This is a genomic window from Ancylobacter mangrovi (genome assembly GCF_024752335.1).
In the GTDB taxonomy this organism is placed as follows: Bacteria; Pseudomonadota; Alphaproteobacteria; order Rhizobiales; family Xanthobacteraceae; genus Ancylobacter; species Ancylobacter mangrovi.
In genome coordinates this window covers 225129-281386 of record NZ_JANTHY010000007.1, presented here as the reverse complement: position 1 = coordinate 281386, position 56258 = coordinate 225129, and the positions used below count along the sequence as shown (strand labels likewise).

Sequence of the window (56258 nt, the reverse complement as noted above, 5' to 3'; positions counted from 1 at the left end):
CCCGACATGGGACCCGGCGACCGGGCGCGTGACCGGCATCGAGGTGCTGCCGACGGCTGTGCTGGGGCGCCCACGGGTCGACGTGACGTTCCGCATTTCCGGCCTGTTCCGCGACCTGTTCCCGGCGCAGATCGCGCTGCTCGACGCCGCGCTGCAGGCGGTGGCGCGGCGCGAGGAGACGGGCGACGAGAATCCGCTGAAGGCGGCTATCAAGGCGGCGGCGAGAAGCGGCGACGACGCGGCGGCGGTGCGCATCTTCGGCACCGCGCCGGGTGCCTATGGCGCCGGCCTCGCCCGCGGCGAGGTCGACCGGGCGGCGCTCGGCGAGACCTATCTCGCCAGCGCCTCGCATGCCTATGGCGGGGCGGAGGGTACGGCGCGGCTCGCCGGCGACGCCTTCGAGGCGCGGGTGGCGGAGGCGGACCTGCTCGTGCACGGCGCCGACGATCCCGGCCGCGACCTGCTCGAGGGCGATGCCGACCTCGCCTTCATCGGCGGCTTCGCGGCGGCGGCGGAAAGGCTCGGCCGCCTGCCCGACCTCGTGGTGCTCGACACCGCCGATCCCGCGCGGCCGAAGGCGCGCCCGCTCGCCGAGGCCATCGCGCGGATCGTGCGCGGACGGGCGAGCCCGCGCTACATCGACGGGCTGCTGCGCCACGGCCCGCGCGGGGCGTCGGAGATCGCCGAGACGGTCGACCGGCTGGTCGGCTTCGCCGAGGCGACGCGGGCAGTGCCGGGCCATCTGATCGACCTTCTGCACGAGGCCTATGTGGTCGACGAGCGGGTGCGCGGCTTCCTGATCGAGGCCTCGCCCGAGGCGGCACGCTTTGTCGCCGGGCGCTTCGACCGGGCACGGGAAAAGGGCCTCTGGCATCCGCGCCGCAACGATGTCGGCGCCGGCCTCGCCGCCCTCGTCGGGGAGGCGGCCGAATGAGCGTAGCGCCCGCCAGAGCGATGGAAATGAGCGCCGAGACGACGGCGATGCGGCGCGGCGCCTGCCCGAGCCTGCCCGAGCCGATGCCGACCGGCGACGGCTTGCTGGCGCGGCTGCAGCCGGCCGTGCCGCTGACGTCGGACCAGCTCGCCGGGCTGGCGCGGCTGGCGCGCGAATGCGGCAACGGAATCGTCGAGGTGACCGCGCGCGGCAAGCTGCAACTGCGCGGGCTGACGGCCGAAAGCGCGGCGCGCCTGCCGGCCGGGGTCGATGCGCTCGGCATCGTGCCGGTCGGCGGCTTTCCGGTGGAGACCGGCGCGCTGGCCGGGCTCGACCCGGCCGAAGCGTTCGATCCGCGCCCGCTCGCGCAGGCGATTTCTGAAGGCGCAGCCAGGCTGGTGCCGCGCCTCGCGCCCAAGGTTTCGGTGGTGGTCGATGGCGGCGGGACGCTCCATCCCGGCGCGCTGAAGGCCGACATCGCGCTCACCGCCGGCGGCAGCGGCCGCGTCCTCGTCCGTCTCGCCGGCCTCACTGCCGGCGAGGTGGCGCTGGAGCGGGCGGCGGAGGTGACGGTCGGTCTTCTCGCGCGGCTCGCCGGGCACGGCGCGACCGCACGGATGGACCGGATGGTGCGGCAGGAGGGCATGGCGTGCCTGCGCGCGGAATTCGGCCTCGACGCCGTGCCGGAGCCGCACCGCGCGCCGGCCGAGCCGGTCGGGCTGCACGCGCTCAACGACGGGAGCTTCGCGTGCGGGATCGCGCCGCCCTTCGGGCAGGCGACGGCCGGGGCGCTGGAGCGGCTCGCTGACGCCGTGCGCAAGGCGGGCGCGCGCCATGTCGAGCCGGCGGCCGGACGGGCACTGCTCGCCGTCGGGCTGGCGCGCGCGGCGGCGGAGCTTCTGGCGCGCGAAGCCGCGGCGCTTGGCTTCATCGTCGATCCCTCCGATCCTTTGCGCCGGGTCGCGGCCTGTCCCGGTGCGCCGGCCTGCGCCTCCGCCCGCATCGAGACGCGCGCGCTCGCCACCGCGCTCGCGCCGCTGCTCGCGGCCGGCGGCATGGGCGGCGGAGTGGGCGGCGAACTGCATGTCTCGGGCTGCGCCAAGGGCTGCGCGCATCCCGCCCCGGCAGCACTCACCATCGTGGGGCTGGACGCGGGGGCCGGGATCGTGGTCGAAGGCACGCCGCGCGAGGCTCCTGCGCGGATCGTGCCGGTCGCCCGGCTCGGCGCGGAGCTGCGCGAGCTGCTGGCGCGGGACGTCATGGAAGATGAATTCTTGAAGAAGGACCCGGCCTGAGTGTCGAACCCGTTCGATTATGTGCGCGACGGCAATGCGATCTACGAGCGCTCCTTCGCCATCATCCGGGAGGAGGCCGATCTCGGCCGCTTCTCGCCCGAGGAGGCCGACGTCGCGGTGCGGATGATCCATGCCTGCGGGCTGGTGGAAGCCGCCTTCGCCATCGATTTCGCGCCCGGTCTGGTCCGGGCCGGCCGCGCCGCGCTTGAGGCCGGCGCGCCGATCCTGTGCGATGCCGAAATGGTGGCGCACGGCGTCACCCGGGCGCGGCTGCCGGCGGGCAACGAAGTGGTGTGCACGCTGCGCGACCCCGCCGTGCCGGAGCTGGCTTCGAGGCTCGGCACCACCCGCTCGGCCGCGGCGATGGAGCTGTGGCGCGAGAGGATGGAGGGGGCGGTGGTCGCCATCGGCAATGCGCCGACCGCGCTCTACCGGCTGCTGGAGATGCTGGACGCGGGCGCGCCGAAGCCGGCGGCGATCCTCGGCATCCCCGTAGGCTTCGTCGGCGCGGCCGAATCCAAGGACGCGCTGGCGGCGGCCGACCATGGCGTGCCGTGGCTGGTGGTGCGCGGGCGGCTCGGCGGCAGCGCCATGACGGCGGCGGCCGTGAACGCGCTGGCGAGGCCGGGCATATGAGCACGCAGGGAGCAGGACGGCTGATCGGGGTCGGCGTCGGGCCGGGCGACCCGGAACTGATGACGCTGAAGGCGGCGCGCGCGCTCGGCGAGGCGCAGGTGATCGCCTATTTCGCCAAGCGGGGCCGGGCGAGCCATTCGCGGGCCATCGCCTGCGCGCATTTCCGCGAGGGGGCGATCGAACTGCCGCTCGACTACCCGGTGACGACCGAGTCGCCGAAGGACGAGGCGCCTTATCGCGAGGCGATCGCTGCCTTCTACGAGGAGGCCGCGCGCACGGTGGCGGGCCATCTCGACGCCGGGCGCACGGTGGCGGTGCTCTCCGAGGGCGACCCGATGTTCTACGGCTCCTACATGCACCTGCATGTGCGGCTCGCCGGGCGCTACCCGACCGAGATCGTCGCCGGAGTCACCGGCATGTCCGGCTGCTGGTCGCAGCTCGGCGCGCCGATTGCGCAGGGCGACGACGTGCTCAGCGTGCTGCCGGGCACGCTCTCCGAGGCCGAGCTGGCGCGCCGGCTCGGCGAGGCGGACGCGGCGGTGATCATGAAGGTCGGGCGCAACCTGCCGAAGATCCGCCGCGCGCTGGCGGCCTCCGGCCGGCTCGGGCGGGCGGTCTATGTCGAGCGCGGCACCATGAATGGCGGGCACTGCGTCCCGCTCGCCGCGCGGGACGAGAGCCCGGCGCCCTATTTCGCCATCGTGCTGGTACCCGGCTGGGAGGCGCGCGGATGAGCGGCAAGCTCTACGTGGTCGGCCTCGGGCCGGGCGAGGCGCGCTTCCTGACGCCGGAGGCGGGCGCGGCGCTGGAGGCGGCCGAGGCGCTCTACGGCTACGTGCCTTATCTCGCCCGCGTGCCCGAGCGCGCCGGCCAGCAGCGCTTCGCCTCCGACAATCGCGAGGAGCTGGCGCGCGCGGGGGCGGCGCTCGCCCATGCCGCGGGCGGGGCGCGGGTGGCGATGGTCTCGGGCGGCGATCCCGGCGTGTTCGCCATGGCGGCGGCGGTGATCGAGGCGATCGAGGCAGGGCCGGCGGAATGGCGTGCGCTCGAGGTCGAGATCGTGCCCGGCATCACCGCCATGCTGGCGGTGGCGGCGCGGACCGGCGCGCCGCTCGGCCACGATTTCTGCGCCATCTCGCTGTCGGACAACCTCAAGCCGTTCGAAGTGGTGGAAAGGCGCCTGCGGCTCGCCGCGCAGGCGGGGTTCGCGATGGCGTTCTACAACCCGGTTTCGAAGGCGCGGCCGTGGCAGCTCGATCGGGCGTTCGAGGTGCTGCGCGAGGAACTGCCCGGCGGCGTGCCGGTGATCTTCGGGCGTGCGGTGGGGCGTGCCGACGAGCGCCTGCGGGTGCTGGCGCTGACCCATGCGCGCGGCCACATGGCCGACATGGCGACCTGCATCATCGTCGGCTCGGTCGAGACGCGCCTCGTGGAGCGGCCGGGCCTGCCCTCGCTGGTCTACACGCCGCGTTCGGCGGGGCCGCGATGAGGCCGGCGCGCGCGGCTTGTGCCGCGTCAGTCGGGCGCGGAGCGGGGAAATCGCTCCGCCAGCCAGTCCAGCACGGCATCGATGGTCGCCACCGTCTCGACCTGCGGGCGCGACGGGCGCGCGACCATCACCACCTCGACGCGGAGCGCGCGGGCGGCGGCGATCTTGCCATAGGTGGCCGCGCCGCCGCTGTTCTTGGACAGCAGCGCGTCGATGTGATGGGCGGCGAACAGGGCGCGCTCGTCCTCCAGCGCGAACGGGCCGCGCGCCTCGATATAGACCACGCGGGGCAGGGCGAGCGGCGGGTCGACGGGGTCGATGCTGCGCACCAGATAATGGTGCTGCGGCGCGGCTTCGAGCGCGCGCACCTCGTTGCGGCCGAGCGTGACGAGCACGTTGCGCGGTGCCGTGCCGAGGGCGGCGACGGCGCCCGGAATGTCGGGGGCGTCGGTCCAGATGTCGCCCGGCTGCCGCTCCCAGGGCGGGCGCAGCAAAGCGAGCATCGGCACGCCGGCGATCCCCGCGGCCTTGACCGCGTTGCGCGATATGGCGGCGGCGAAGGGATGGGTGGCGTCGACCACGACGTCGATGCGCTCGGCCGCGAGATGGGCGGCGAGCCCTTCCACCCCGCCGAAGCCGCCGGAGCGGACCGGCGCGGCGAGGGCGAGCGGGTTGCGCGTGCGCCCGGCAAGGGACACGCTGATCTCGAATCCTCCGGCTCCCGCCGCCTCCAGCGCGGCGAGGCGGGCGGCGAGCTCGCGCGCCTCGCTCGTGCCGCCGAGAATCAGAAGGCGCGGCGGGCGCATGTCCCGTCCGTGGGAAGATGAGGTCATGACGAGTTTCCTGACCGACGCCGACGCCGGTAGCAACGCAGAAGTCTTCGCGCCCGGGGCGCGAGGCGACGATGCGCAGGAGCGGGGCTGGTTGTCCATCGTCGGCATCGGCGAGGACGGCCTTGCCGGCCTGTCGCCGGCCGCGCGGGCGGCCATCGAGCGGGCCGAGATCGTGTTCGGCGGCGCGCGCCACCTCGCGCTTGCGGGTGCGGCGCTGACGGGGCGCGCGCAGGCCTGGCCGAGCCCGTTCGAGCACGGCGTCGAGATGGTGCTGGCGGCGCGCGGGCGCCGGGTCTGCGTGCTCGCCTCGGGCGACCCGTTCCTCTACGGGGTCGGCGCGGTGCTGGCGCGCCACGTGCCCGCCGACGAGATGCGGGCCATTCCGGCGCCGTCCTCCTTCAGCCTCGCGGCGGCACGGCTCGGCTGGCCGCTGCCGGACACCGCCTGCCTGACCGTGCATGGGCGCGCGCTCGATCTCATTCGCGCGCATCTGCATCCCGGGCGTCGGCTGCTGGCACTGACCTCGGACGGCGAGGGACCTCAGACCCTCGCGCGGCTCATGAGCAAACTCGGCTTCGGGCAATCGCGGATCCATGTGCTGGAGGCGCTGGGTGGCCCGCGCGAGCGGGTGCGCACGGCGCTGGCGGCGACGTTCGACCTCGACGGGATTGACACGCTCAACCTCGTCGGCATCGAGGTGGTGGCCGGGGAGGGCGCGCGCATCATCGCCCTGACGCCCGGCCTGCCGGACGAGTTCTACGAGCATGACGGCCAGCTCACCAAGCGCGAGATCCGCGCGATGACGCTCGGCGCGCTGGCGCCGCGCCGGGGCGAGACGCTGTGGGACATCGGCGCGGGGGCGGGTTCGATCGGCATCGAATGGATGCTGGCCGATCCGTCGCTGAAGGCGATCGCGATCGAGGAAGTGCCCGCGCGCGCGGTGCGGGCCCGGCGCAACGCTTCGGCCATGGGCGTGCCCGGGCTCAAGGTGATCGAGGGCCGGGCGCCGCAGGCGCTTGGCGGACTCGCCCCGCCGGACGCGATCTTCATCGGCGGCGGTGCGGGCGATGCGGGGGTCGTCGAGGCCGCTCTGGCGGCGCTGAAGCCCGGCGGGCGGCTGGTGGTCAATGCGGTGACGCTGGAGACCGAGGCGCGGCTGATCGCGTTGCATGCCGTGTGGGGCGGGGAGCTGGTGCGGCTCTCCATCGCCCGCGCCGCGCCGGTGGGCGGGCTGACCGGGTGGCGCCCGGCGATGCCGGTGACGCAGTGGAGTTGGACCCGGCCGGCCGGCGAGGCGGCGCGCGGAGAGGCGCGATGATCGTCGCCGGGGTCGGCAGCCGGCGCGGTGTGAGCGCGGAGGAGGTCTGCGCCGCCGTGCGCGGGGCGATGGAGCGCCACGAGGTGAAGCTGTGCGACATCTCGCTGATGGCGACGCCCGCGGTGAAGGGCGGCGAGGCCGGCATCATCAAGGCCGCGCTCGACCTCGGCCTGCTGCTGGTGATGGTGCCGCAGGCGCAGCTCGAGGCGGCGGGCAAGCGGGTCATGACCCATTCCGAGCGGGTGGTGGCGCTGATGGGCGTGCCCTCGGTGGCGGAGGCCTCGGCGCTGGCGGTGGCGGGACGGCGCTCCAGCCTGGTCGGTCCGCGCTTCGTGCTGGGGCCTGTGACCTGCGCGCTGGCGCGGGAGGCGGAGAAAGGGACGGGAACGCCGTGACAGTGCATTTCATCGGCGCCGGTCCGGGCGCGGCGGACCTGATGACGCTGCGCGGGCGCGACCTCGTCGCGCGCTGTCCGGTGTGCCTCTATGCCGGCTCCATCGTGCCGCCCGAGGTGCTCGGCTGGTGCCCGCCGGGGGCGCGGATCGTCGACACCGCCCCGATGTCGCTCGACGAGATCGAGGCCGAATATGTGGCGGCGCAGGCGGCCGGGCAGGACGTGGCGCGGCTGCATTCGGGCGACCTGTCGATCTATTCGGCGGTGGCCGAGCAGATCCGGCGGCTGGAGCGGCACGGCATCGCCTATACGCTGACCCCCGGCGTGCCCGCCTTCGCGGCGGCGAGCGCGGTGCTGGGGCGCGAGCTCACCGTGCCGGGGCTGGCGCAGAGCCTCGTCATCACCCGCGTCTCCGGCCGCGCCTCCGCCATGCCGGAGCGCGAGACGCTGGCCGCCTTCGGGGCGACCGGGGCGAGCCTCGCCGTGCATCTCGCCATCCACGCGCTCAACCGGGTGGTCGGGGAGCTGGCGCCGCACTACGGCGCCGACTGCCCGGTGGCGGTGGTGGTGGAGGCGACGCGCCCGAGCGAGCGGGTAATCCGTGGCACGCTCGGCGACATCGCCGCCAAGGTCGCGGCCGAGCCGGTGGAGCGCACGGCGCTGATCATGGTCGGGCGGGCGCTGGCGGCGGAGGAATTCCGCGAGAGCGCGCTCTACGACGCGGCGTATCAGCGCCGCTTCCGGGGGCGGGGATGAACGCCCGCCGCACGATTCTTCCTCCCGCCCCGGTGCTTCCGGGGAGGAGTGGGCGCCCGACGCCGGGGCGTACCCTTTCATGAGTGCGCGCGGGTTCATCATCGGTGCGCCGCGCTCGGGCTCGGGCAAGACCACGGTGACCCTCGGCACGGTGTCGGCGCTGGTGCGGCGCGGGATGCGGGTGCGGGCGGTGAAGTCCGGCCCCGACTATATCGACCCCGCCTTCCACGCCGCCGCCACCGGGGCGCCGGGGCTCAACCTCGACAGCTTCGCCATGCCGCCGGCGCTGATCGACGCGCTGGCGGGGGAGGCCGCGCGCGAGGCCGAGCTGGTCGTGATCGAGGCTTCGATGGGGCTGTTCGACGGCGTGATGGGTACGCCCGGGCGCACCGGTGCGGCGGCGGACCTCGCCGCCCGGCTCGGCCTTCCGGTGGTGCTGGTGGTCGACGTCTCCGGCCAGTCGCAATCGGCCGCCGCCGTGGTACGGGGCTTCGCCACCTACGACCCGCAGGTGCGCGTCGCCGGGGTCATCCTCAACAAGGTGGCGAGCGAGCGTCACCGGCTGCAGGCGAGCGAGGCGATCGCGGCGCTCGGCATCCCGGTGCTGGGCGCTTTGCCGCGTGAAGGGGCGCTGAGCCTGCCCGAGCGCCATCTCGGCCTCGTGCAGGCGGGCGAGCATCCCGCGCTCGATGCGCATTTCGCCGCGCTGGCGGAGCGGGCCGAGGCGCATATCGACCTCGACGCGCTGGTGGCACTGGCGCAGCCGGTGCCGCTGCCCCCGGCGGCGGTGGTGCCGCTCGATCCGCCCGGCCAGCGGATCGCGCTGGCGCGGGACGTGGCGTTCTCCTTCGCGTATGAACATCTGGTCGCCGGCTGGCGGCGGGCGGGGGCGGAAATCGTGCCGTTCTCGCCGCTTGCCGACGAGGCGCCGGACGAGGCCTGCGACGCGCTGTGGCTGCCCGGCGGCTATCCCGAGCTCCATGCCGGCCGGCTCGGCGCGGCGCGGCGGTTCCGCGACGGGGTGCGGCTTTTCGCGCGCACGCGCCCGGTTCATGGCGAGTGCGGCGGGTTCATGGTGCTCGGGGAATCGCTCGAGGACGCGGACGGCGCGACGCACGAGATGCTGGGCCTGCTCGGCCACGCCACCAGCTTCGCGCGGCGCAAGCTCAATCTCGGCTACCGGCGGGTGGAGACGCTGGCGGCCTCGCCGATCGGCCCGGCGGGGGCGCGTCTGCGCGGCCACGAATTCCATTATGCGGTCGTCACACGAAGCGGCGACGATGCGCCGCTGGTCGCGCTGGCGGACGGACAGGGTAAGGAAATGGGCACGGCGGGAAGCCGCCGGGGAACCGTTTCAGGGACCTTCTTCCACGTGATCGCCCGGGAATGATCCGGTCCTCCGGGCCGGGCGCGTGCCGAACTGGAGTGAGCGATGAACATGCTGCGCCGCCTCGTCGTCCTGCTGGCCGGGCTCATGGGAGCCGCCGGGGTCGCCGCCGCCGCGGCCGGGGCGCACATGAACCCCGATCCCAACCTGACCACCGCCGCCTATTTCCTGATGCTCGGGGCGGCCGGGGCGCTCGGTGCGGCGGCGTTCGCCGGCACGCACGGGCCGGGATGGTCGTTTGCCGATATCGGCGGCATCGTGATCGCGCTCGGGGCCGGCCTGTTCGGCAGCACGCTGGGGCTGCGCGCGCTCTGGGAGATCGTTCTTTTTCCTATGTCCGCCCCGATCGGGGGTACTATGCTGATCGCGGGATGGCTCGTGGTGGCACTGGCGGCGTTCGAACGGGGAACCCGCGCCGGCTAGTTGGCCAAAAGGTTGCATGAAATGCGAGGAGGCCTCCTGCCGCCGGTCCGTCCGGCAGCGGGAAGCCGCAAGGGAGCACAAGCTGCACATGTCAGTCGAGGTCGAGGAAAAGATGCTGGACAAGCCGGAGACTGCCCCGCCGATGGCGAGCGCGGGCGATGACGTCGCGAAGTTCCGTGCTGCGGTCATTTCCAAGCTGACCTACGCGGTGGGCAAGAATCCCGCAGCGGCGAGCGACCGCGACTGGTTCCTCGCCACCGCCTTCGCCACCCGCGACCGCATCGTCGACCGCTGGATCACCTCCACCCGCCAGACCTATTCGGAAGGGCGCAAGCGGGTCTACTACCTCTCGCTGGAGTTCCTGATCGGGCGGCTGCTGTTCGACGCGCTGACCAATATCGAGATGCTGGAGACCGCGCGCTCGGCGCTGGGCGACCTCGGCGTCGACATCGACCGGCTGCGCCAGGTGGAGCCGGACGCGGCGCTGGGCAATGGCGGCCTCGGGCGCCTCGCCGCCTGCTTCATGGACAGCATGGCGACGCTCTCCATTGCCGCCTATGGCTACGGCATCCGCTACGAGAACGGCCTGTTCCGGCAGATGATCAAGAATGGCTGGCAGCAGGAATATCCCGAGGACTGGCTGTCCTTCGGCAATCCGTGGGAGTTCGAGCGCCCCGAGGTGTTCTACGACGTCGGCTTCGGCGGCTCGGTGGAGACGGTGGCGGTCGGCGGCGACCGCAAGAAGCAGATCTGGCATCCCGGCGAGACGGTCGAGGCGGTCGCCTACGACACGCCGATCGTCGGCTGGCGCGGCAACCATGTGAACACGCTGCGCCTGTGGTCGGCCCGCGCCGCCGACCCGATCCGCCTCGACGCCTTCAACCAGGGCGACCATGTCGGCGCGCTGGTGAACCAGGTGAAGGCGGAGTCGATCTCCAAGGTGCTCTATCCCTCCGACGCCACGCCGGCGGGTCAGGAACTGCGCCTGCGGCAGGAATATTTCTTCACCGCCGCCTCGCTGCGCGACCTGACGCGCCGCCACGTCGACAGCTTCGGCGACGTGCGCTCGCTGCCCGACAAGGTGTCGATCCAGCTCAACGACACCCATCCCGCCATCGCCGTCGCCGAGCTGATGCGGGTGCTGGTCGACGAGCACGACATCGGCTGGGACGAGGCGTTCGACATCACCACGCGGACCATCTCCTACACCAACCACACGCTGCTGCCGGAGGCGCTGGAGACCTGGCCGGTGCCGCTGATGGAGCGGCTGCTGCCGCGCCACATGCAGATCATCTACCTGCTCAACGCCAAGCATCTGGAGAAGGTGCGCGCGCAGTTCCCCGGTGACGACGCGCTGCTGTCCTCGGTCTCGCTGATCCAGGAGGATCACGGCCGGCGGGTGCGCATGGGCAACCTCGCCTTCCTCGGCTCGCACTCGATCAACGGCGTCGCGGCGCTGCACAGCGAGCTTATGAAGACTACCGTGTTCAAGGACTTCTACCGCCTGTTCCCGGAGCGGATGAACAACAAGACCAACGGCATCACCTTCCGCCGCTGGCTCTACCAGACCAATCCGGGCCTGACGAACCTGCTGGTCGACGTGTGCGGGCCCGGGGTGCTGGACGACGCCTCGCAGCTCAAGAAGCTGGAGGCACTCGCCGCCGACAGCTCGCTGCACGAGCGGCTGATGGCGGTGCGCCGGCAGAACAAGGTGGCGCTGGCGCGGCTGATCCGCGACCGGCTGGACATCAAGGTCAATCCGGGCGCGCTGTTCGACGTGCAGATCAAGCGCATCCACGAATACAAGCGACAGCTCCTGAACGTGCTGGAGACCATCGCGCTCTATGACGCGATGCGCGCCAACCCGGCCAAGAACTGGGCGCCGCGGGTGAAGATCTTCTCCGGCAAGGCGGCGGCGAGCTATCACATGGCCAAGCTGATCATCAAGCTGGCCAATGACGTCGCCAGGGTGGTGAACGACGACCCGACCGTGCGCGACCTGCTGAAGGTGGTGTTCCTGCCGAACTACAACGTCTCGCTCGCCGAGACGATCATCCCGGCGGCGGACCTGTCCGAGCAGATCTCCACCGCCGGCATGGAAGCCTCCGGCACCGGCAACATGAAGATGGCGCTCAACGGCGCGCTGACCGTCGGCACGCTCGACGGCGCGAATGTCGAGATCAAGGAGCATGTCGGCGACGACAACATCTTCATCTTCGGCCTGACCGCCGAGCAGGTCGAGGCGCGCCGCGCCAACGGCATCGACGAGTACGGCGCGATCCAGGCCTCCGAGCATCTGGGCGAGGTGCTGGACGCGGTCGGCTCGGGCGTGTTCTCGCCGGACGAGCCGGACCGCTACAAGGCGCTGGTCGACGCGCTGCGCCACCACGATTACTTCCTGGTGACGCCGGACTTCGACTCCTACTGGAACACCCAGCGCGACATCGACGCCGCCTGGCACGACAAGGCGCGCTGGTGGACCTCCAGCGCCATCAACACCGCGAATATGGGCTGGTTCTCCTCGGACCGGACCATCTCCGAATATGCGCGCGACATCTGGCACGTGCCGGTGCGCACGGTGCGCTGAGGCGCGCGCGACCTCATGCGGCGGACCCTCGGCGCACGGCCGGGCCCGCCGCCCCGCAACAAGCGGGCCGGCCCCCTGCGACAAGGATGAGTGATCGCGTCTGGTGGACTTTGTCTCGACGGTAAAGGAACCTTCATCTCGATCGGGTCTTGATGGTCTGAAGCCGAGTCGGGAGAGGTTGACGGATATGGTGGCGTGGCAGGCGCCGGACCGTGAGGTCGAGGCACTCGTGGGTGGCCGCCACGCCGACCCGTTCGCCCTTCTCGGACCTCATGAGACAAAATCGGGACTGGTGATCCGGGCCTTCGTGCCGGACGCCGCGACGCTGCAGGCGGTCGAGGCGGACGGCAAGGTCGTCGCGGAACTCACCTGCCGCCATCCCGCCGGCTTCTTCGAGGGGCTGGTGAAGGGCCGCCCGGCCTGGGCGCGCTACCGGCTGCGGGCGCGCAACGACGGCGGCACGTGGGAGCTCGACGACCCCTATTCCTTCGGCCCGGCGCTCGGCCCGCTCGACGACCATCTGCTGGTCGAGGGCACGCACCGCCAGCTCTACGAGCGGCTCGGCGCGCATATCTGCAAGCATGAGGACGTCGAGGGCACGCGCTTCGCGGTGTGGGCGCCGAACGCTGCCCGCGTCTCGGTGGTGGGCGACTTCAACCGCTGGGACGGGCGCACCCACCAGATGCGCAAGCGCGTCGACAGCGGGCTGTGGGAGATCTTCGCCCCGGGCGTCGGCGAGGGCACGATCTACAAATACGAGATCATCTCCGGCGACGGTCGGCTCTTGCCGCTGAAGGCGGACCCGTTCGGCTTCAAGGGCGAGCTGCGCCCCGCCACCGGCTCGGTGGTGGCGCGGGTCGACAATTTCGAATGGCACGACGAGGCCCATATCGCCGCCCGCGCGCAGGGCGCGGCGCGCGAGAAGCCGATGGCGATCTACGAGGTCCATCTCGGCTCGTGGCGGCGCGGGGAGGGCAATCGCTGGCTCACCTATGACGAGCTCGCCGACGACCTCGTGGGCTATGCCGCCTGGATGGGCTTCACCCATATCGAGCTTCTGCCGGTCTCCGAGCACCCGCTCGACGCCTCCTGGGGCTACCAGCCGATCGGCCTGTTCGCGCCCACCAGCCGCTTCGGCGACCCGGCCGGCTTCGCGCGCTTCGTCGACAAGGCGCATCAGGCGGGGCTGTCGGTGATCCTCGACTGGGTGCCGGCGCATTTCCCGACCGACATCCACGGCCTCGCCCATTTCGACGGCACCCCGCTCTACGAGCATGCCGACCCGCGGCGCGGCTTCCACCCGGACTGGAACACGGCGATCTACGATTTCGGCCGGCGCGAAGTCGCCAACATGCTGATCGCCAACGCGCTGTACTGGCTCGACCGGTTCCATGTCGACGGGCTGCGCGTCGATGCGGTGGCCTCGATGCTCTACCTCAACTATTCGCGCCGCGAGGGCGAATGGTCGCCGAACCCGGACGGTTCCAACGACAACAAGGACGCGGTCGGCTTTCTCCAGCGTGCGAACGAGACCATCTATGCCGAGCATCCCGGTACGGTGATCGTGGCCGAGGAATCCACCTCATGGGCCGGCGTGTCGGCGCCGGTCTATGCCGGCGGGCTCGGCTTCGGCTTCAAGTGGAACATGGGCTGGATGCACGACACGCTCGACTACATGAAGCTCGACCCGGTGTACCGGACCTGGCACCACGACAAGCTGACCTTCGGGCTGGTCTACGCCTTCTCGGAGAACTTCGTGCTGCCGCTGTCCCATGACGAGGTGGTGCACGGCAAGGGCACGGTGCTGACCCGCATGCCCGGCGACGACTGGCAGCGCTTCGCCACGGTGCGCGCCTATTACGCGCTGATGTGGGCCTATCCGGGCAAGAAGCTGCTGTTCATGGGCCAGGAATTCGCCCAGCGCGACGAATGGAGCGAGGAGCGCTCGCTCGACTGGCACCTGCTCGGCATGGGCCCGCACCATCAGGGCGTGCAGAAGCTGGTGCGCGAGCTGAACCTCGTCTACCGCGCCGAGATCGCGCTGCACGCCCATGACTGTGCGCCCGAGGGCTTCCGCTGGATCGTGGTGGACGACGCGGAGCAATCGGTGTTCGCCTGGGCGCGCTTCGGGCGCGAGGGCGACCCGCCGGTGGTGATGGTGGCGAACTTCACGCCGGTGCCGCGCCCGTTCTACCGTATCGGCCTGCCGCGGGCGGGCTTCTGGCGCGAGATCCTGAACACCGACGCGGGCGACTATGGTGGCTCGGGCGTCGGCAATCTCGGCGGCGTCGTCGCCGTCGAGCAGGGCGCCCACGGCATGCCCGCGAGCGCCGAGATCGTGCTTCCGCCGCTGGCGACGCTCTATTTCAGGTGGGAGCCGCCTGCGGCCCCCGCCCAGGCGGCCAACATTCCGAAGAGCAAAGGGGAGTAGACGCTACATGGCACCACGGTTGTCCCACAACGCTCCTCTCGCCCGCACGGCCATGGCCTACGTGCTCGCCGGAGGACGAGGCAGCCGCCTGATGGAACTGACGGACCGGCGCGCCAAGCCGGCGGTCTATTTTGGCGGCAAGTCGCGCATCATCGATTTCACGCTGTCGAATGCGCTCAATTCGGGCATTCGCCGCATCGGCGTCGCCACCCAGTACCAGGCGCACAGCCTGATCCGGCACATGCAGCGTGGCTGGAACTTCTTCCGCCACGAGCGCAACGAGAGCTTCGACGTGCTGCCGGCGAGCCAGCGCGTCTCCGAGAGCATGTGGTATCTGGGGACGGCGGACGCCGTGTTCCAGAACCTCGACATCATCGAGGCCTACGGCACCCAGCACATCATCATCCTGGCCGGCGACCACGTCTACAAGCAGGACTACGAGTTCATGCTGCAGCAGCATGTCGACCAGGGGGCCGACGTGACGGTGGGCTGCCTCGAGGTGCCGCTCGACGAGGCGACCGCGTTCGGCGTGATGCATGTCGACGAGAACGACAACATCCTCTCCTTCCTGGAGAAGCCGAAGCAGCCGCCCTCCATGCCGGGCCGGCCGGACAAGGCACTGGCCTCGATGGGCATCTACGTGTTCGAGACCGCATTCCTGATCGAGCAGCTGCGCCGCGACGCGGCCGACCCGCACTCGACCCATGATTTCGGCAAGGACATCATCCCCTACATCGTCAAGCACGGCAAAGCCTGCGCGCACCACTTCTCGCGCTCCTGCGTGCGCTCGGACATGGAGACCGCGCCCTACTGGCGCGACGTCGGCACGGTCGACGCCTATTGGGAGGCCAATATCGACCTCACCGGCGTGGTGCCGGAGCTGGATCTCTACGACCGCGACTGGCCGATCTGGACCTATGCCGAGATCACGCCGCCGGCCAAGTTCGTGCATGACGACGAGGGCCGGCGCGGGCAGGCGATCTCCTCGCTGGTGTCGGGCGGGTGCATCATCTCCGGCTCGTCGCTGCGCCGCGCGCTGCTGTTCACCGGCGTGCGGGTGAACTCCTACGGCTCGATCGAGAACGGGGTGATCCTGCCCTATGTCGAGGTCGGCCGCTCGGCCCGGCTGAAGAACGTGGTGATCGATTCCCATGTGCGCATTCCCGAGGGCCTCGTCGTCGGCGAGGACCCGGAACTGGACGCCAAGCGCTTCCGGCGCACCGACAAGGGGATCTGCCTGATCACCCAGTCCATGATCGACCGGCTGGAGCTCTAGCCGGCCGGACGGGGCGACGCCCGGGTGCTATGGTAGCGGGGTTGGGGATACGGGGACGGCTGCGTGTCTGAGTTCAAGGTTCTTTCGGTCGTCTCCGAGGTCTATCCGCTGGTGAAGACGGGCGGGCTGGCCGATGTCGCCGGCGCGCTGCCGGCGGCGCTGGCGCGCCACGGCGTGGAGATGCACACGCTCATCCCCGGCTATCCCGCCGTGCTCGGCGCGATGGTCGAGGCGGAGCCAGTCTATCACTTCGACCATCTGTTCGGCGGCCCGGCGCGGCTGCTGGCGGCGAAGGCGGCCGGGCTCGACCTGTTCGTCATCGACGCGCCGCACCTGTTCGACCGCACGGGCGGCCCCTATGTCGACCAGACCGGCGCCGACTGGGGCGACAATGCCGAGCGCTTCGCCGCGCTCAGCGCGGTCGCCTCGGGCATCGGGCGCGGGCTGGTGCCCGGCTTCGTGCCGCAGGTGGTGCACGCCCATGACTGGCAGGCGGGGCTCGCGCCGGCCTATCTGCACTATTCCGGCGGGTGGCGGCCCGGGACGGTGATGACGATCCACAACATGGCGTTCCAGGGCAAGTTCCCCGGCGGGATCGCCGCCCATCTCGGCTTCCCGCCCGAGGCGTTCTCGATCCACGGCATCGAGTATTACGGCACGGTGGGCTATCTGAAGGCGGGGCTGAAGCTCGCCGACCGCATCACCACCGTCTCGCCCAGCTATGCCGGCGAGATCCTGCTGCCGGAAGGCGGTATGGGGCTGGAAGGGCTGCTGAACGACCGTGCCGACGTGCTCTCCGGCATCCTCAACGGGCTCGACACCGAGGCCTGGGACCCGACCGCCGACGAGCACCTGCCGGCGCGCTTCGATGCCCGGCGGCTGAAGGCGCGGGCGGCCAACAAGGCGGAACTGCAGCGCCGGCTCGGGCTCGACGAGGACCCGGGCGCGCTGCTGTTCGGCGTGGTGAGCCGGCTGTCCTGGCAGAAGGGGCTCGACCTGCTGGCCGAGAATATCGGCACGCTGCTCGACATGGGCGCCCAGCTCGCGCTGCTGGGCTCGGGCGATGCCGAGCTGTCGGGCCGCTTCTCCGGCGCCTCGGAGGCTCATGCCGGGCGGATCGCCGCCTGGTTCGGCTATGACGAGGGGATGGCGCATCTGGTGCAGGCGGGCTCGGACGCGCTGATCGTGCCCTCGCGCTTCGAGCCCTGCGGGCTGACACAGCTCGCGGCGCTGCGCTACGGCGCGCTGCCGGTGGTGGCGCGTGTCGGCGGGCTCGCCGACACGGTGATCGACGCCAACGAGATGGCGTGCTCGATCGGCGTGGGGACGGGCGTTCAGTTCTCTCCCGTCACCGGGCCGGCGCTGAGGCAGGCGCTGCGCCGCACCCACGCGCTGTGGGGCAACCCGGCGCTGTGGGCGAAGCTGCAGCGCAACGCGATGGCGACCGACGTCTCGTGGGAGCGGGCGGCGGTGGAATATGACCGGCTCTACCGCACCCTCGCGGCGGAGCGCGGGGCTTGAGCGAGCACCGGCTCGAGCCCGGCTCGCCCGAGCCGCTGGGCGTCACGGCCGATGCGCGCGGCGTCAATGTCGCGGTGTTCTCGGCCCATGCCGAGCGGATCGAGTTCTGCCTGTTCGACGCGAAGGGCGAGCGTGAGGTCGCTCGCCTCGCGCTGTCCGCGCGCACCGGGGACGTGTTCCACGGCCATATCGGCGGCGTGCCGCCCGGCGCGCGCTACGGCCTGCGCGCCGCAGGCCCATGGGCGCCGCAGGAGGGCCACCGCTTCAACCCCTACAAGCTGCTGGTCGACCCCTATGCGAGCCGGCTCGACCGTCCGTTCGTGCTGGCGCCAGCACTGTTCGACACCCGCGCCCACGGCGCGCCGCGCGACGAGGTCGACAGCGCGGGGCTGGTGCCGAAGGCGATCGTCGCCCACCCGACCGCCGAGCCGCCCTCCCGCGCCGGCTCGTTCCCCTGGGACGACGAGGTGTTCTACGAGCTGCACGTGCGCGGCTTCACCAGGCAGCACCCGGCGATCCCGCTCGAGATGCGCGGCACCTTCGCCGCGCTCGCCCAGCCGCCGGCGCTGGAGCATCTGGTCAAGCTTGGCGTGACCACGGTCGAGCTGATGCCTTCCATGGCGTGGATCGACGAGCGCCACCTGCCGCCGCTCGGCCTGACCAATTACTGGGGCTACAACCCGGTGGTGTTCGGCGCGCCGGACCCGCGCCTCGCGCCGGGCGGCTTCACCGAGGTGCGCCGCGCCATCGAGGCGCTGCACGAGGCGGGCATAAGGGTGGTGCTGGACGTGGTGCTGAACCACACCGGCGAGAGCGACGTGTTCGGCCCCACCATCAGCCTGCGCGGGCTCGACAACGCGACCTATTACCGCCACGCCCGCGAGGATGCGGGGCGGCTGATCAACGACGCCGGCACGGGCAACACGCTGGCGCTGGAGCGCATGCCGGTGCTGCGGCTCGGCATGGACATGCTGCGGCGCTGGGCCGGGGCGGGGCTCGACGGCTTCCGCTTCGACCTCGCGGCGACGCTGGGGCGCCGGGCGGACGGGTTCGACCCCGAGGCGCCGTTCTTCGCCGCCCTCCAGCAGGACCCGCAACTGCGCGAGCTGGCGCTGATCGCCGAGCCCTGGGATATCGGGCCGGGGGGCTATCAGGTCGGGCAGTTCCCCGCCAACTGGGCGGAATGGAACGACAAGTTCCGCGACGCGGCGCGGCGCTTCTGGCGCGGCGACGGCGGGGCCGTGGGCGAGCTCGCCACCCGGCTCGCCGGCTCGGCCGACGTGTTCGCGGCGCGGCACCGGACGCTCTCGCGCGCGGTCAACTTCGTCACCGCCCATGACGGCTTCACCCTGGCCGATCTGGTCTCGTTCGAGCACAAGCACAACGAGGCGAACGGCGAGGGCAACCGCGACGGCACCGACGACAACCACAGCTGGAACCACGGCGTCGAGGGCTGGACAGACGATGCCGGGGTGACGGCGGCGCGCCATGGCGACATGCGGGCGCTGCTGGCGACGCTGATCACCGCGCGGGGCACGCCGATGCTGACCATGGGCGACGAATGCGCCCGCTCGCAGGCCGGCAACAACAACGCCTATGCGCAGGACAACGAGCTGACCTGGCTCGACTGGTCCAAGGTGGACGAGGAGCTTGCCGCCTTCACCGCGCGCCTGATCGCGCTGCGGCGGGCGCACCCCGCGCTGCGCGGCGAGGCGCCGCTCACCGGGCGGCCGGTGGATGCGAGCGGGATCGCCGATGTCGAGTGGCGAGCGCCCGAGGGCGGGCCGGTGCCGTGGGAGGATGGCGGCAACCGGACGCTTGTGGCGGTGTTCTACGTGCCCGCTTCCGGCGACGCGCCGGCGGACCGGGTGGCGGTGGCGCTCAACGCATCCGGCGAGGCGCGCGAGCTCACCCTGCCGGCGCCCCGCGAGGGACTGGGCTGGCACATCGCCGCCGACACGGCCCGTCCGGCGGGCGCGGGGACGGGCGATCCGCTGGCGCCGCGCTCGGTGCAGGTGCTGGTCGAGCAATCGGTGCCCGGTACGCCGGGACGCGGATCGGACCCCGCGCTGCTGGAGAAACTCTCCTCGGCCGCCGGCATCGCCCCGGAATGGTGGGACGTGAACGGCACGCGCCACGGCGTCAGCGACGACACCAAGCGCTCCCTGCTCGCCGCGCTGCGCCTGCCCGCGCAGGGGGCGGGCGAGGTGCGCGACAGCCTCGCCAAGCTTTCCGACCAGCATTTCGCCCATGGCGTTCCCTTCGCCCGGGTGCTGCGGGTGGGCGAGCCGCGCACGCTGCGGCTCGGCGGGGTAGCGGCGAGCGCGCCGCGCCGGCTCGACCTCGGCCTCAAGCTCGAGGACGGCAGCGAGATGGAGCTCGCCATCCGCCCCGACGAGGGCGAGCGGCGCACGCTGGAGCGGCCGGACGGGCGGCTGGCGCAGGTGAACACGGTGACGCTGCCCGAGCTGCCGGTAGGCCGGCACACGCTGACGCTGGGCGGCGAGACCTGCCTCCTCACCGTGGCGCCGCGCGCCTGCTACCTGCCGCCGGCGCTGGAGCAGGGCGGGCGGCGCTTCGGCGTCGCCGCGCATCTCTACACGCTGCGGCGCGAGACAGGCGACCAGGGCATCGGCGACTTCACCGCGCTGGCTGACCTCGGCGCGCGGGTGGCGCAGGCGGGCGGGGCGGTGCTCGGCCTCAACCCGCTGCACGCGCTGTTCCTCGCCGACCGCGAGCGGGCGAGCCCCTATTCGCCGTCCGACCGGCGCTTCCTCGACCCGATCTATATCGACGTTGCCGCGCTGGGCGGCGATGCGGCGCCGTTCGCGCCGCTGGCGGCGCTGGGCTCGGTCGACTATGCGCGCGTCTGGGCGGGCAAGGAGGCGGCGCTGCGCGCGGCCTTCGCCGGCTTCGAGGCGGCGCCCGATCCCGATTTCGACCGCTTCGTCGCCGAGGGCGGGACGACGCTGAGGCGCTTCGCGACCTTCGAGGTGATCTCGGGGATGCATCCGGGCACCAACTGGCGCGACTGGCCGGACGGGCTCGCCGCCTCCGCCGATCCGGCGGTGGAGGCCTTCGCCTGGGCCAATGAGCGCGAGGTACGCTTCGTGCTGTGGCTCCAATGGGTCGCCGACCGCCAGTTCGCCGCCGCCGCCGCGAAGGCGCGCGAGGCGGGGCTGGAGCTCGGCTTCTACCGGGACCTTGCCGTCGGCACGGCGATGGACGGGGCGGAGGCGTGGTCGGAGGCCGGCATGCTGATGCAGGGCGTGACCATCGGCGCGCCGCCCGACCCGCTGGGGCCGGAGGGGCAGAACTGGAACCTGCCGCCCTTCGACCCGCTGGCGCTGCAGCGCGACGGCTATCGCAGCTTCGCGCGGCTGGTGGAGACGAACATGCGCCATGCCGGGGCGCTCCGTATCGACCATGTGATGGGCCTGCGCCGCCTGTTCCTGATGCCGCGCGGCGAGGGGGCGGCGGAGGGGGCCTATGTCGCCATGCCGTTCGAGGACATGGCGGGGCAGGTGGCGCTGGAGAGCGAGCGGGCGAAGTGCCTCGTGGTCGGCGAGGACCTCGGCACCGTGCCGGCGGGCATGCGCGAGCAGCTCGGCGGGGAGCGCATGCTTTCCTACCGGGTGCTGTGGTTCGAGCGGCGCGACGGTACCTTCGCGCCGCCGGAGGACTACCCGCAGGCGGCGGCGGCCTGCGTCTCCACCCACGACCTGCCGACGCTGGCGGGCTGGTGGGTCGGCGCAGACATAGACGAGCGCCATTCGCTGGGGCTGGAGACCGATGCCACGCGCGTGGCCGCGCTCGCCGAGCGGGCGGCGGAGAAGGCGCGGCTCGGCGCGGCGCTGCTGCAGGAGGGGCTGATCACGGCGGTGCCGGCGCCGGACGCGGCGCTCGACGACGGCTTCGTGGCGGCGGTGCACGCTTTCATCGCCCGCACCGGCTCGATGCTCGCCCTGGCTCAGCTCGACGATCTCGCCGGCGAACTGGCCGCGGTCAACCTGCCCGGCACCGACCGGGAGCGGCCGAACTGGCGCCGTCGCATGGCGCAGACCGCGGGGGCGATCTTCGAGGGCGCCCGCGCGCGCGGCACGCTCGACGCGATGGCGCATGAGCGCGGCCCGGGCGAGGGCTAGGCGCGCTCCGGCAGGATCGCGCCGCGCTCGCCCTGCCTTCGCGGCGCAGCAAGACGTGGATTATCCACCGCTTTTTCCTACCGCACTGCGCATGGTTATTTTTTCGTTGTCGAGGCGCGCAAGCTCGACCAAAGTCTGCTAATCGCGAACCAGTGTCGCGTTGCGCCGAGCCGCGCCAAGCGGCCGGTCCAGCCGCCGTCGAGCGGAGAGGGAGGGGAACGACATGCCGTATGGCGAATTCGACATCGTCACGCTTTCGCCTTCCACCGTGCGCGTGATGCACAAAGTGGCGCACCACATCTACGAATTCTCCGTGGTGGATGACGGCAATGGCGGACGCACGGTCAGCCATGGTCCCTCCATCGTGTTCGGCAAGGACGGCGAGGCGTTTCCCGCATGGGAGCTCGTGCCCGAGGCCGAGCGTGTCGCCGTCGAGGCGGCAAGCTATCCGGGTGTGATCGGCTGATCCTCACCCGGATGCCTTTCTGACGACATTCCATCTTTCGGGGTAGGGCGCGCCCGCGCCGCCCCATGGACGCTCGGGGCAGGTCGCCCGCGTGCAGCGAACGGTGCGCGCCTGTGCGGTCGCCGAAGACGCGCGAAAATCGTTGCTTCATGAAATCCGAGGCGGTGCGGGGGTGCCCGGCGGCTGGCATTCCGCGTTTAATCATGTATATGGACGGATATATATATACCGCTGGATATATGATCAGGGGAGCCCAGCCATGCCGTCCCGCCGTTCCTTCCTTCGCGCCGCCGCGACCCTCGCGCTCGCTTCCGCCCTGCTGGCGCCGCTCGCCCTGCGCGAGGCGCGGGCCGACGAGACGCCCATCGTCTTCGCCGCCTCGAGCCTGACCAACGCGTTCCAGGACATCGGCAAGGCCTATACGGCGAAGACCGGCAAGAAGGTGACCTTCTCCTTCGCCGGCTCGTCGGCGCTGGCCAAGCAGCTCCAGTCCGGCGCGCCGGCCTCGATCTTCGCCTCGGCCGACACCAAGTGGATGGACTTCACCGAGGAGAAGGGCCTGACGCTGAAGGACACCCGCGTCACCCCGATCGGCAACAGCCTGGTGCTGATCATGCCGGCGGGCACGGCCAAGCCCGTGACGCTCGACAAGTCGTTCGACTGGAAAGCCTTCCTCGGCGCAGACGGCAAGCTCGTCACTGGCCTCACCGACAGCGTGCCGGTCGGCATCTACGCCAAGACCGCGCTGACCAGCCTCGGCCAGTGGGACACGGTAAAGTCGCACGTCGTCGGCGCCGAAAATGTGCGCGCCGCGCTGGCGCTGGTGGAGCGCGGCGAGGCGACGGCGGGCGTGGTCTACTCGACCGACGCGGCCATCACCAAGGACGTGAAGGTGGTCGGCACCTTCCCCGCGGATTCGCACCCGGCGATCGAATATCCGTTCGAGATCGTGAAGGGGCAGGACACGCCGGCGGCCAAGGGGTTCTTCGATTTCCTCGTTTCGCCGGAAGCGAAGGAGATCTATGCCAAATACGGCTTCGTGGTGAAATAATCCGCCCCGGTCGTGCCGACGCGATCCCGGCGCCCCGCGCGGCGGGCCGGGATCGCGCGGCCATTTCCCGGCACCGTGCCGGAGCCGGCCGCCTGTCGGCCGGCATGACGCGTTTGAGGTCCGGATGCTCACACCCGAGGAATGGGTCGCGGTCTATCTCAGCCTGAAGGTCGCCTTCTGGGCGACCTTCTGGAGCCTGCCCTTCGCGGTGCTCGCCGCCTGGCTGCTGGCACGCAGCACCTTCCCGGGCAAGGGGCTGTTCGACGGCGTGGTCTACCTGCCGCTGGTGCTGCCCAAGGTCGTGGTCGGCTACATCCTGCTGCTGACGCTCGGCGCGCGCGGCTCGATCGGCCAGTATCTCGACGCCTGGTTCGGCATCAAGCTCATCTTCACCACCGCCGGCGCGACGGTGGCGGCGGCGGTGATCAGCTTCCCGCTCTCGGTCAACGCGATCCGGCTGGCGCTGGAGGCGGTGGACCGGGGGCTGGAGACCGCCGCGCGCACGCTCGGCGCCTCGCGGCTCGACGTGTTCTTCTCCATCACCCTGCCGCTGATGCTGCCGGGCATCCTCTCCGGCGCGCTGCTGTCGCTGGCGGCGTCGCTGGGCGAGTTCGGCGCCACCATCACCTTCGTGTCGAATATCGAGGGGCGCACCCGCACCATCCCGCTCGCCATCTACAGCGCGACCCAGCTTCCCGACGGCGACTCCATGGCGATCCGCCTCACCGTGGTGTCGGTCGTGCTTGCGCTCGGCTCGCTGCTGCTCGCCAGCCTGGTCGACCGGCGGATCCGCGTGATGATCGGACGGGCATGATCGAGATCGATATCCGCATCGACCGCCCCGGCGGCTTCTCGCTGGAGGCCGGCTTCGCGGCGCCGACCTCGGGCGTGACGGCGCTGTTCGGCCGCTCGGGCGCCGGCAAGACCACCATCATCCAGGCGGTGGCCGGCGTGGTGCGGCCCGATAGCGGGCGTATCGCTATCGACGGCGAGCCGTTCTTCGACAGCGCGCGCGGGATCGACGTGCCGATCGAGGCGCGCCGCGCGGGTTACGTGTTCCAGGATGCGCGGCTGTTCCCGCATATGAGCGTCGAGCGCAACCTGCGCTATGGCGAGCGGCGCAGCCGGACGAAGGAGCGCCCGATCCGCTTCGAGGCGGTGGTGGAACTGCTCGGCATCGGCCACCTGCTGGCGCGCCGGCCGCACACGCTCTCGGGCGGGGAGCGCCAGCGCGTCGCCATCGGCCGGGCGCTGCTGGCGCAGCCGCGCCTGCTGCTGATGGACGAGCCGCTGGCCGCGCTCGACGCGGCGCGCAAGGCGGAGATCCTGCCCTATCTCGAACGCCTGCGCGACGAGATGCGGCTGCCGATCCTCTATGTCAGCCATGCCATCGACGAGGTGCTACGCCTCGCCGACATGGTGGTAGCGCTGCGCGAGGGGCGGCTGGTCGCCGCCGGGCCGGTGGGCGAGGTAATGTCGGCGCCGGAAATCCTGCCGGTGGTCGGGCGCTTCGATCTCGGCACGCTGATCGCCTGCACGGTGAGTCGGCACGACGAGCGCTACGGCCTGTCCGACCTCGCCTTCTTCGGCGGTTCGCTGCGTGTGCCGCGGGTGGAGATGCCGGTCGGCGCCCCGGTGCGCGCGAGGGTGCGCGCGCGCGACGTCGCGATCGCGCTGGCCAGGCCCGAGGAGGTCTCGGTCTCCAACCTGCTGCCGGCAACGGTGGAGGAGGTCCGGCTGCTCGACGGGCCCTATGCCGACGTGGTGCTGAAGGTCGGGGAGGGTCACCTCGCCGCGATGGTGACGCGCGAGAGCGCGGAGCGGCTCGCCCTGCGCCCCGGCCTTGCGGTCTGGGCGATGATCAAGACCGTGGCGGTGGACAGCCGCACCACCGATTTCGAGGCGCGCGAGTAGCGCCTGCGCCTCGGTCCCGCCTCCGTCCGAAAGACGTCAGTGGCAGTGGCTGGTGCCGGCCTGCCGGTCCATGTGGCAGCACTGGCCGGGCGGCGAATTCTTGCGGCAGCCGCCGCCATGCGCCTCGGCCGCCGGCGCGAAGCCGACCATGGCAAGTGTAGTGAGCATGGCGAGCCCGGCGAGCGTCGCGGCGGTCGTACGGAAGAGCATGGCGTTTCCCCCCATCCATGTCTGGCGCGGCCGGATGCGGCCGCGCTTTCGACATATGACGGAAAGGAAGGCGTATGGCTACCTTTGGTTGTATCGCGCCCGCCGGACCGGGCGGCCGGGCCGCCCGGTCCGGGGCGCTCAGGGCTTCTTGCTGACGGGGCCGTCGGCCGGGCGGGGCTGGGCCATCTCGCGCGAGGCGTCCTCGGTGACGATGATGTCGCCCTTGCGCACCGTCGTGTCCTGCTGCGCGCCGAGCGCCTGCGCCCAGCTCTCGCCCGCCGGGCGGCAGGAGCAGGTGGGCACGAACTGCTTCTTGTAGAGCAGCGCGTTGGGCAGCGACATGTAGGGCTGGCCGTTGGTGGCGACCGCCTGCTCGATGTCCTCGCCCGGATTGCGATAGGCGAACAGCCGGGCCTCGGTGCCGGGGCACTGGCGCTGGCAGGCCTGCTCGTCCGAATAGAAGCGCGCCGGGGTGGCGGCATAGGAGAGCGGGAAGAAGAAGCCGTCGCAGGTGCGCACGCAGACGGTGCGGTAGGTCGAGACCTTGGGCATTTCGAGCGGCTGGACGTCGAGCGGCTCGGATTCCTCGCGCGGGACGCCGAACAGCGTCTCGAAGAAGTTGCGCGGCGCACGTCGCGGCGCCCCGTTCGCGCCGCCTACCGAGCCCTGGCCGAGCGCCGCCTGGTACTGCGCGCCGCAATTGTTCTGGGCGAGGGCGTAGATGAGCTGCCGGCGCTGGTCGTCATTGCCCGAGCGCTGGTTGCGCGCCTGCATCATGGTGCGGTCGAGCGCCGAGCGGGCGTCGGTGAGCTGACGGTTCAGGCCCTGGCACTGCGGGGGAAGCTGCGGCTGGAAGATGAGGAAACCGCGCTTGTCGCAGCCCATCTGCCGAACCTGCGCGGACAGGTTGGCGACCTGCTGCTGCTGCTGGGCGATGGCCTGGGAAAGGTCGCGCTGCCCGCCGCCGCCACGGTCGAGCGCGGCGAGCTGGCCTTCGAGCCGGATGCAGGCCGACCGGTCGCCACCCGCCTGCGCGTTGGACGGCATGTCCTGCGCCCGGGCGGCGACACTCAGCATCGCGAGGGAGGCAAGGAGGGCGAGCGGGCGGAAGGCGTGAAGGCGCAAGAGCATCATCAACCGAGCTTCATCATTCGGGCGTGCCGGCCGCGGGCCGGTCTCGTTCGCCCTGTGTGCCGGAATCGGGCGTCGGGGGCAATGAGCACGCCGAGGGTGTCGAAAGTTTGAAGGCTGGCCGGTCGCGGCCGGCCCCGCTTTGCGCCGGGCGGCGGGCATGCCCATATGCGGGCGGACCCGAACGGAGCCCACCTCATGACACCCCTACGTCCGACGACCCCACCCACCGCCTCGCGGGGACCGGCCCGCCTTCTCGCCGCTCTCGCGCTCGTCATCGCGACCGGCCTCGCCGGCCTGCTGCCGGCGGCGGCGCAGGAGCCGGACCTGATCTTCAAGAAGTCGACGGTGTGGAAGTTTCTCACCCCCGACGACAAGCTCGCCACCTATGGCATCGACGACCCGGTGGTGGAGGGCGTCGCCTGCCACTACACCATCCCCGAGCGCGGCGGGGTGAAGGGCATGCTGGGCGTGGCGGAGGAGGTGTCGGACATCTCGATCGCCTGCCGGCAGATCGGGCCGATCTCGTTCAAGGGCAAGTTCGAGCAGGGCGACGTGGTCTACCGCGAGAGCCGCTCGCTGATCTTCAAGAAGATGCAGATCGTGCGCGGCTGCGACACCAAGCGTAACGTGCTGGTCTATCTCGTCTATTCCGACAAGCTCATCGACGGCAGCCCGAAGAACTCGACCTCGACCGTGCCGATCATGCCATGGGGCGCGACCAACGAGGCGCCGCGCTGCGCGGATTTCGTGAAGTGAGGGCCGGGCGGGACGGGAAGGGCGCCCGGCGCCTTTCCCTGCCTATTGGCTGCAGGTGATGGTCACCGTCTCGGCGCAGGTGCCGCCGAGGCAGGCCGGGACCGGGGCGGCCGCGGCGTCGGTGGCGGCCGGCTTGCCGGCGACCAGCTTCACCAGGCTTGCGGCCTTGCCGTAGCTGGCGGCGCGCTGGAAGTCGTGGACCCGGCACCAGGCGTCGGCGACCGCCTGGCCGCAGGCATCGCCGGCGGAGAGACAGGTGTCGATGCCGTAGCCATCCGAGCTGTCGACGACGAACATCTTGGTGATCGGCCCCTGGGCGAGCGCCAGCGACGGCGCGCAGGCGAGGGCAGCGGCGAACAGGGCGAAGCGCAGGCTCGAGGCAGAACGCATGGGATTTCGTCGGTTGGGGTTACGGAGCGGCTGACGACAACGTGAATGTGGCGAAAAGGTTTGAAGCGAGGCTTAACGTTTTTTCCGCACCCGGGGCGTTCGCGAGCAGCGGCGCGCTGATAGCGCCACCGCCGGGCTTGCGTCAACTGCCACGCATGTGATGGGAACAGGGATAGTCTGTGGCGAATGGCAGCGCTTTCGCGAAAGCAGGAAGCGCGTACCGGGCCTTTTCAGCCCGCACGCTTGACGCGGCCGGCCAAACCGGGGACAGACGCGGCGCCGCCCGTGCCGGGCAGCACAATTTCGAAGGCGAATATCGATGTCGGACGCACAGGCGGGGCTTCCCGAGCTGAAACTCTACAACACGCTGACCCGCGCCAAGGAGAGCTTCGCGCCGCTCGATCCGGCGCTGGTGCGGATGTATGTGTGCGGCCCGACGGTCTATGACTACGCGCATATCGGCAATGCGCGGCCGGTGATCGTGTTCGACCTGCTGTACCGGGTGCTGCGCCATCTCTACGGCGCCGACCACGTGAAGTATGTGCGCAACATCACCGACGTGGACGACAAGATCAACGCGCGCGCGGCGGGCGAATATCCCGGGCTCGACCTCAACGAGGCGATCGCCAAGGTGACCTTCGCCACCGAGGCGCAGTTCCACGACGACCTCGAGGCGCTGGGCGTGATGCATCCCGACGTGGAGCCGCGCGCGACCGAGCACATCGCCGAGATGCGGACGCTGATCGAGAGGCTGGTCGCCTCCGGCCACGCCTATGTGGCGGAGAACCACGTGCTGTTCTCCGTGCCCTCGATGCCGGACTATGGCGAGCTCTCGCACCGCCCGCTCGACGAGATGCTGGCGGGCGCGCGTGTCGACGTCGCCCCCTACAAGCGCGACGCGATGGACTTCGTGCTGTGGAAGCCCTCGCGGCCCGGCGAGCCGGGCTGGCCCTCGCCGGCGGGCATCGACGTGAACGGGCGCCCGGGCTGGCACATCGAGTGCTCGGCCATGTCGTGGCGCCATCTCGGCGAGACCTTCGACATCCACGGAGGGGGCATCGACCTCGTCTTCCCGCACCACGAGAACGAGGTCGCGCAGTCGCGCTGCGCCTTCCATACCGGCATCATGGCCAAGGTCTGGATGCACAACGGCTTCCTGCAGGTGGAAGGCGAGAAGATGTCGAAGTCGCTCGGCAATTTCGTCACCATTCGCGACCTGCTGGCGGACTGGCCGGGCGACGTGCTGCGCCTCAACATGCTGAAGACCCATTACCGCCAGCCGATCGACTGGACGCTGAAGGGCCTTGAAGAGAGCGCGAAGACACTGGAGCAGTGGTTCGACGCCGCCGCGCCCGACGCCTATCCGCGCCCGGCGCCGGCGGTGCTGGAGGCGCTCGCCGACGACCTCAACACGCCGAAGGCGATCGCCGAGATGCACGCGCTGAAGGACCATGCCGGCAAGAAGGCGCTGGGCGGCACGCTCGCCTTCCTCGGCTTCAGCGAGGCGCCGCTCAGGAACTGGGCGGCCGGGCGCGCGCCCACGCTCGACATCGCGCCCGAGGAGGTGGAGGCCCGCATCGCCGAGCGCATCGAGGCGCGGCGCAACCGCGACTTCGCCACCTCCGACCGCATCCGCGACGAGCTGCTCGCGCTCGGCGTGGCGCTGAAGGACAACAAGGACGGCACCACGAGCTGGGAGCCGCGGCGGTGAGCCCGGCGCCCGCCGCCGCGCTGCGCCCGGCGCTGCCGGCCGACGTGCCGATGCTGTCCGAGATCGCCCGCGAGGCGATCCTCGGGCTGACCGGCGAGGACTATGACGAGGACCAGCAGGAAGCCTGGGCGGAAGCCGCCGGCGACGAGGCGGCGCTGGCCCGGCGCCTCGCCGACCATCTGACGCTGGTGGCGACGCGCGAGGGCGAGCCGGTCGGCTTCATCGCGCTCGCCGACAACCGGCTGATCGACATGCTCTTCGTGCATCCGGAAGCTGCCGGGCAGGGCGTCGGCGCGCTGCTCTACGACGCGGTGGAGAAGCTGGCGGGCGCGCGCGGGGCGAAGGTGCTCGCGGTCGATGCGAGCGATACCGCGCTCGGCTTCTTCCAGAAGCGCGGCTTCGTGCCCAAGAGCCGCAACACGGTGCCGCGCGGCGGCGTCTGGCTCGGCAATACGACGATGGAAAAGACCCTCGGCGAGCCGCCGACCACGCACTGAGCGGGCCGGTTCTTCTCACATCCGGTCGAGCACGCTTTCCTCGGCCTCGCCGTGCAGCGCCCCCTCGGCGACGGTCGCAACTGCGGACTGGAGCTGGGGCAGGACTGCGCTCACCTCGTTGGCGACCAGCAGCCGCACCGGGCGCGCGCCGTTGATGAAGCCGGTCGTCTGCATGTGATCGATGAGGGTCAGCAGCGGCTTCCAGAAGCCGGCGATGTTGAGCACCATCACAGGCTTGCGGTGCCGGTTGAGCTGCACCCAGGTCATCTGCTCGACCAGCTCCTCCAGCGTGCCGATGCCGCCGGGCAGGGCGATGAAGGCGTCCGCCCGCTCGAACATCAGCCGCTTGCGCTCGTGCATGTCCTTGGTGACGACCAGCTCATGGGCGTGCTCGAAGGCCTGCTCCTTCCCGATCAGGAAATCGGGGATGATGCCGGTGACCATGCCGCCGGCCTCGGCGCAGGCCCGCGCCGTGGCGCCCATCAGGCCGACACCGCCGCCGCCATAGATCAGGCGGATGCCCTCGCGCGCCAGCTGGTGGCCGAGCGCGATGGCGCTGTCGATGTAGATGGAATCGTCCCCGGGGGCGGCTCCGCAATAAACGCATACGCTTCTGATTTTCGACATGGCTCACATGGTGCATGGCGAGAGGGACGCGGGCAAGCGCCTCGATCATCCATCGCATCCGCCGCGGCCGCGCGCAAACGACGCTGCCGCGGCGACGGCGAGGCAACGGCCCGCCGGGCAGGAAGGTTCCGGCGGCCGGGTTGCCCTCCCGGGGGTTGCCCTTCCGGAATCCTTCCCGGACTTGCCTTCATCGTCAATCGACGATAAACGATTGCCATGATCGATCCCGTGGCCGACGATCTCCTCGCCCTGCGCCTGCGCGCGCTCGCCCACCCGGCGCGGCTCGCCATCGTGCGCGCACTGGCGCGTGCCGAGCGCTGCCAGTGCGGCGACATCGTGCGCGGCCTGCCGCTCGCCCAGTCCACCGTCTCGCAGCATCTCAAGGTGCTGAAGGAGGCGGGCCTCATCACCGGCACCATCGAGGGGCCGCGCTCCTGCTACTGCCTCGACCGCGCGGCCTTCGCGGCGCTGGCCGGCGAATTCACCACGCTGATGGAACTGCTGTCCGGCGCGGCGGGGGAAGGGCGCAGCCCAGCCCTGCAGGCGCCGGCCTTGGCGCCGGCGTCCGCGGCCCCCATCTGCACGTCAACGAACGAATCCGGGCCGGTCTCGGCCTGACCGAAGCAGAATTGGAAGTGCTGAATGTCCGCACCTGATGGCGGAACCGCCGTTTCGCGTCCCTCCAAAGCCTCCGAGATCAATCCGCGCGGCAGCCTTCTGGTCGCGCTGAAGGGGCTGTGGCCCTATCTGTGGCCGGCCGACCGGGCGGATCTGCGCGCGCGCGTCGCCTGGGGCCTGCTGCTGCTGGTGCTCGCCAAGATCGCCACCATGGCGACGCCGTTCTTCTTCAAATGGGCGACCGACGCGGTGGCCGACAGCGAAGGCGCGCGCATCAGCACCGATGCCATCGCCTGGCTGATCGCGGCCCCGCTGATGCTGACCCTCGCCTACGGCTTCGCCCGCGTCGTCATGGCCGGGCTGACGCAGCTTCGCGACGGGCTGTTCGCGCGGGTCGCGGTGCACGCGGTGCGGCGCCTCGCGCTCGAGACCTTCCAGCACATGCACGCGCTGTCGCTGCGCTTCCACCTCGAGCGCAAGACCGGCGGGCTGACGCGGGTGCTGGAGCGCTCGCGCGAGGGCATCGAGACCATCGTGCGCATGCTGGTGCTGCACCTCGCGCCGACCATCCTCGAATTCGCGATGGTGATCGGCGTGCTGCTGTGGCAGTTCGACTGGCGCTACGCGCTGGCGGCGGTGGCGATGATCGTCGGCTACACGCTCTTCACCTTCATCATGACCGAGTACCGTATGGGCATCCGGGCGGCGATGAACGAGAGCGACACCGACGCAAACGCCAAGGCGGTCGACAGCCTGCTCAACTACGAGACGGTAAAGTATTTCGGCGCCGAGAAATGGGAGGCCGAGCGCTATGACCGCTCCATGGCCCGCTACGAGCGCGCCACCGTCCACACCCACACCTCGCTCGCCTGGCTGAACGCCGGGCAGGCGGCGATCTTCACGCTCGGCCTGACGGCGGTGATGGCGCTGTGCGTGTTCGACATCCGCGCCGGGCGGCAGTCGGTCGGCTCCTTCGTCATGGTCAACGCCATGATGATCCAGCTCTACCAGCCGCTGAACTTCCTCGGCATGATCTATCGCGAGATCAAGCAGTCGCTGATCGACATCGAAGCAATGTTCGCCATCCTCGCCCGCCCGCCCGAGATCAAGGACACGGCGCAGGCGCGCGTGCTGGAGCTGAAGGGCGGGGACGTGCGCTTCGAGGACGTGCGCTTCTCCTACGACCCCGACCGCGAGATCCTCAAGGGCGTGTCGTTCGAGGTGCCGGCCGGGCGCACGGTGGCGATCGTTGGCCCCTCGGGGGCGGGCAAGTCGACCATCTCGCGCCTGCTGTTCCGCTTCTACGAGGTCAATGAAGGCCGCATCCTGATCGACGGGCAGGACGTGCGCGAGGTGACGCAGGAATCGCTGCGCCACGCCATCGGCATGGTCCCGCAGGACACGGTGCTGTTCAACGACACGCTGGCCTACAACATCCGCTACGGGCGCACCGATGCGAGCGACGAGGACGTCGCGCGCGCGGCCGAGCTGGCGCAGATCGACGGCTTCGTGCGCCGCACGCCCAAGGGCTACGCGACCGAGGTCGGCGAACGCGGGTTGAAGCTCTCCGGCGGCGAGAAGCAGCGCGTCGCCATCGCCCGCACCATCCTCAAGAACCCGCCGATCCTGATCCTCGACGAGGCGACCTCGGCGCTCGACAGCCACACCGAGCGCGAGATCCAGGACGCGCTGGAGCGGGTCTCGCGCGGGCGCACCACGCTCGTCATCGCGCACCGGCTCTCGACCGTGGTCGGCGCCGACGAGATCATCGTGCTGGAGCACGGGCGCATCGCCGAGCGCGGCACCCATGCCGAGCTGATGCTGCGCCGCGGGCTCTACCATTCGATGTGGGAACGCCAGCGCGAGGCCGAGCGCGCCCGCGAGACGCTGAAGGAAGCCGAGGACGAGGAAGAGGTCGGCGCCGTTACCAGCGACGCGGCGGCCTGAGCGCCGGGCGAAACGGAGCCGCACCATGGCTGAGCGGGCGGCAAGGAAGGTCGGCATCGCCTGCCAGGGCGGGGGAAGCCACGCCGCCTTCACCGCCGGCGTGCTGCGGCGCCTGATGCAGAAGGACCTCATTGAGCGCTACGAGCTCGCCGGCATCAGCGGCACCTCGGGCGGGGCGATCTGCGCCGCGCTCGCCTGGACCGGCCTGAAGCAGGGCGGCCCGCAGGAGGCGCGCGAGCGGCTCTACCGCTTCTGGGACCACGCCAAGGCCGACACCCCGCTCGACGCCTGGCAGAACTACTGGGGGCAGGCCATCGCCAGCCTGCCGTGGCGGCTCGACGTCAGCCCCTACCGGGTCGAGAGCGGCGCGGACCGGGTGCTCGGCAGCTGGCTCAGGGAGTTCCTGAAGCTCGAGGAACTGACCAAAGAGGGGCGCGCGGGCCCGCCATACCTGTTCATCGGCGCCACCGACGTGCTGAAGGGCGACCGCTGCATCTTCAGCGGCACCGACCTCGACTATCCCGAACTGCTGGGCTCGGCGGCGCTGCCCTTCCTCTACCGGGCAGTGCACACGCGCGGGCATGTGCTGTGGGACGGGCTGTTCAGCGTCAACCCGCCGATCCGCGACCTGCTCGACCTCGATCTCGACGAATTGTGGGTGATCCAGATCAGCCCGCTCGCGGTGGCGCAGGAGCCGAAGACCTTCGAGGCGATCCGCGACCGGCGCGACCAGCTCGCCGGCAACATCTCGCTGGCGCAGGAACTGCACTTCGTCGATAAGATCAACGAGATCGTGGCGCTCAACGGCGAGCTGAAGCGGCGCCGGCGGCGCGGCGAGCCGCAGCACTACTACCGCCCGGTGACGATCCGCCTGCTGGACGGCGGCCTCGACGAGGCGAAGTACGGCTACGGCTCCACGCTCGACCGCAGCCCGGAACTGATCGACGAACTGATCCGGCGCGGCGAGGCGATGGCCTCGCGCTTCTTCGACGAGGAGACGCTGTGGCCGCGCCGGGGCGCGCTCGAAGGGCGCACCATGTCGGTGGCGCCGCGGCGGCGCGCGCGGCGCAAGCCGGCCCCGGAGCCCGACGGCGGCATTTGACGGCGCGCGCGCGCGGCCCTACCTGTGCCCGGGTGCTCACCCGCGGGAAACCGTTCTTCATGTCCGTCATCGATTCCATCCGCAGCGGCCTGGTGCCGATCCACCGTGAAGGCTACCCCTTCATCCTGATCGGCGCGGCGGTGTCTGCGGTGCTGCTCTGGCTGCTGCCGCCGCTCGGCTGGATCTGCGTGCTGATCACCGCGTGGATCTGCTACTTCTTCCGCGACCCCGAACGCGTGACGCCGATCCGCGAGGGGCTGGTGGTCTCGCCGGCCGATGGACGGGTGTGCCTCGTGGGGCCGGCTCTGCCGCCGCCGGAGCTGGGCCTGGGCGAACTGCCGCTGCCGCGCGTGTGCATCTTCATGAACGTGTTCGACGTGCACGTGAACCGCGCGCCGCTGGCGGGCCGGATCCTGCGCATCGCCTATCGACCCGGCAAGTTCCTCTCCGCCGACCTCGACAAGGCGAGCGAGGACAATGAGCGCTCCGGCATGGTGCTCGACACCGCGATCGGCGAGATCGGCGTGGTGCAGATCGCCGGGCTGGTGGCGCGGCGCATCGTCAGCTTCGTGCGCGAGGGCGACAGCCTCACGCCCGGCCAGCGCTTCGGCCTGATCCGGTTCGGCTCGCGGGTCGACGTCTACCTGCCGCCGGGCACGCACCCCGTGGTCGCGGAGGGCCAGAGGGCGATCGCCGGCGAGACCGTGCTCGCCGATCTCGCCGCCACCGTGCCGGCGCCGTCGTTCCGCGTGGACTGAACCCAGCGAGGTCTGCCATGTCCGACTTCTTCCCGCCCTTCGAGCCCGACGACACCTCCGAACCGGACGGCCCCGAGCCGGAGCGCCGCCGCCGGCGCTTCCAGGCGGTGCCGGTGCGGCTGCTGGTGCCGAACGTCGTCACCCTGCTGGCGCTGTGCGCGGGCCTGACCGGCATCCGCATGGCGGTGGAGGGACGGATGGAGGTGGCGCTCGGCGCCATCGTCATCGCCGCCGTGCTGGACGGCATGGACGGGCGGCTGGCGCGCATGCTTCAGGGCACCTCGCGCTTTGGCGCCGAACTCGACAGCCTGTCGGACTTCGTGTGCTTCGGCGTGGCGCCGGCGCTGGTGATCTATATGTGGGGGCTGGAATCGCTGGGCTCGATCGGCTGGATCGCCGCGCTCTCCTTCGCCATCTGCGCGGCGCTGCGTCTCGCCCGCTTCAACGTGATGCTGGACGACCCGAACCGGCCGCCCTTCGCCTCCGAGTTCTTCACCGGGGTGCCGGCGCCGCTGGGCGCGCTCGTCATGCTGCTGCCGGTCTATCTGGAGCTGATCGGCCTGCCGCGGCTCGAGGCCTTGCCGGCGATCGCGGCGGTGTTCTGCCTCGCCATTGCGCTGCTCATGGTCTCCAAGGTGCCGGCCTATTCGGGCAAGAAGCTCGGCGCGCGCATCCCCCGCGACAAGGTGATGCCGCTGTTCGTGTGCGTGGTGCTGTTCGTGGCGGTGCTGGTGACCTGGCCGTGGGCGGTGCTGTCGGTGCTGTGCGTCGGCTATCTGGCAGCGCTGCCCTTCTCGGCCATGCGCTACGCCAAGCTCATGCGCGACTACGAGGCACGGCAGGGCGCGAAGGCCGCCGCCAAGGCGCGCATGGTCGAGCCGGGCATCGACGGCGCCGCGCCGGACCACGACCGGCCGAGCCACCTCAACTGAGGGGCGTGATGTCAGACCGGCGCGGCGAGGGCCGGCGGCACGGGGATGTCGTTCGGGGGAGCTATTCGGCGCGGCGGTCGGCGAGGGCGGCGACGCGCATCGCCAGCGGGGCACCGGGGAAGATCTGCCGCAGCAGCCGCAGCGCCTCGGCGTCCGAACCGGGATTGGCGATGTCGAGCTGCTGGCGCATGAGCTGGGCCACCGTCGCCGTATCGGCCGAGCGGCGCGGAAAAGCGCGCGGAAGCTCGTCGTACACGGTCGTGGACGACGACGGCTCCTGAACTACACGTGCAGCCTGCAGCATCACAATCCCCTCCGATCGCAAGAGCGAATCAATCAGCTTTCCTCATGCTCAACATGGGCCAGCCGGACCTCGAACGCACGAACTATTTTCCAGTTCCCGACTTTGTGAGGTCGCGCCACACAAAGTGCTCGCAACTAGTCCGCGAAACAATGGGCAGGATTGCGTATTTTCCCGCGTCCGATGTTTCGAATATGACAATAAATTACTGGATCGCCCGCCGGCGAAGTGCGGCGCGCAGGGCCGGAGACTTTCGAGCCGGCAAAGTCTAGCGCCGCTCCATGACGGATTCATCACCCGCGCCATAATAAATGACTGGACTTATCCAGTCATTCCGGCGTGGAGGTCTTGGGGTAGGGGTGCGGCCTGCGTCCTTGGACAGGTCTCGCCGCGTCCTGTCGGAGATGAGGCGGGCGTCTCAGGAGCGGGTCAGCGTGACCTTGGCGCCGTCGCCGGTGGCAACGCCGTCATACTCGCCGTCGCCGGCCGGCTTCAGCCGCGCCGTGACCTTGCCGAGATGGTTCTGCAGCACGATCTCGCTGCCCCAGACGTCCCAGCCCTTGGTCATGAAGATGTCGTTCGGGCAGCCCACATCCGCATTGGCGGCGAAGCCGTTCATGCCGCGGTCGGTGGACAGCGTGATCTTGCACGTCTTCTGGCCGTCGTCCCAGCCATAGTTCCAGGCGCCGGCGAGCTGCGTGCGCGCGGCGCCCGGCTCGGCATAGGCGACGCCGCCCGGGGCGGTCGGCGCGGGCGGGGCCAGCGCGACCGGGGTCTCCGGCGTCGTCTTGGGCGTCACCGCGGCGCTCGCGGTGGCGGCGCTGGCGCCGGTGGCGGTGTTGGCGCCGGCGACGTCGCTCGGCGCGGGGACCGGGGCGCTCACGATCGAGCCGGAGGGTGCGGGCGTGATCTGGCTGATCTCTGCCGGGGCGGGGGCCGTCGATGTGCCGAAACCGTCGAGTTCCGTGCTGCAGCCGCCGAGCAGGAGGGCGATGGCGGCGGTTCCCGCAAGGGCATAGACGTTCATCGACCTGTTACTCCCGCGACCGGCTGGCGCCGGCCCTTCGTGTCCACCCCGTCACGCCGTTCGGGTACGGCGCGACACGTTCCCTGTTTCCCCAAGGATCGTGGCACCAGCATGACCCTGAGGCGGCGGGAGCCTGTCCCCCGCTTTTCCATGTCCGTTGGTCAATGAAAGGTTAACAGACGCAGCCATCCGATCCTACCACCGTCACGATGGACGCCGCCCGCCCGCCGCGCTATGTGGCGGCGCAGCACGAGCGCGGCGCGCGGCGTCGCCGAGCCTTCAAGGAGCCGTCATGTACCAGATGCTGGATCCCGCCACCCTGACCGTCCTCGTCACCGGAGCGACCGCCGGCATCGGCGCCGCGACGGCGCGCCGCTTCGCCCTTGCCGGCGCGCGGGTGATCGGCACCGGGCGGCGGGCGGATCGGCTGATCGCGCTGCGCGACGAGCTGGGGCCGAACTTCCACCCGCTCGAGGTCGACGTGCGCGACAACGCGGCGCTGACCGCCGCGCTCGAGGGGCTGCCGGAAGCGTTCGCGAAGATAAACGTGGTGTTCGCCAATGCCGGGCTGGCGCTCGGCCTGGAGCCGGCCCACAAGGCCAGCCTCAAGGACTGGGAGGACATGGTCGACACCAACATCAAGGGCCTGCTCTACACCGTGCGGGCGACGCTGCCGGGCATGGTCGAGCGCGGCGAAGGGCATGTGGTGTTCACCGGCTCGGTGGCGGGCGACTATCCCTATCTCGGCGGCAACGCCTATGGCGGGACCAAGGCGTTCGTGAAGCAGTTCGCGCTGAACCTCGTCGCCGACCTCTCCGGCGCCGGGGTGCGCGTCACCAATATCGAGCCGGGCATGGTCGAGACCGAGTTCTCGCTGGTGCGCTTCCACGGCGACGAGGCGCGCTCCAGCGACGTCTATGCCGGGCTCCAGCCGCTGAGCGGCGAGGACATCGCCGAGCAGGTGTTCTTCTGCTGCACGCTGCCGCGGCACGTCGCGATCGACCGGCTGCAGGTGATGCCCACCAGCCAGAGCTTCGCCGGCATGAAAGTCGCCCGCTAGGACGACCGCAGCAGGGCGGCGCCGGCGAGCGCCGCGCCCGCCACCACCGCCCAGGCCGGCGCGCGCCACAGGGCGAGCGCCAGATAGGCGAGCAGCGCCAGCGCGAAGGCGCGGGCCGAGGTGAGGCTCGACGTCACCACCGGGTCCCAGAAGGCGGCGCCGAGCAGGCCGACCACGGCCGCGTTGATGCCGGCCATGGCCTGGCGGATGCGCGGCTGGCCGGCGAGGCGGCTCCAGAACGGCAGGGCGGCATAGACCAGCAGCGCCGAGGGCAGGAAGATCGCCGCCAGTCCGATCGCGGCGCCGGCGACGCCGTTGGGCGGGCCGGGCATCATCGCCCCGACATAGGCGGCGAAGCTGAACAGCGGGCCGGGCACCGCCTGCACTGCGCCATAGCCGGCGAGGAACGCCTCGCGGGTCAGTCCGCCGGGATGGACGAGCGCGGATTCGATCAGCGGCAGCACCACATGGCCGCCGCCGAACACCAGCGCGCCGGCACGGTAGAGCGTGTCGAACAGGGCGAGGCCGGCGCCCGCCCCCGCGCGCGCCGCGAGCGGCAGAAGCACCAGCAGCAGCACGAACAGGGCGAAGGCCGCCAGCGCCGGGACGGGGGCGGGCAGGCGCCCGGGCGGCAGGCCCGCCACCTGACCGGGCGTGTCGCCGGAGGGTTTCAACCAGAGGAGCCCGAGCAGCCCGCCGGCGAGGATGACGCCGATCTGGCCGGCCGCGCCCGGCACCAGCGCCGCACCGGCGGCGGCCAGCAAAGCGAGGGTGCGGCGCTCGCGGTCGGGGCAGAGGTTGCGCGCCATGCCGAGGACGGCGTCGGCGACGATCGCGACGGCGGCGAGCTTCAACCCCGCCAGCCATCCCGCCGTGCCGTGCCCGGCCGCGTCCGCGCCGGCGACGCCATAGGCGAAGGCGATCATCACCAGCGCCGAAGGAAGTGTGAAGCCGAGCCATGCCGCCGCCATGCCGAGCGGGCCCGCACGCATCAGCCCGATCGCCATGCCGACCTGGCTGGAGGCCGGGCCGGGCAGGAACTGGCAGAGCGCGACGAGGCCGGCATAGGCTTCCTCGGCCAGCCAGCCGCGCCGGCGCACCAGCTCCTCGCGGAAATAGCCCAGATGCGCCACCGGCCCGCCGAAGGAGGTGAGCCCGAGCTTGAGGAAGACGGCGAACACCTCGCCCGCGCTGCCGGCGCGCACGGGGAAGGCGGTGGTTCCGGGGCGCGTCTCGCTCATGATGCCCCAGCGTTAGCGCGGCACGGGCGGGGATGCATGTGAATTGTCGATGACGGCCGGCGCAAGCCGATGGATCGCGGGCGGCGCGCTACGCCGCGGCGACGGCGGTCGGCATGGCGAGGCCGGCGCGCAGCGTCTCGGCAAGGCGGCGGGCGGCGGGGGAGGCGGCGGGGGCAAGCACCAGCCCGATCTCCATGTCCGGCAGCGCCGGCAGGCCGTCGGCCGGGCCGAGCCGGCGCCATTCCGGCGGCGCGGCGCATTCGGGCAGGGCGGTCACGCACAGCCCGGTCTCGACCGCCGCATAGATGCCGCCCTGCGAGGAGGAAGTGCAGGCGACGCGCCAGCTCTTTCCCGCCTTGTCGAGCGCGGCGGCGATGTGCGGGCGGGCGCGGCAGCCGGTGGGGAACAGGGCGAGGGGCAGCGGGTCGTTGCGCTCGGGCCGGTGGCCGCGCGCGGCCAGCCAGTGCAGCTTCTCGCGCTTCAGCAATTCGCCGGTGGGGCGGGCGAGGTCGCGGGTGAAGAGCGCGACGTCGAGCTGCCCGCGCTCGACTTCCGGTTCGAGGTTCTTGGAGAGGTCGCAGCGGATCGAGATTTCGACCCGCGGATAGGCAGCCGCGAAGCGGGCGATGGTCGGCGTGAAATAGGCGTCGACATAGTCGTCCGGCATGCCGAGCCGGACGCTGCCCTCGGGCGTGCCGCCCTTGAGGTCGGCCAGCGCCTCGCTCTCGAAGGCGAGCAGGCGGCGCGCATGGGCGACCAGCCGCTCGCCGGTCTCGGTCAGCGAAATACCACGCCGCGAACGCTCCAGAAGCCGCACGCCGAGATTGTCCTCGAGCTGGGCGATGCGTGCGGAAACCGCCGACTGGGTGCGGCCCACGCGCTCGGCCGCGGCGGTGAAGCCGCCGCTGTCGACGATGGCGATGAGCATGCCGAGCGATTCGGTGTCGAGATGGCGCATGGTATGGGTCCGGGAGGAGCGAGGTCCTGCAGGCTCGGCGCACCTATATCACTTTTGTCGATACAACCACAAAATAAATTCGCTTTGCCGATTGTCGACGCGGAGCTAACGGTACGACACCTGCCGCCGCCGAAGCAACGCCGCCGGAGCCATCCGTCACCGGCGCCCCTTCCGCGCGCGGCCGATCTCATTCGACCTGTCGAGTCCGGCAATGCCTCCGCCTCCCGCTTCCGCCGCGCTAGCCCCGGCCTTCATTCCCGCTTCCGCCGCGCCCTCCCTGGCGCGCAGCGAGGAGGCGCTGCTCGGCCAGCAGCGGCGCGAGGCGTTCCTCGCCGTGATCGCGGCGGCGATCTGCATCGGCTTCTCGGCCATCTTCGTGCGCCTGTCCGATGTCGGGCCGGCGGCAATCGGCTTCTGGCGGCTGTTCTTCGCGCTCGGCCCGATGGCGGTCTGGGCGCTGGCGGAGCGGCGCCATGCGAGCCGGCAGCGCGCGCCTGCGCGGAGCCTGCCCGCCCGGCTGACGGTGCGCCAGATGGTGCTCGTCGCCGGCGCCGGCGCGTTCTTCGCCGCCGACCTGATCTTCTTCCACATCGCCATGCGCCATACCTCGACGGCGAACGCGCTGCTGCTCGGCAACCTCGCGGTGGTGTTCGTGTTCGTCTTCGGCTGGCTGTGGCTCGGCGAGCGGCCGACGCGCGGGCTGGTGATGGCGATCGTGTTGGCGCTGCCGGGCGCGGCGCTGATCGTGGGCGCCAGCGCGGGCAGCCACGGAACGGTGTCCGGCGGCGGGATCCCCGGGGTCAGCGTGTTCGGCGACAGCCTCGCGCTCAGCGCGGCGACCTGCTACGCCGCCTATATGCTGACGTTGCGCGCGCTGAGGCGCGGCGGCGAAGGGCGCGCCCCGGCGCTCGGCGGGGGCACCGTCGCCCTGCTGTCGAGCGCGGTGGGCGCGGTGGTGTGCCTCACCTTCGCGCTGGCGGCGGGGGAGGTCATCATTCCGCAGAGCTTCAAGGGCCTGATGGCGCTGGTGGGGCTCGGCCTGATCGCTCATGCGGCGGGGCAGGGGCTTGCGACCTTCGCCCTCGGCCGGCTGCCGGCGGGGGTGATCTCGGTCGGGCTGCTGCTGCAGATCGTGGTGGGCACGTCGCTCGCGGCGGTACTGTTCGGGGAAATCCCGTCCATCGGCGTGGTCGCCGGCGGCTCGCTGGTGGTCGCGGGTGTCATCGCCGTGCGTCCCGCGCGCCGGCCGCGCCGGCCGTGAAACGCGCCGCCAAGCTCCCCATCTAGTTCCCCAACAAACTCCCGCTTGCGGTCGGCGCCGGTCGGCGCTACGTCCGCGGCGGGTGCTGATGGAGACGGACGATGCAGAACAATCCGTTCGGTGGTGTGATCGAGAATCTGTCGGTCGACGAGGTCAAGGCGGGCATGGACGCCGGAACGATGCTGCTCGTGGATGTGCGCGAGCCGAACGAGATCGAATCCGAGAGCATTCCCGGCGCGGTCAATGTACCGCTTTCGACCTTCGACGTTGCCGCGCTGCCGGATGCCGGCGACAAGATGCTCGTCTTCTCGTGCCGGTCCGGCCAGCGCTCGCAGAAGGCCGCCGCCGCGGCCCAGGCCGCCGGGGTGGACCTCCACCGCCACATGGCCGGCGGCATACTGGCGTGGAAGGAAGCCGGCTTCGAGACCGAGAGGGGCTGAGGGGAGTGTTCGGCAAGCTCTCATCCGTCCTCAGACTGACGGCCCGAAGCCTCGCCAAAGCCTCGCCTCACCCGCCGCCAACGGTGCGCCTGCCGCACTACCCGCCGGGCACCCCGACGCTGGTGCTCCATATCGGTGCGCCCAAATGCGGCAGCTCGGCCATCCAGGCCTATCTCGGCGCCAATGCCGCGGCGCTCGCCCCTTACGGCTTCCTCGTGCCGGACTGCGAGTTTGGCGTCGGCGGCCAGACAGGCGGCTACCAGATCTGGTACCTCGAGCAGGTCGCGAGCCTCGACGACCCGACGGCGGCGCTGACGGAGCGGCTGACCGCTCTCGCCCGGCACATGCGGGAGAACGGATTCCACACCGCGCTGGCCAGCGCCGAGAACATCTCGGGGCGGATCGAGCTGATCGAGCCCTTCGTGACGGCGGCCACGGCCGCGGGGCTGGACCTGCGGGTGGTGCTCTACATCCGCCGGCAGGATTCCTACATCATCTCCGCCTACCAGCAATGGGGGGCGAAGAATTTCGCCTCGGTGAAGGAATACGCGCTCGGCGGGGGCGCGCCCGCGCCGTGGAGCTGGATCGCCGACCCGTGGGCCCTGGCGGTCGGCCGCGAGCGCTTCAGGCTGCGGCTGTTCCAGCGCGGCGCGCTCCATGGCGGCGACATCGTGCAGGATTACGTGCAGGAGCTGGGCCTGCCGACCGAGGGTATGGCGGACATCGAACGCGTCAACCGCAGCTATGACGAATATCTGGTGGAGCTCGGCGCGGAGGTGCGCGACGTGTTCGAGGGGCCGCACGACAACGGGTTCTTCGAGACGATGGAGCGGCTGCTGGGAGAGAACGCCTACAAGAAGGGCTCCAGCTCGCATCTCCTGACCTACGGCCAGCGCCGGCTCTGCATGCGCTACTACCGCTCCGACAACCGCAAGCTGCGTAAGGCCTATCTGCCGGACTGGCCGCGGGCCGAGCTGTTCGATCCGCCGCGCCGCGACGAGGTCATCGAGCTGTCGCAGATCGACCGACTGAAGAAACGCGAGGCGGTGCTCACCCGCTCGGTCTATGCGCTGACCCAGCGCGTCATCGCGCTGGAGGCGGCGCTGCAGTCGGCCGCGGCCGCGGTGCCGGCGGCTGCAGAGGAAAACGTGCCGGCGCCGGAAGCCTGCAAGGTCGCCGACGAAGCGGGCGGCTGAGGCGTCCCGCCGGCCGGGTCGAAATTGCCCGGGGGCGCCGCCACCCCCGCCCTGTCAGTCGACGAGCCGGCGGATTACGTCGCCGGTGGCTGCGATGAGGTTATCGACCTGCGCCTGCGTGGTCGCGGGCGAGGCCAGCATCATGTCGTGGAAGGGCGAGATCAGCACCCCGCGCACCAGCAGGGCGAGGTGGATTGCGGCCTCCAGTGCGGCGAAATGGGCGCCATGCGCCTCTCCGCCATTGATGAGCGGGGCGGGCGCGCGCACCACCTCCACCCGGGCGCCGCAGCGCACGACGTGCCAGGGCAGGTGCGCCTGCGCGATGGCGGCGGCGAGGCCCGCCTCCAGCCGGGTCGCGAGCGCGTCCATGTGGACGTAGGCCTCGTCGGTGGCGACGTGCTCCAGCGTCGCGCGCAGCGCCGCGAGCTGCAGCGGGCTGCCCGACAGCGTGGTGCCCATGCCCGAATGGCCGGACGGCGCGCCGGCGCGGGCCGATTCGAGCCGCCCCGCCAGCTCCGCGCTCATGCCCCAGACCGCGGCCGGAATGCCGCCGGCGATCGCCTTGCCGGCGACGAACAGGTCCGGCGCGAGGGCGTGCGCCGCGGTATAGCCGCCGGGCCCGGTGGACAGGGTGTGGGTCTCATCGATCAGCAGCAGGGTGCCGTGGCGGCGGGTGATCTCGCGCAGCCCCTCGTGGAAGCCGGGCTGGGGCAGCACCATGGCGCAGTTGGTCATCACCGGCTCGGTGATGACGCAGGCGACCGTGTTGTCCGCGAGCGCCGTCTCCAGCGCGTCGAGGTCGTTGAACGGCACCACCCGCGCCAGCAGGGTGAGGTCGCGCGGCTCGCCGAGCAGGCCGGGCCGGTTGGTGACGCGTCCATTGGCGCTTATGCCCACGAAGGTCTCGTCCACCGCGCCGTGATAGGCGCCGTCGAAAACCAGGATGCGCGGGCGACCGGTCACCGCGCGCGCCACCCGCAGGGCGAAGCGGTTGGCGTCGCTGGCGGTGGTGGCGACCTGCCAGGAGGGCAGGCCGAAGCGGGCGCTGAGCAGCTCGCCGACCGCCGCCGCGTCCGGGCTCGGCAGCATGGTGGCGAGCCCGCGCCGCGCCTGCCGGCTCACCGCCTCGGCGACCGGTGGTGGGCCGTGGCCGAACAGAGCGGCGGTGTCGCCGAGGCAGAAATCGTCATAGCCGTGGCCGTCGACGTCGGTGAGGCGGGCGCCGGTCGCCTCCGCCACCACCAGCGGCACCGGGGTCGACCAGTCGACCATCCAGTGCATCGGCACGCCCTGGAACAGGTGCGCCGCGGCGCCGGCGGCCGCCCGCGTCTTCGGTCGGGTGCCGAGATAGAGCGCCTCCGCCTCCGAGCGCAGCGCGGCGACGCGCGCCGGGGAGACGCCCGATCGTTCGGCCAGGGAGGTTACGACGTCCATCTCACCGCCATCCGCGATTATGCGCCGGGCCTCGCCATCTAAGCACGTTTCGCCGGGTGGGGGCAGGAGAAGGGAGCAGGAGCGGGGAGCGGCGGCGGGATCAGACCCGGCATGGCCGGGCCTCGCGGCCCGGCCGGCTCAGGCGACCCAGCCGCGGCGCTTCAGCTCGGCATGGGTCTGGTCGAGCGTGCGGCGGGCGCGGGCGATCAGCTCGTCGCACTCGCCATGCGAGATGACGAGCGGCGGGGCGATGATCAGCCGGTCGCGCACGGCGCGCATGACGAGGTTGTTGGCGAAGGAGAAGTCGCGGGCGAGGGTGCCGACCTTGCCGACATCGGGGAAGCTGGTGCGCCCGACCTTATCGGGGGTGAGCTCGAGCGCCCCGACGAGGCCGACCATCGGCGCCTCGCCGACCAGCGGGTGCTCGGCGAGCGCGCTCCAGCGGGCCTTGAGATAGGGGCCGACATCCTCGGCCACGCGCTCCACCAGCTTCTCGCGCTGCATGATGGCGAGGTTGGCGAGCGCCGCCGCGCAGGCCGCCGGATGGCCGGAATAGGTGTAGCCGTGGTTGAAGTCGCCCCCCTCCATCAGCACCTCGGCGACCCTGTCGGCCACCATCACCCCGCCGAGCGGCATGTAGCCCGAGGTGATGCCCTTGGCCATGACGAGGATGTCGGGGTGGGTGTGGTAGGTCTCGCAGCCGAACCACTGGCCGGTGCGGCCGAAGCCGCAGATGACCTCGTCCGAGACGAACAGGATGTCGCGCTCGCGGCAGATGCGGGCGATCTCCGGCCAGTAGGTGATGGGCGGGATGATGACCCCGCCCGCGCCCTGGATCGGCTCGGCGATGAAGGCGGCGATGCGGTCCTCGCCCATGGCGTCGATGACGCTCTCCAACGCCCGCGCGGTGCGGATGCCGAACTCCTCCATCGTCTCGCCCTGGCGCGCCTCGCCCCACCAGTAGGGCTGGGCGATGTGGACGATGTCGGGGATCGGCAGGCCGCCCTGCTCGTGCATCGGCGCCATGCCGCCGAGGCTCGCCGCACCGACGGTCGAGCCGTGATAGGCGTTGCGCCGGGAGATGATGACCTTCTTTTGCGGCTTGTCGCGGATGTCGAAATAGCGCCGGACGAGGCGGATCACCGTGTCGTTGGATTCCGAGCCGGAGCCGGTGAAAAACACCCGGTTGAACTGCGGCGGGGTCAGCTCGGCGAGCTTGGCCGAGAGCTCGATCGCCGGCTGGTGGGTGGTCTTGAAGAAGGTGTTATAGTAAGGCAGCTCGCGCATCTGGGCGGCGACCGCGTCGACGATCTCCTCGCGCCCGTAGCCGACATTGACGCACCAAAGGCCCGACATGCCGTCGAGGATGCGGTTGCCCTCCGAATCCGTGAGCCACACGCCGTCCGCGCGGGTGATGATGCGCGAGCCTTCCGCGTTCAGCGCCTTCATGTCGCTGAAGGGGTGGAGATGGTGCGCGGCGTCGAGCGCGCGCAGTTCGGCGGTGGACTTGGGCTGCGGCATGGTGGACCCGTTGGCGTGTCGTCCCGGCGGTATCGGCGTCGCCCGGCACAGGGAAAGTGGCCCGCACAATGTGATCACATTTTTCGTGCGTCAAGCCGGTCGGCATGCCACAAGGGAGGTCACGGCAGCGACGGCTTGACCGCCGGCCCGTCGCCATGACCAAATCGACGGACGGACATCGACCAGGTGGATCATGCCAATGCCTGACGTCGCGGCGGCTGCCGCGACCGCTGAAAGCCGGAGCGAGCCTTCACCCGCGCTATCCGGCACCGCTTCGGCGGCGGCTCTCGCGGGCGACGAATTCGCGGCCCATGTCGCCGCGCACGGCGTGCCCGACATCGTCGAGGTGCTGCTGCCCGACACCCACGGCGTGCTGCGCGGCAAATGGATACCCGGCGCGGCGGGCGGCAAGATCTGGAGCGACGGCGTCGCGATCCCGCTGTCCATCTTCGGGCTCGACGTGTGGGGCCGCGAGGTCGAGGAGACCGGCATCCATATCGAGACCGGCGACCGCGACGGCATCTGCCGGCCGGTTCCCGGCACGCTGAAGCCGGTGCCGTGGGCGCCGCGCCCCTCGGCGCAGGTCATGCTCACCATGTACGAGCCGGACGAGCGCGGCGGCGAGCTGCCCTGGGAGCTCGATCCGCGCCACAAGCTCGCCCGCCAGGTCGAGCGGCTGGCCGCGCGCGGGTTGCACCCCTGCGTCGCCTTCGAGCTCGAATTCTACCTGATGAAGCCGGCCCCGGGCCCGGGCGGGCTGCCCGAGCCGGTGTTTCCCGCCTCGCCGCACGGCCCGGCGCGGCAGAACATGTATTCGATGTCGGACCTCGATGCCTATGCCGGGCTGCTGCACGCGGTCCGCCAGGCGGCGGCGGTGCAGGGCCTGCCGGCCGACACGGTGATCTCCGAGGCGGCGCCCGGCCAGTACGAGGTGAACCTCTATCACCGCACCGACGCGATGGCGGCGGCGGACGATGCCATCCTGCTGCGGCGGCTGATCGACGGGGTGGCGCGCCAGCACGGGCTGCGCGCCAGCTTCATGGCCAAGCCGTTCCTGGAATTCGCCGGTTCGGGCATGCATGTGCATGTGAGCCTCGCCGACACGGCCGGCGGCAACGCCTTCGGCGCCGGCGAGGAGGGCGAGGCGCTGCTGCGCCACGCGGCGGCGGGGCTGCTCGCCACCATGGCGCCGACCGCCGTGCTCTACGTGCCGAGCTATAACGGCTTCCGCCGGCTGGTGCCCGGCAGCTATGCGCCGACCGGCATCTCCTGGGGCTACGACAACCGCTCGGTGGCGGTGCGCGTGCCCAACGGGCCGGCCAAGGCGCGCCGGCTGGAGCACCGCATCGCCGGCGCCGACGCCCATCCCCACCTCGTGCTGGCGGCGATCCTCGCCGGCATGCTGGAGGGGATCGAGAACGCGATGGAACCGCCCGCGCCGCTCAGCGGCAACGCCTACGAGGCCGAAGCCCCGCTTCTGACCTACGACATGGGCGAGGCGGTGCACGACTTCGCCGCATCGGACTTCGTGGCCCGCGCCTTCGGAGCGGAATACCAGCGGGTCTATGCGGTGATGAAGGAGGCGGAGCGTGCGGCGTTCGAGCGTCGCATCAGTACGCTGGAGTACGAGACTTATTTGTGAGCGCGACCAAGACTTGGGCACAACGTCTTGAGCGCGTCGCGGCGACGCACTAGCCTGAGTACTCGGCCACTTCTACCCAATGCCCGATAGGCACTCACTCGATCTTCCAAGGAGAACAGGATGTCCCGCCTCCTCGCGACAATCGCGGCCGGATTTCTGGCGGCGCTGGCGGTTACGCCGGCTTCCGCGCAGGAAAAGGTCGTGAACGTCTATAACTGGTCCGACTATATCGACGAGTCGGTACTGGAGGAGTTCACGAAGGAAACCGGCATCAAGGTCCGCTACGACGTCTTCGATTCCAACGAGGTGCTGGAGACCAAGCTTCTCGGCGGCAAGACCGGCTATGACGTGGTTGTGCCCACCGGCTCCTTCCTGCAGCGCCAGATCCAGGCCGGCGTGTTCATGAAGCTGGACAAGGAGAAGCTGCCGAACATCCAGTACCAGTGGCCGATGATCTCCGATCGTCTCGCCGTCTACGATCCCGGCAACGAATATGCCGTGAACTACATGTGGGGCACGACCGGCATCGGCATCAATGTCGACAAGGTCAAGGAGCGCCTCGGCGCCGACACGCCGCTGAACTCCTGGGACCTGATCTTCAAGCCGGAGCTGCTTGGCAAGCTGGCCGATTGCGGCGTCTACATGCTGGACGGGCCGGAGGAGATCATCCCGACCGCGCTGCGCTATCTGGGCAAGGACCCGAACTCCAAGGACCCCAAGGACATCGAGGCCGCCGGCAAGCTGCTGGCGCCGATCCGCAAATACATCAAGAAGTTCGATTCGTCAGGTTACATCAACGCGCTGGCGGGCGGTGACATCTGCATCGCCACCGGCTGGTCGGGCGACGTGTTCCAGGCCAAGGCGCGCGCCGAGGAAGCCGCCGAGAAGACCGGCAAGGAGCCGATCCGGATCGATTACATCATCCCGAAGGAAGGGGCGCTGATGTGGTTCGACAACTTCGCGATCCCGAAGGATGCCCCGCATCCGGACGAGGCGCTGGCCTTCATCAACTTCATGATGAAGCCGGAGATCGCGGCGAAGAACTCGAACTACATCGCCTATGCCAGCGGCAGCCTCGGGGCGCAGAAGTTCATCGACAAGGAAGTGCTCGACAATCCCGCGATCTACCCGGACAAGGAGACGCAGGAGAAGCTCTTCACCGTCACCACCTATCCGCAGAAGGTCCAGCGCGTGGTCACCCGCACCTGGACCAACTTCAAGCGCGGCAAGTGAGCCATAGGTGAACGGCGCCTAATCGCCCCGGCGGCCTGTGTGCCGCCGGGAGCGCGACCAGCAAGGCCGGACCCCGCGTCCGGCCTTTTTCATATGGCGACGGGCGCGAAAGGAGGCCGGCCATGTTCTCGCACGTCCATGTCGGCGTGAGTGACCTCGAGCGCGCGCGCGCCTTCTACCGGCCGCTGATGGAGGCGCTCGGCCTCGTCCTCAAATTCGACGACCGCGAGCGCGGCTGGGCCGGCTGGAAGCGGCCGGAGGCGGACCGGCCGCTGTTCGTCGTCGGGCGCCCGCTTGAGGGCGCGCACGACCCCGGCAACGGGCAGATGGTGGCGTTCGAGCTAAAGAGCCGGGCCGAGGTCGACCGCTGGCACGCGCTGGCGCTGGAGCTCGGCGGGCTCTGCGAGGGCGCGCCGGGCCTGCGCCCGCACTACCACCCCGACTATTACGGCGCCTATCTGCGCGACCCCGACGGCAACAAGCTGTGCGTGTGCTGCCACGCGCCCGAGGGAGGGGATCAGTCCCGCCAGCGCTTGTAGAACCAGGTCCACTGCTCGGGATTCTCGCGCACCCAGCCCTCGACCACCGAGGTGATCATCTGCATCGAGCCGTCGACGTCGATCTTGCCGTCGGCGTCGCGCGGCAGGTTCAGCGGCGGGGTGCACTGGATGCGGAAGCGCCCCTTGGCCAGGCGGATCACGCGCACGCCGTGCACCGGGCATTCATAGAGCCGGGCGAGGCGGGCGATGGTCGGGTTGGACGAGCAGGGGCGGCCGAAGAACTCCACCTGCGGCCCGCCGCGTCGCGCCTGGTCGACCAGAATGCCCAGATGCTTGCCCTGGTCGAGCACGGCGGCGAGCTCGAACACCGCCACATGCGAGGCGGCGACGAGGTTGCCCATCACCCGCGAGCGGGCCTCGAAAAGCAGGTCGGCGAAGAAGGAGTTGTCCGGCGCGCGGAACAGCACCGCGCTGTCGAGCCCCTGGGCGGCGGCGGCGATGGCCGGCAGTTCCCAATTGGCGAGGTGGGCGGTGAAGACCAGCGCCGGCTTGCCGTCCGTGCGCATGGCGACGAAGTTCGACACGCCGGTGGTCTCGATCCGGCTCTTGGCCGGCTCCCACATATTGTACTGCCAGATGCGGTCGAGATGGACGAACTCGCCTGCCATGCGGCCGAGATTGTCCCACATGCCGCGCGCGATCGCCTTCCGCTCGGCCTCGCTCTTCTCGGGGAAGGCGAGGGCGAGGTTCCTCAGCGCGATGCGCTGGATCGAGGTGAAGGGGCCGATGCGGCGGGCCCAGAAGCCGCCGACCCAGGAGGCGAAGCGGGGGCTCTGCAGCCGCATCAGCCGCATGAGCGCCCACACCGAGGCCGAGAGCGCGCCGTCGCGCACCCGCGTCGTCCAGGGCAGGCTGATGCGGTCGTTGCTAGCCATCAGGCTTTATCAGAAGCGGATGACGACCTTGCCGAACACGCGCCGCGTCTCCAGCCGCTCCAGCCCCTTGCCGAAATCCTCGAGCGCGAATTCCGAATCGATGACCGGCATCACGCCGCGCGCCATGCGCTTCAACCCGTCCGCGATCGCGCGCATCGGCGCGCCGAACGAGCCGATGATGCGGTACTGGCGCTGGAAGAGCTGCATCAGGTTCATGTTCACCGAGACGCCCGAGGTCGAGCCGCAGGTGACGAGCCGCCCGCCGGGGCGCATGGAGAGCAGCGAGCCGTTCCAGGTCTCGACGCCGACATGCTCGAACACGACGTCGACGCCCTTCTTCTTGGTGATCTTGCGGACCTCGTGCTCGAAGCGCTCGGTCTTGTAGTTGATGACGTGGTCGGCGCCGAGCGCCAGCGCCTTGGCGCATTTCTCGTCGTCGCCGGCAGTGGTGATGACGGTGCAGCCGATCTCCTTCGCCATGCGGATCGCCGCCGTACCGATGCCGGAGCCGGCCGCATGCACCAGCACGGTCTCGCCGGGCTCGAGCTGGGCATTGTCGAACAGCATGTGCTCGACGGTGGAGAAGGTGACGGGCGCGCAGGCGGCGTCGACCCAGGAGATGCCGTCCGGGATCTCGATGCACAGCCGCTCGGAGATGTTGAGCTGGTCGCGGGCGAAGCCGTCGACGTGGAAGCCCATCACGCCGGCGACGTTCTCGCACAGATTGTCGCGGCCCTGCTTGCACATGCGGCACTGGCCGCAGGTCAGCGCGCCATACATGGCGACGCGCGAGCCGGGCCTGAAGCGGGTCACGCCCTCGCCGGTGGCGATGACCTCGCCGACCGCCTCGGCGCCGACCACGAGCGGCATCTTGCGCTTGGCGAAGGCCATGCCGCGCCAGCCCCACACGTCGATGTGGTTGAGCGCGAGCGCCTTGATCGAGACCTGCACCTCGCCCGGTGCCGGCGCTTCCGGCGCGGGAAGGTCGGCAAGGATCAGTTCGCGGTCCGAGACCAGTTGCAGCGCGCGCATGACAAACTCCGATGAACGCGGGCGGCGCCGCCGGCCTCGCTCCCGAAACGGTCGGGCGAAGCGGGCAGGCGATGCCGCTCGCGGAAAGATGTGGGTGGATATCGAAATCGGCGCGCAAAGGCTAGTGCGGCGGCACGCCCGTCACCGGCCCGAATGTCGCGCATGCGATAAGAGCGTTGGCCGCATGGCCCGCGTGAGGCGCATCCGGTGGGAGGGCAGCGCCCCGCGTGCCGGAAGACGGCGCGCGGGGAGGTGGCGCCGATCGCTCAGGCCGGCTCGCCGGTGAGCACCAGGGCGACGTTCTGCCCGCCGAAGCCGAAGGAGTTCGACATGACGCGCTTCACCTGCGCGTCGCGTGCCACGTTGGGCACCACGTCGAGCGGGATCGCCGGGTCCGGGACCTCGTAGTTGATGGTCGGCGGGATGCGCGCGTTCTGGATCGTCAGCAGCGAGAACACCGCCTCGATCGCGCCGGCGGCGGTCAGGGTGTGGCCGATCATCGACTTGTTGGAGGAGAGCGGGATGTCGGGCAGCCGCTCGCCGAACACCGCGCTCATGCCGGTGAACTCCATGCGGTCGTTCTCGGGCGTCGAGGTGCCGTGGGCGTTGATGTAGTCGATGTCGTCCGGGCCCACGCCGGCATCGGCGAGGGCGGAGCGCATGCAGCCGATCACCGGCTTGGCGTCCGGCGAGGAGCGGGTGCGGTGGAAGCTGTCGGCCATCTCGCCGCAGCCCTCCAGCACGCCGAGGATCTTCGCCCCGCGCGCCATGGCGTGCTCGAGGCTCTCCAGCACCAGCGCGCCGGCGCCCTCGGCGATGATGAAGCCGTCGCGGTTCTTGGAGAACGGGCGCGAGGCGGCCTCGGGCCGCTCATTGTTGGTCGAGAGGGCGGAGAGCAGCGAGAAGCGGATCAGCGCCTCGGCCGTCACCGAGCCGTCGGTGGCGATGGAGAGCGCCGCGTCGCAGTCGCCGCGCCGGATCGCCTCGACGCCGAGCTGGATCGAGGTGTTGCCCGAGGCGCAGGCGGTCGAGAGCGAGATCGGCTGGCCGCGCGTGCCGAAGCGGTCGGCGAGGTGGTCGGCGATCGAGCCGTAGAGGAAGCGCTCGTGCCAGGCGTCGTGGCCGTGGGTCTCGGCGGCGCGCAGCAGGTCGTCATAGGTGATCGGGCCGTTGGCGACCGATTCCTGGGCGAGGATGCGGCGCTGCGGCCATTCCAGCTCGATCGGCGGCACGGCGCAGAACAGTGGGCCGGGGAAATCGCCCTTCGAGCCGATGCCGGACTGGGCGACGGCTTCCTCGGCCGACAGGGCGGCGAGCTCCTCCGACAGGTCCGGCGCAGTGCGCCCGCTGTCGGGCAGGAAGTCGACCGTGCCGGCGATGGTGGTGCGCATCGCGTCGATCGGGAAGCGGGTGATGCGGTGGATGCCCGACTGGCCGGAGGTCAGCTTGGCCCAGTTGTCTTCTTTGCCCTGGCCGAGCGAGGTCACCATGCCCATGCCGGTGACGACAACGATCGGCCGTCCGGCCTTGTCGGTATAGGAAGCCATGATCTGCTCCTGGGAAGCGATGTGCTCCCGCATATGGGGTCAGTCGGCGCGCTCCACCAGCGCGACACCTTCCCCACGCCAATGCCCCACCGCGGTTACGATGGCACGCGACAGCGGGCCGTCGAAAGGCTTTTCCATCGGCTCGCCGGCGAGGGGGGCGAAAAGCCGCCCTTCGGAGACCGACAGCGCGGCCAGCGCCAGCGCCACCGGCATCTGCGCCTCCAGCCCATGGCCAACGCGGTCGGTGACGGAGCGCACCGGCAGGCCGGACTTCTCCAGCACCGCGACCTCGGCCCGGGTCGGGTCCGGCGCGCCGCTGGCGGCGGAAAGGATGGCGGTCTGCGCGTCCTCGCCGGTGTCGCCCGCCGCTCGCGCGGCGTCGACCAGCGTGCCCAGCACTTTCTCGACCGCACCGGGCTCGCCGCGCTTCGCCCGGTCCGACCAGACGCCGGAGAGCTTGACGATCGGCCTGGCGCCGCGGGCGGCGGCGTGCTCGGGCGATTCCAGCACCAGGAAGGCGCCAGCGGAGCCGGTCGGCACGCCCTTCGGCTCGGCCAGCACCGGCGCCCAGGGCGCGTGCATGGCGAGGCGCTTCAGCGCGTAGAGCAGCAGCATGTCGCGCCGCTCGGCATTGTAGGCGCCGCCCACCAGCGCGATCTCGCTGGTGCCCGCGGCGATGCGCGAGAAGCCGATGCGCACCGCGTCGGTGCCCGAGCTTTCCTCGCCCATGAAGGTGCGCGAGGAGCCGGTGACGCCATGGACGATCGAGATGTTGCCGGCGAGCAGATTGGAGAGCTGCGCGAGGAACAGCGTCGGGCGCAGGTTGGACTGGAGCTGTTCGTTGAGGAACACGTCCGGTGCCGCCTGGTTCTCGATCTCGGTGAGGATGGCGCCGTCGACCGCCTGGTCGCGCTCGCCGCCGCCCGCCGCGACCACCATGTCGGTGGCGCCGAGGATCTCCTTGTTGCCCTTGAGGCCGGCCGAATCCAGCGCCAGCCCGGCCGCATAGGTGCCGATGCGCTGCCACGGCTCCATCTGCCGCTGGTCGCCCTTCTTGGGGATCTGCTGGTCGAAGTTCACGCTCGCCAGCGGATGCACCACGTAGGGCGCGAAGCGGGTCTCGTCGATGACGGGACGGGAGCCGTCGTTCAGCGCCGACCAATGGGCTTCCAGGCCTTCACCGAGCGACGAGACGAGCCCGATGCCGGTGATCCACACCTCGCGGCGGTCAGACATTCGTGAGATTTCCTGCACTTGCCGGGGCCGCGGAGCCGACATCGGCCGGCGCGCCCATGGGCATGCCGATACGCTCGGCGGTTTGCAGCAGATAGCCGCGCAGCTCCGGCGCCGGGAACGGCATGGTCTTCAGCGTCACTTCCGCGTTGCAGACCAGCTTGCCCTCGATCTGCCCGGCGGCCTTGAGCCGGGCGAAGCCGGAGCCGTCATGGACCATCTCGGCATGGACCTCGATGGTCTGGCCGGGCGTGACGAAGGTGCGCAGCTTGCCCTTGTCGACCGAGGCGAGGAACGCCATGCGGTCGTAATTGTGCAGGCGCAGAAGAAGCATGCCGCAGGTCTGCGCCATGATCTCGAACAGCAGCACGCCGGGCAGCAGGGGATGGCCGGGGAAATGCCCCTCGAAGATCGGACTTTGATCCGGCACGATGTTGGCCGTTTTCAGCGTGCGTGCCTCGAGATCGAGTGCCAGCACCTTGTCGACCATCTGGAAATATTCGAGCCGCATGAGCCGTCCTGCTTAACCCTCGCTCCGCCTGCCGGTCAGGCGGTCTTGGCGGCAATCAGCTCGTCGATGCGCGCGCAAAGATTCTTGAGCACGAAGTACTGCTCGGTCGTCGCCTTGCCCTCGTTGACTTCCTGCGTCCAGCTCTCCAGCGGGAGCTTGATGCCGAACGCCTTGTCGATCGCGAACGCGATGTCCAGGAAGTCGAGGCTGTCGATGCCGAGATCGTCGATGGCATGGCTTTCCGGCGTGATGTTCTCGCGCGGGATGTCGCACGTCTCGGCGATGATGTTGGCAACGGTCTCGAACGTGGTCGACATGGAATGCCTCTGGTCTCGGCGGCCGCGTCCGGCCCACGGTGGATAAGGAGCGCACGCCAGCCGCTGCCGCGGCGGCGGGCCTCCTGATGGATGACGGCCCGTATAGCGAAGCGCGAACGCCTATTCAATGGCGCGCGCACGGCAATCCTCGGCTGTGTGACATCCGCGCAAAGAAGGCTGCGCCGCCAACATGGCCGGAACGTGGATGGCCGCGCGGGCCAAACCGTCCTATCGTTAGGGTACCGTCCGGCTGGAAACGGGGTAGTGCCATGTTCGCGTTGTCGTCGGCTCGGGGATGGATCGGGCGCGGCATCGCCGTGCCGGCCGTGCTCGGGGCTCTCCTGATCTCCTCGGCTTTCGCCCAGACACCGCCCAAGCCGCCCGTGCGGCCGGCGCCCGCCGCCCAGAGCGGGGGAGCGGCCGGAGGGGCGGCCGCGTCCGAGGCGGCGCTGCCCGCCACCTATTCGCGCCCCGACCTCGTGGAATCCGCGCGCCGGCTGGAGGCGCTGCTCTCGCGCGACCGCGCGCCGCTCGCCAAGCCGGCGGCGCAGCTTCGCCGGGACGGCGATGCCGCGCTCGCGTCCGGCGACGCGCGCCGGGCGGCGGAGATCTATGGCCGGCTCGCCCAGCGCGCGCGCACCGATTCCGGCCTGTGGATGCAGCTCGCCCGCGCGCTGATGCGCATCAAGCCCGACGACAATGAGGGCTCGGACACCTTCCTCGACCGCGCGCAGGCGGCCGCCTTCCTCGCCTATCGCAACGCGTCCACGCGCGACCAGCAGGCGACGGCGCTCTACGCCATCGCCCATCTCTACGACACGCGCTCGCTGTGGCGGGCCTCGCTCGACACCTTCACCCAGGCCTTCACCTATGTGGACGTGCCGAGCCAGCGCGCCTTCTACGACAAGCTGAGGACCGAGCGCGGCTTCCGCATCCTGGACTACAGCGTCGATTCGGACGCCGCCAATCCGCGCATCTGCGTGCAGTTCTCCGAGCCGCTGGCGGCGGGCGGGATCGACTTCTCCTCCTTCGTGGGCCTCACCGGGCCGGACGGGCCGGTGGAGAAGCCGGCGGTCACGGCGCAGGACCAGCAGCTCTGCGTCGAGGGGCTGAAGCACGGCGAGAGCTACGAGCTGCGCCTGCGCGCGGGGCTTCCCTCCTCGATCGCCGCCGAGCCGCTGCAGAACGGCACCGAGCTCACCGTCTATGTGCGCGACCGCAAGCCGGGCGTGCGCTTCACCGGGCGCAACTACGTGCTGCCGCGCACCGGTCCGCGCGGCATTCCGCTGGTGAGCGTGAACACCTCGCTGGTCGGGGTCGAGCTCTACCGC

At 70.8% G+C, this 56258-nt stretch carries 52 protein-coding genes (2 of these 52 cut by a window edge); 35 read left to right on the top strand and 17 right to left on the bottom strand.

Going from position 1 to position 56258, the window contains the following annotated elements; genetic code table 11:
- The 5 genes in view from cobN to NVS83_RS18440 are tightly spaced (each overlapping or abutting the next) and all read left to right on the top strand, a layout consistent with a single transcriptional unit that may run on beyond the window.
- Nucleotides 1-934: the end of a cobaltochelatase subunit CobN gene (gene cobN, locus NVS83_RS18460; protein ID WP_258740616.1), read on the top strand. 2348 nt of this gene lie to the left of the window's left edge; only the last 934 of its 3282 coding nucleotides appear in the window; the start codon falls outside the window, past its left edge; it ends in the stop codon at nt 932-934.
- Entirely contained in the window at nt 931-2229 is a 1299-nt protein-coding gene (gene cobG, locus NVS83_RS18455; RefSeq protein WP_258740615.1) for a precorrin-3B synthase, read from the top strand. The genes cobN and cobG overlap by 4 nt, the downstream gene beginning before the upstream one ends.
- The gene (locus NVS83_RS18450) at nt 2230-2865 is read left to right on the top strand and encodes a precorrin-8X methylmutase (RefSeq protein ID WP_258740614.1); all 636 of its coding nucleotides are present in this window, start codon (nt 2230-2232) and stop codon (nt 2863-2865) included.
- Entirely contained in the window at nt 2862-3599 is a 738-nt protein-coding gene (locus tag NVS83_RS18445; protein WP_258740613.1) for a precorrin-2 C(20)-methyltransferase, read from the top strand. Before NVS83_RS18450 ends, NVS83_RS18445 begins: the two co-directional genes overlap by 4 nt.
- Nucleotides 3596-4354 carry a precorrin-3B C(17)-methyltransferase gene (locus NVS83_RS18440; RefSeq protein WP_258740612.1) on the top strand — a complete coding sequence of 253 codons (759 nt, stop codon included), beginning with the start codon at nt 3596-3598 and terminating at the stop codon, nt 4352-4354. Before NVS83_RS18445 ends, NVS83_RS18440 begins: the two co-directional genes overlap by 4 nt.
- Before the next feature lie 26 nt (nt 4355-4380).
- On the opposite strand, the gene NVS83_RS18435 is transcribed toward NVS83_RS18440, so the two are convergent.
- Complete coding sequence (locus tag NVS83_RS18435; RefSeq protein ID WP_258740611.1) at nt 4381-5187, bottom strand: cobalt-precorrin-6A reductase; 807 nt, start codon at nt 5185-5187, stop codon at nt 4381-4383.
- Here NVS83_RS18435 and cbiE point away from each other — a divergent pair.
- The 14 genes from cbiE (at nt 5186) to modC (ending at nt 24856) form a co-directional block, all read left to right on the top strand.
- Nucleotides 5186-6505, top strand: coding sequence for a precorrin-6y C5,15-methyltransferase (decarboxylating) subunit CbiE (cbiE, locus tag NVS83_RS18430; protein ID WP_258740610.1), 1320 nt, complete (start codon nt 5186-5188; stop codon nt 6503-6505). The genes NVS83_RS18435 and cbiE overlap by 2 nt on opposite strands.
- Nucleotides 6502-6900 carry a cobalamin biosynthesis protein gene (locus NVS83_RS18425; RefSeq protein ID WP_258733527.1) on the top strand — a complete coding sequence of 133 codons (399 nt, stop codon included), beginning with the start codon at nt 6502-6504 and terminating at the stop codon, nt 6898-6900. The genes cbiE and NVS83_RS18425 overlap by 4 nt, the downstream gene beginning before the upstream one ends.
- A complete protein-coding gene (gene cobM / locus NVS83_RS18420) occupies nt 6897-7655 on the top strand; it encodes a precorrin-4 C(11)-methyltransferase (protein WP_258740609.1) in 759 nt (252 codons plus the stop codon). Before NVS83_RS18425 ends, cobM begins: the two co-directional genes overlap by 4 nt.
- A gap of 79 nt (nt 7656-7734) precedes the next feature.
- A complete protein-coding gene (locus NVS83_RS18415; protein ID WP_258740608.1) occupies nt 7735-9045 on the top strand; it encodes a cobyrinic acid a,c-diamide synthase CobB in 1311 nt (436 codons plus the stop codon).
- A 42-nt stretch (nt 9046-9087) separates the two neighbouring features.
- On the top strand, nt 9088-9465 hold the full coding sequence (locus NVS83_RS18410) for a DUF423 domain-containing protein (protein ID WP_258733524.1): 378 nt from the start codon (nt 9088-9090) through the stop codon (nt 9463-9465).
- Nucleotides 9466-9553: 88 nt separating this feature from the next.
- Nucleotides 9554-12052 carry a glycogen/starch/alpha-glucan phosphorylase gene (locus NVS83_RS18405; RefSeq protein WP_258733523.1) on the top strand — a complete coding sequence of 833 codons (2499 nt, stop codon included), beginning with the start codon at nt 9554-9556 and terminating at the stop codon, nt 12050-12052.
- 187 nt (nt 12053-12239) lie between these two features.
- Complete coding sequence (gene glgB, locus NVS83_RS18400) at nt 12240-14483, top strand: 1,4-alpha-glucan branching protein GlgB (RefSeq protein ID WP_258740607.1); 2244 nt, start codon at nt 12240-12242, stop codon at nt 14481-14483.
- Between the two features lie 7 nt (nt 14484-14490).
- Nucleotides 14491-15759 carry a glucose-1-phosphate adenylyltransferase gene (glgC, locus tag NVS83_RS18395; RefSeq protein ID WP_258733521.1) on the top strand — a complete coding sequence of 423 codons (1269 nt, stop codon included), beginning with the start codon at nt 14491-14493 and terminating at the stop codon, nt 15757-15759.
- A gap of 63 nt (nt 15760-15822) precedes the next feature.
- Nucleotides 15823-17280, top strand: coding sequence for a glycogen synthase GlgA (glgA, locus tag NVS83_RS18390; protein ID WP_258740606.1), 1458 nt, complete (start codon nt 15823-15825; stop codon nt 17278-17280).
- Nucleotides 17277-21425: a glycogen debranching protein GlgX gene (glgX, locus tag NVS83_RS18385; RefSeq protein ID WP_258740605.1), complete on the top strand. Its 4149-nt coding sequence runs from the start codon at nt 17277-17279 to the stop codon at nt 21423-21425. Before glgA ends, glgX begins: the two co-directional genes overlap by 4 nt.
- Nucleotides 21426-21648: 223 nt before the next feature.
- On the top strand, nt 21649-21891 hold the full coding sequence (locus NVS83_RS18380; protein WP_258733518.1) for a hypothetical protein: 243 nt from the start codon (nt 21649-21651) through the stop codon (nt 21889-21891).
- 259 nt (nt 21892-22150) lie between these two features.
- Nucleotides 22151-22942 carry a molybdate ABC transporter substrate-binding protein gene (modA, locus tag NVS83_RS18375; protein WP_258740604.1) on the top strand — a complete coding sequence of 264 codons (792 nt, stop codon included), beginning with the start codon at nt 22151-22153 and terminating at the stop codon, nt 22940-22942.
- Nucleotides 22943-23066: 124 nt separating this feature from the next.
- Complete coding sequence (gene modB / locus NVS83_RS18370; RefSeq protein ID WP_258740603.1) at nt 23067-23756, top strand: molybdate ABC transporter permease subunit; 690 nt, start codon at nt 23067-23069, stop codon at nt 23754-23756.
- Nucleotides 23753-24856 (top strand): molybdenum ABC transporter ATP-binding protein, encoded by a 1104-nt coding sequence (gene modC, locus NVS83_RS18365; protein ID WP_258740602.1) that lies wholly within the window; start codon nt 23753-23755, stop codon nt 24854-24856. Before modB ends, modC begins: the two co-directional genes overlap by 4 nt.
- A gap of 36 nt (nt 24857-24892) precedes the next feature.
- Here modC and NVS83_RS18360 read toward each other — a convergent pair whose 3' ends face one another.
- Entirely contained in the window at nt 24893-25066 is a 174-nt protein-coding gene (locus NVS83_RS18360) for a hypothetical protein (protein WP_258740601.1), read from the bottom strand.
- Between the two features lie 138 nt (nt 25067-25204).
- Complete coding sequence (locus tag NVS83_RS18355) at nt 25205-26200, bottom strand: DUF2865 domain-containing protein (protein ID WP_258740600.1); 996 nt, start codon at nt 26198-26200, stop codon at nt 25205-25207.
- A 195-nt stretch (nt 26201-26395) separates the two neighbouring features.
- Here NVS83_RS18355 and NVS83_RS18350 point away from each other — a divergent pair, with 195 nt between their 5' ends.
- Nucleotides 26396-26956: a CreA family protein gene (locus tag NVS83_RS18350; RefSeq protein ID WP_258740599.1), complete on the top strand. Its 561-nt coding sequence runs from the start codon at nt 26396-26398 to the stop codon at nt 26954-26956.
- Between the two features lie 42 nt (nt 26957-26998).
- On the opposite strand, the gene NVS83_RS18345 is transcribed toward NVS83_RS18350, so the two are convergent.
- A complete protein-coding gene (locus NVS83_RS18345) occupies nt 26999-27346 on the bottom strand; it encodes a hypothetical protein (RefSeq protein ID WP_258740598.1) in 348 nt (115 codons plus the stop codon).
- A gap of 319 nt (nt 27347-27665) precedes the next feature.
- On the opposite strand from NVS83_RS18345, the gene cysS reads away from it, so the two are divergent.
- Together cysS and NVS83_RS18335 are read left to right on the top strand one after the other, a co-directional pair.
- Nucleotides 27666-29057, top strand: coding sequence for a cysteine--tRNA ligase (cysS, locus tag NVS83_RS18340; RefSeq protein WP_258740597.1), 1392 nt, complete (start codon nt 27666-27668; stop codon nt 29055-29057).
- 50 nt (nt 29058-29107) lie between these two features.
- Nucleotides 29108-29554: a GNAT family N-acetyltransferase gene (locus NVS83_RS18335; RefSeq protein WP_258740660.1), complete on the top strand. Its 447-nt coding sequence runs from the start codon at nt 29108-29110 to the stop codon at nt 29552-29554.
- Between the two features lie 15 nt (nt 29555-29569).
- On the opposite strand, the gene NVS83_RS18330 is transcribed toward NVS83_RS18335, so the two are convergent.
- A complete protein-coding gene (locus tag NVS83_RS18330; RefSeq protein ID WP_258733509.1) occupies nt 29570-30181 on the bottom strand; it encodes an LOG family protein in 612 nt (203 codons plus the stop codon).
- 216 nt (nt 30182-30397) lie between these two features.
- Between NVS83_RS18330 and NVS83_RS18325 the strand changes: the two genes are divergently transcribed.
- The 5 genes from NVS83_RS18325 to pssA are packed head-to-tail and all read left to right on the top strand — an operon-like array spanning nt 30398 to nt 35538.
- Nucleotides 30398-30799 (top strand): ArsR/SmtB family transcription factor, encoded by a 402-nt coding sequence (locus tag NVS83_RS18325; protein WP_258740596.1) that lies wholly within the window; start codon nt 30398-30400, stop codon nt 30797-30799.
- A gap of 24 nt (nt 30800-30823) precedes the next feature.
- A complete protein-coding gene (locus tag NVS83_RS18320; RefSeq protein WP_258740595.1) occupies nt 30824-32746 on the top strand; it encodes an ABCB family ABC transporter ATP-binding protein/permease in 1923 nt (640 codons plus the stop codon).
- A gap of 25 nt (nt 32747-32771) precedes the next feature.
- Complete coding sequence (locus NVS83_RS18315; RefSeq protein ID WP_258740594.1) at nt 32772-33848, top strand: patatin-like phospholipase family protein; 1077 nt, start codon at nt 32772-32774, stop codon at nt 33846-33848.
- A 59-nt stretch (nt 33849-33907) separates the two neighbouring features.
- Nucleotides 33908-34606, top strand: a complete 699-nt coding sequence (locus tag NVS83_RS18310; RefSeq protein WP_258733505.1) for a phosphatidylserine decarboxylase — start codon at nt 33908-33910, stop codon at nt 34604-34606.
- A gap of 17 nt (nt 34607-34623) precedes the next feature.
- Nucleotides 34624-35538: a CDP-diacylglycerol--serine O-phosphatidyltransferase gene (pssA, locus tag NVS83_RS18305; protein WP_258740593.1), complete on the top strand. Its 915-nt coding sequence runs from the start codon at nt 34624-34626 to the stop codon at nt 35536-35538.
- A gap of 61 nt (nt 35539-35599) precedes the next feature.
- Here pssA and NVS83_RS18300 read toward each other — a convergent pair whose 3' ends face one another.
- The gene (locus tag NVS83_RS18300; protein ID WP_258733503.1) at nt 35600-35842 is read right to left on the bottom strand and encodes a transferase; all 243 of its coding nucleotides are present in this window, start codon (nt 35840-35842) and stop codon (nt 35600-35602) included.
- A 415-nt stretch (nt 35843-36257) separates the two neighbouring features.
- On the bottom strand, nt 36258-36866 hold the full coding sequence (locus tag NVS83_RS18295) for a protease inhibitor Inh/omp19 family protein (protein ID WP_258740592.1): 609 nt from the start codon (nt 36864-36866) through the stop codon (nt 36258-36260).
- A gap of 292 nt (nt 36867-37158) precedes the next feature.
- Here NVS83_RS18295 and NVS83_RS18290 point away from each other — a divergent pair, with 292 nt between their 5' ends.
- Nucleotides 37159-37926: an SDR family NAD(P)-dependent oxidoreductase gene (locus NVS83_RS18290; protein WP_258740591.1), complete on the top strand. Its 768-nt coding sequence runs from the start codon at nt 37159-37161 to the stop codon at nt 37924-37926.
- Here the strand turns inward: NVS83_RS18290 and chrA are convergent.
- A complete protein-coding gene (gene chrA / locus NVS83_RS18285) occupies nt 37923-39167 on the bottom strand; it encodes a chromate efflux transporter (RefSeq protein WP_258740590.1) in 1245 nt (414 codons plus the stop codon). The two genes, NVS83_RS18290 and chrA, sit on opposite strands and share 4 nt — an antisense overlap.
- 88 nt (nt 39168-39255) lie before the next feature.
- Nucleotides 39256-40125 carry a LysR substrate-binding domain-containing protein gene (locus NVS83_RS18280; RefSeq protein ID WP_258740589.1) on the bottom strand — a complete coding sequence of 290 codons (870 nt, stop codon included), beginning with the start codon at nt 40123-40125 and terminating at the stop codon, nt 39256-39258.
- Nucleotides 40126-40336: 211 nt separating this feature from the next.
- Between NVS83_RS18280 and NVS83_RS18275 the strand changes: the two genes are divergently transcribed.
- The 3 genes from NVS83_RS18275 to NVS83_RS18265 all read left to right on the top strand — a co-directional run bounded on the left by NVS83_RS18275 (nt 40337) and on the right by NVS83_RS18265 (nt 43022).
- Nucleotides 40337-41386 carry a DMT family transporter gene (locus NVS83_RS18275; protein WP_258740588.1) on the top strand — a complete coding sequence of 350 codons (1050 nt, stop codon included), beginning with the start codon at nt 40337-40339 and terminating at the stop codon, nt 41384-41386.
- Nucleotides 41387-41487: 101 nt separating this feature from the next.
- The gene (locus NVS83_RS18270; protein ID WP_258740587.1) at nt 41488-41826 is read left to right on the top strand and encodes a rhodanese-like domain-containing protein; all 339 of its coding nucleotides are present in this window, start codon (nt 41488-41490) and stop codon (nt 41824-41826) included.
- An 83-nt stretch (nt 41827-41909) separates the two neighbouring features.
- Nucleotides 41910-43022 (top strand): hypothetical protein, encoded by a 1113-nt coding sequence (locus NVS83_RS18265; RefSeq protein ID WP_258740586.1) that lies wholly within the window; start codon nt 41910-41912, stop codon nt 43020-43022.
- Nucleotides 43023-43076: 54 nt separating this feature from the next.
- Here the strand turns inward: NVS83_RS18265 and NVS83_RS18260 are convergent, their stop codons facing one another.
- Together NVS83_RS18260 and NVS83_RS18255 are read right to left on the bottom strand one after the other, a co-directional pair.
- Nucleotides 43077-44456: an aspartate aminotransferase family protein gene (locus NVS83_RS18260; protein WP_258740585.1), complete on the bottom strand. Its 1380-nt coding sequence runs from the start codon at nt 44454-44456 to the stop codon at nt 43077-43079.
- Between the two features lie 138 nt (nt 44457-44594).
- Nucleotides 44595-45977 carry an aspartate aminotransferase family protein gene (locus tag NVS83_RS18255; protein ID WP_258740584.1) on the bottom strand — a complete coding sequence of 461 codons (1383 nt, stop codon included), beginning with the start codon at nt 45975-45977 and terminating at the stop codon, nt 44595-44597.
- A gap of 199 nt (nt 45978-46176) precedes the next feature.
- Between NVS83_RS18255 and NVS83_RS18250 the strand changes: the two genes are divergently transcribed.
- The 3 genes from NVS83_RS18250 (at nt 46177) to NVS83_RS18240 (ending at nt 49391) form a co-directional block, all read left to right on the top strand.
- Nucleotides 46177-47619, top strand: a complete 1443-nt coding sequence (locus NVS83_RS18250) for a glutamine synthetase family protein (protein ID WP_258740583.1) — start codon at nt 46177-46179, stop codon at nt 47617-47619.
- 120 nt (nt 47620-47739) lie between these two features.
- Nucleotides 47740-48852 carry a polyamine ABC transporter substrate-binding protein gene (locus tag NVS83_RS18245; RefSeq protein WP_258733493.1) on the top strand — a complete coding sequence of 371 codons (1113 nt, stop codon included), beginning with the start codon at nt 47740-47742 and terminating at the stop codon, nt 48850-48852.
- A gap of 122 nt (nt 48853-48974) precedes the next feature.
- Nucleotides 48975-49391 (top strand): VOC family protein, encoded by a 417-nt coding sequence (locus tag NVS83_RS18240; RefSeq protein WP_258740582.1) that lies wholly within the window; start codon nt 48975-48977, stop codon nt 49389-49391.
- Here NVS83_RS18240 and NVS83_RS18235 read toward each other — a convergent pair.
- The 6 genes from NVS83_RS18235 to NVS83_RS18210 all read right to left on the bottom strand — a co-directional run bounded on the left by NVS83_RS18235 (nt 49370) and on the right by NVS83_RS18210 (nt 54927).
- Entirely contained in the window at nt 49370-50287 is a 918-nt protein-coding gene (locus tag NVS83_RS18235) for a lipid A biosynthesis lauroyl acyltransferase (protein ID WP_258740581.1), read from the bottom strand. The two genes, NVS83_RS18240 and NVS83_RS18235, sit on opposite strands and share 22 nt — an antisense overlap.
- A 9-nt stretch (nt 50288-50296) precedes the next feature.
- Nucleotides 50297-51319 (bottom strand): zinc-binding dehydrogenase, encoded by a 1023-nt coding sequence (locus NVS83_RS18230; RefSeq protein ID WP_258740580.1) that lies wholly within the window; start codon nt 51317-51319, stop codon nt 50297-50299.
- Between the two features lie 266 nt (nt 51320-51585).
- Entirely contained in the window at nt 51586-52866 is a 1281-nt protein-coding gene (locus tag NVS83_RS18225) for a beta-ketoacyl-ACP synthase (protein ID WP_258740579.1), read from the bottom strand.
- A 39-nt stretch (nt 52867-52905) separates the two neighbouring features.
- A complete protein-coding gene (locus NVS83_RS18220) occupies nt 52906-54102 on the bottom strand; it encodes a beta-ketoacyl-ACP synthase (protein WP_258740578.1) in 1197 nt (398 codons plus the stop codon).
- The gene (locus tag NVS83_RS18215; RefSeq protein ID WP_258733487.1) at nt 54095-54610 is read right to left on the bottom strand and encodes a 3-hydroxyacyl-ACP dehydratase FabZ family protein; all 516 of its coding nucleotides are present in this window, start codon (nt 54608-54610) and stop codon (nt 54095-54097) included. The genes NVS83_RS18220 and NVS83_RS18215 overlap by 8 nt, the downstream gene beginning before the upstream one ends.
- 35 nt (nt 54611-54645) lie before the next feature.
- The gene (locus NVS83_RS18210; RefSeq protein ID WP_163074070.1) at nt 54646-54927 is read right to left on the bottom strand and encodes an acyl carrier protein; all 282 of its coding nucleotides are present in this window, start codon (nt 54925-54927) and stop codon (nt 54646-54648) included.
- 269 nt (nt 54928-55196) lie between these two features.
- Between NVS83_RS18210 and NVS83_RS18205 the strand changes: the two genes are divergently transcribed.
- Nucleotides 55197-56258, top strand: partial view of an alpha-2-macroglobulin family protein gene (locus NVS83_RS18205; RefSeq protein ID WP_258740577.1) — the beginning only. Its footprint extends 4272 nt past the window's final position; the window shows 1062 of its 5334 coding nt (coding positions 1-1062); the start codon lies at nt 55197-55199; its stop codon lies beyond the right edge, outside the window.

Coding starts and splice junctions, on each gene's coding strand:
- NVS83_RS18435 (WP_258740611.1), bottom strand. CDS start 5,187: ATGACCTCATCTTCCCACGGACGGGACATGCGCCCGCCGCGCCTTCTG.
- cbiE (WP_258740610.1), top strand. CDS start 5,186: ATGACGAGTTTCCTGACCGACGCCGACGCCGGTAGCAACGCAGAAGTC.
- NVS83_RS18310 (WP_258733505.1), top strand. CDS start 33,908: ATGTCCGTCATCGATTCCATCCGCAGCGGCCTGGTGCCGATCCACCGT.
- NVS83_RS18350 (WP_258740599.1), top strand. CDS start 26,396: ATGACACCCCTACGTCCGACGACCCCACCCACCGCCTCGCGGGGACCG.
- NVS83_RS18220 (WP_258740578.1), bottom strand. CDS start 54,102: ATGTCTGACCGCCGCGAGGTGTGGATCACCGGCATCGGGCTCGTCTCG.
- cobG (WP_258740615.1), top strand. CDS start 931: ATGAGCGTAGCGCCCGCCAGAGCGATGGAAATGAGCGCCGAGACGACG.
- NVS83_RS18405 (WP_258733523.1), top strand. CDS start 9,554: ATGTCAGTCGAGGTCGAGGAAAAGATGCTGGACAAGCCGGAGACTGCC.
- NVS83_RS18230 (WP_258740580.1), bottom strand. CDS start 51,319: ATGCGCGCGCTGCAACTGGTCTCGGACCGCGAACTGATCCTTGCCGAC.
- NVS83_RS18360 (WP_258740601.1), bottom strand. CDS start 25,066: ATGCTCTTCCGTACGACCGCCGCGACGCTCGCCGGGCTCGCCATGCTC.
- NVS83_RS18280 (WP_258740589.1), bottom strand. CDS start 40,125: ATGCGCCATCTCGACACCGAATCGCTCGGCATGCTCATCGCCATCGTC.
- NVS83_RS18295 (WP_258740592.1), bottom strand. CDS start 36,866: ATGAACGTCTATGCCCTTGCGGGAACCGCCGCCATCGCCCTCCTGCTC.
- glgB (WP_258740607.1), top strand. CDS start 12,240: ATGGTGGCGTGGCAGGCGCCGGACCGTGAGGTCGAGGCACTCGTGGGT.
- NVS83_RS18335 (WP_258740660.1), top strand. CDS start 29,108: ATGCTGTCCGAGATCGCCCGCGAGGCGATCCTCGGGCTGACCGGCGAG.
- NVS83_RS18300 (WP_258733503.1), bottom strand. CDS start 35,842: ATGCTGCAGGCTGCACGTGTAGTTCAGGAGCCGTCGTCGTCCACGACC.
- NVS83_RS18410 (WP_258733524.1), top strand. CDS start 9,088: ATGAACATGCTGCGCCGCCTCGTCGTCCTGCTGGCCGGGCTCATGGGA.
- NVS83_RS18210 (WP_163074070.1), bottom strand. CDS start 54,927: ATGTCGACCACGTTCGAGACCGTTGCCAACATCATCGCCGAGACGTGC.
- modA (WP_258740604.1), top strand. CDS start 22,151: ATGCCGTCCCGCCGTTCCTTCCTTCGCGCCGCCGCGACCCTCGCGCTC.
- NVS83_RS18255 (WP_258740584.1), bottom strand. CDS start 45,977: ATGCCGCAGCCCAAGTCCACCGCCGAACTGCGCGCGCTCGACGCCGCG.
- NVS83_RS18330 (WP_258733509.1), bottom strand. CDS start 30,181: ATGTCGAAAATCAGAAGCGTATGCGTTTATTGCGGAGCCGCCCCCGGG.
- NVS83_RS18240 (WP_258740582.1), top strand. CDS start 48,975: ATGTTCTCGCACGTCCATGTCGGCGTGAGTGACCTCGAGCGCGCGCGC.
- NVS83_RS18315 (WP_258740594.1), top strand. CDS start 32,772: ATGGCTGAGCGGGCGGCAAGGAAGGTCGGCATCGCCTGCCAGGGCGGG.
- NVS83_RS18260 (WP_258740585.1), bottom strand. CDS start 44,456: ATGGACGTCGTAACCTCCCTGGCCGAACGATCGGGCGTCTCCCCGGCG.
- NVS83_RS18445 (WP_258740613.1), top strand. CDS start 2,862: ATGAGCACGCAGGGAGCAGGACGGCTGATCGGGGTCGGCGTCGGGCCG.
- NVS83_RS18440 (WP_258740612.1), top strand. CDS start 3,596: ATGAGCGGCAAGCTCTACGTGGTCGGCCTCGGGCCGGGCGAGGCGCGC.
- NVS83_RS18215 (WP_258733487.1), bottom strand. CDS start 54,610: ATGCGGCTCGAATATTTCCAGATGGTCGACAAGGTGCTGGCACTCGAT.
- chrA (WP_258740590.1), bottom strand. CDS start 39,167: ATGAGCGAGACGCGCCCCGGAACCACCGCCTTCCCCGTGCGCGCCGGC.
- pssA (WP_258740593.1), top strand. CDS start 34,624: ATGTCCGACTTCTTCCCGCCCTTCGAGCCCGACGACACCTCCGAACCG.
- NVS83_RS18245 (WP_258733493.1), top strand. CDS start 47,740: ATGTCCCGCCTCCTCGCGACAATCGCGGCCGGATTTCTGGCGGCGCTG.
- modC (WP_258740602.1), top strand. CDS start 23,753: ATGATCGAGATCGATATCCGCATCGACCGCCCCGGCGGCTTCTCGCTG.
- NVS83_RS18250 (WP_258740583.1), top strand. CDS start 46,177: ATGCCTGACGTCGCGGCGGCTGCCGCGACCGCTGAAAGCCGGAGCGAG.
- NVS83_RS18415 (WP_258740608.1), top strand. CDS start 7,735: ATGAGTGCGCGCGGGTTCATCATCGGTGCGCCGCGCTCGGGCTCGGGC.
- NVS83_RS18275 (WP_258740588.1), top strand. CDS start 40,337: ATGCCTCCGCCTCCCGCTTCCGCCGCGCTAGCCCCGGCCTTCATTCCC.
- NVS83_RS18320 (WP_258740595.1), top strand. CDS start 30,824: ATGTCCGCACCTGATGGCGGAACCGCCGTTTCGCGTCCCTCCAAAGCC.
- NVS83_RS18380 (WP_258733518.1), top strand. CDS start 21,649: ATGCCGTATGGCGAATTCGACATCGTCACGCTTTCGCCTTCCACCGTG.
- NVS83_RS18355 (WP_258740600.1), bottom strand. CDS start 26,200: ATGATGCTCTTGCGCCTTCACGCCTTCCGCCCGCTCGCCCTCCTTGCC.
- modB (WP_258740603.1), top strand. CDS start 23,067: ATGCTCACACCCGAGGAATGGGTCGCGGTCTATCTCAGCCTGAAGGTC.
- cysS (WP_258740597.1), top strand. CDS start 27,666: ATGTCGGACGCACAGGCGGGGCTTCCCGAGCTGAAACTCTACAACACG.
- NVS83_RS18345 (WP_258740598.1), bottom strand. CDS start 27,346: ATGCGTTCTGCCTCGAGCCTGCGCTTCGCCCTGTTCGCCGCTGCCCTC.
- NVS83_RS18225 (WP_258740579.1), bottom strand. CDS start 52,866: ATGGCTTCCTATACCGACAAGGCCGGACGGCCGATCGTTGTCGTCACC.
- NVS83_RS18325 (WP_258740596.1), top strand. CDS start 30,398: ATGATCGATCCCGTGGCCGACGATCTCCTCGCCCTGCGCCTGCGCGCG.
- NVS83_RS18270 (WP_258740587.1), top strand. CDS start 41,488: ATGCAGAACAATCCGTTCGGTGGTGTGATCGAGAATCTGTCGGTCGAC.
- NVS83_RS18290 (WP_258740591.1), top strand. CDS start 37,159: ATGTACCAGATGCTGGATCCCGCCACCCTGACCGTCCTCGTCACCGGA.
- glgC (WP_258733521.1), top strand. CDS start 14,491: ATGGCACCACGGTTGTCCCACAACGCTCCTCTCGCCCGCACGGCCATG.
- NVS83_RS18425 (WP_258733527.1), top strand. CDS start 6,502: ATGATCGTCGCCGGGGTCGGCAGCCGGCGCGGTGTGAGCGCGGAGGAG.
- NVS83_RS18235 (WP_258740581.1), bottom strand. CDS start 50,287: ATGGCTAGCAACGACCGCATCAGCCTGCCCTGGACGACGCGGGTGCGC.